The 55,051-nt window shown below is 69.4% G+C and carries 52 protein-coding genes and 4 pseudogenes (1 of these 56 cut by a window edge); 38 read left to right on the top strand and 18 right to left on the bottom strand.

Features of this window, described 5'->3' with window-relative positions:
- Nucleotides 1-141 precede the first annotated feature (141 nt).
- On the top strand, nucleotides 142-942 hold the full coding sequence (locus tag ACFY23_RS27975) for an AbiV family abortive infection protein (protein WP_350681166.1): 801 nt from the start codon (nucleotides 142-144) through the stop codon (nucleotides 940-942).
- Entirely contained in the window at nucleotides 939-1,424 is a 486-nt protein-coding gene (locus tag ACFY23_RS27970) for a hypothetical protein (protein WP_350681168.1), read from the top strand. The genes ACFY23_RS27975 and ACFY23_RS27970 overlap by 4 nt, the downstream gene beginning before the upstream one ends.
- 183 nt (nucleotides 1,425-1,607) lie before the next feature.
- Here the strand turns inward: ACFY23_RS27970 and ACFY23_RS27965 are convergent, their stop codons facing one another.
- From ACFY23_RS27965 to ACFY23_RS27945, 5 genes are all read right to left on the bottom strand, one after another.
- Nucleotides 1,608-2,015 carry an arsenate reductase ArsC gene (locus ACFY23_RS27965; RefSeq protein WP_350681236.1) on the bottom strand — a complete coding sequence of 136 codons (408 nt, stop codon included), beginning with the start codon at nucleotides 2,013-2,015 and terminating at the stop codon, nucleotides 1,608-1,610.
- Entirely contained in the window at nucleotides 2,012-2,200 is a 189-nt protein-coding gene (locus tag ACFY23_RS27960) for a hypothetical protein (protein ID WP_350681238.1), read from the bottom strand. Before ACFY23_RS27960 ends, ACFY23_RS27965 begins: the two co-directional genes overlap by 4 nt.
- Complete coding sequence (locus ACFY23_RS27955; protein WP_350681170.1) at nucleotides 2,197-2,943, bottom strand: MIP/aquaporin family protein; 747 nt, start codon at nucleotides 2,941-2,943, stop codon at nucleotides 2,197-2,199. The genes ACFY23_RS27960 and ACFY23_RS27955 overlap by 4 nt, the downstream gene beginning before the upstream one ends.
- A gap of 49 nt (nucleotides 2,944-2,992) precedes the next feature.
- Complete coding sequence (locus ACFY23_RS27950) at nucleotides 2,993-3,676, bottom strand: helix-turn-helix domain-containing protein (protein ID WP_350681172.1); 684 nt, start codon at nucleotides 3,674-3,676, stop codon at nucleotides 2,993-2,995.
- A gap of 114 nt (nucleotides 3,677-3,790) precedes the next feature.
- On the bottom strand, nucleotides 3,791-4,141 hold the full coding sequence (locus ACFY23_RS27945; protein ID WP_350681174.1) for a metalloregulator ArsR/SmtB family transcription factor: 351 nt from the start codon (nucleotides 4,139-4,141) through the stop codon (nucleotides 3,791-3,793).
- A gap of 62 nt (nucleotides 4,142-4,203) precedes the next feature.
- Here ACFY23_RS27945 and ACFY23_RS27940 point away from each other — a divergent pair, with 62 nt between their 5' ends.
- Nucleotides 4,204-5,316 carry an NAD(P)/FAD-dependent oxidoreductase gene (locus ACFY23_RS27940; protein WP_350681176.1) on the top strand — a complete coding sequence of 371 codons (1,113 nt, stop codon included), beginning with the start codon at nucleotides 4,204-4,206 and terminating at the stop codon, nucleotides 5,314-5,316.
- A 47-nt stretch (nucleotides 5,317-5,363) separates the two neighbouring features.
- On the opposite strand, the gene ACFY23_RS27935 is transcribed toward ACFY23_RS27940, so the two are convergent.
- Nucleotides 5,364-5,747 carry a metalloregulator ArsR/SmtB family transcription factor gene (locus ACFY23_RS27935; RefSeq protein WP_350681178.1) on the bottom strand — a complete coding sequence of 128 codons (384 nt, stop codon included), beginning with the start codon at nucleotides 5,745-5,747 and terminating at the stop codon, nucleotides 5,364-5,366.
- Nucleotides 5,748-5,833: 86 nt separating this feature from the next.
- Between ACFY23_RS27935 and ACFY23_RS27930 the strand changes: the two genes are divergently transcribed.
- From ACFY23_RS27930 to ACFY23_RS27895, 8 genes are all read left to right on the top strand, one after another.
- Nucleotides 5,834-5,983, top strand: coding sequence for a hypothetical protein (locus ACFY23_RS27930; protein WP_350681180.1), 150 nt, complete (start codon nucleotides 5,834-5,836; stop codon nucleotides 5,981-5,983).
- Between the two features lie 14 nt (nucleotides 5,984-5,997).
- A complete protein-coding gene (locus ACFY23_RS27925) occupies nucleotides 5,998-6,246 on the top strand; it encodes a hypothetical protein (RefSeq protein ID WP_350681182.1) in 249 nt (82 codons plus the stop codon).
- Nucleotides 6,243-7,487 carry a M28 family peptidase gene (locus ACFY23_RS27920; protein WP_350681184.1) on the top strand — a complete coding sequence of 415 codons (1,245 nt, stop codon included), beginning with the start codon at nucleotides 6,243-6,245 and terminating at the stop codon, nucleotides 7,485-7,487. The genes ACFY23_RS27925 and ACFY23_RS27920 overlap by 4 nt, the downstream gene beginning before the upstream one ends.
- Before the next feature lie 11 nt (nucleotides 7,488-7,498).
- Nucleotides 7,499-7,825 (top strand): ArsR/SmtB family transcription factor, encoded by a 327-nt coding sequence (locus ACFY23_RS27915; protein WP_387038376.1) that lies wholly within the window; start codon nucleotides 7,499-7,501, stop codon nucleotides 7,823-7,825.
- The gene (locus ACFY23_RS27910) at nucleotides 7,825-8,319 is read left to right on the top strand and encodes an N-acetyltransferase family protein (RefSeq protein ID WP_350681188.1); all 495 of its coding nucleotides are present in this window, start codon (nucleotides 7,825-7,827) and stop codon (nucleotides 8,317-8,319) included. The genes ACFY23_RS27915 and ACFY23_RS27910 overlap by 1 nt, the downstream gene beginning before the upstream one ends.
- Nucleotides 8,320-8,394: 75 nt before the next feature.
- Nucleotides 8,395-9,813 carry an FAD-dependent oxidoreductase gene (locus ACFY23_RS27905; RefSeq protein ID WP_350681190.1) on the top strand — a complete coding sequence of 473 codons (1,419 nt, stop codon included), beginning with the start codon at nucleotides 8,395-8,397 and terminating at the stop codon, nucleotides 9,811-9,813.
- Complete coding sequence (locus tag ACFY23_RS27900; protein ID WP_350681192.1) at nucleotides 9,813-11,087, top strand: MFS transporter; 1,275 nt, start codon at nucleotides 9,813-9,815, stop codon at nucleotides 11,085-11,087. Before ACFY23_RS27905 ends, ACFY23_RS27900 begins: the two co-directional genes overlap by 1 nt.
- 55 nt (nucleotides 11,088-11,142) lie before the next feature.
- Nucleotides 11,143-12,210, top strand: coding sequence for an XRE family transcriptional regulator (locus ACFY23_RS27895; protein ID WP_350681194.1), 1,068 nt, complete (start codon nucleotides 11,143-11,145; stop codon nucleotides 12,208-12,210).
- Nucleotides 12,211-12,627: 417 nt separating this feature from the next.
- Here the strand turns inward: ACFY23_RS27895 and ACFY23_RS27890 are convergent.
- Nucleotides 12,628-13,325, bottom strand: a pseudogene (locus tag ACFY23_RS27890) (integrase core domain-containing protein).
- Between the two features lie 305 nt (nucleotides 13,326-13,630).
- Here ACFY23_RS27890 and ACFY23_RS27885 point away from each other — a divergent pair.
- The 4 genes and pseudogenes from ACFY23_RS27885 to ACFY23_RS27870 all read left to right on the top strand — a co-directional run bounded on the left by ACFY23_RS27885 (nucleotide 13,631) and on the right by ACFY23_RS27870 (nucleotide 20,756).
- Nucleotides 13,631-14,500 (top strand): GNAT family N-acetyltransferase, encoded by an 870-nt coding sequence (locus ACFY23_RS27885; RefSeq protein ID WP_350681196.1) that lies wholly within the window; start codon nucleotides 13,631-13,633, stop codon nucleotides 14,498-14,500.
- A gap of 25 nt (nucleotides 14,501-14,525) precedes the next feature.
- Nucleotides 14,526-15,076 (top strand): annotated as a pseudogene (locus tag ACFY23_RS27880) (helix-turn-helix domain-containing protein); the annotation flags it as partial.
- A 594-nt stretch (nucleotides 15,077-15,670) separates the two neighbouring features.
- Nucleotides 15,671-19,975 (top strand): LamG-like jellyroll fold domain-containing protein, encoded by a 4,305-nt coding sequence (locus ACFY23_RS27875; RefSeq protein ID WP_350681198.1) that lies wholly within the window; start codon nucleotides 15,671-15,673, stop codon nucleotides 19,973-19,975.
- Between the two features lie 76 nt (nucleotides 19,976-20,051).
- A complete protein-coding gene (locus ACFY23_RS27870; protein ID WP_387038370.1) occupies nucleotides 20,052-20,756 on the top strand; it encodes a transposase in 705 nt (234 codons plus the stop codon).
- Between the two features lie 8 nt (nucleotides 20,757-20,764).
- Here ACFY23_RS27870 and ACFY23_RS27865 read toward each other — a convergent pair whose 3' ends face one another.
- The gene (locus ACFY23_RS27865; protein ID WP_350681202.1) at nucleotides 20,765-20,986 is read right to left on the bottom strand and encodes a hypothetical protein; all 222 of its coding nucleotides are present in this window, start codon (nucleotides 20,984-20,986) and stop codon (nucleotides 20,765-20,767) included.
- Between ACFY23_RS27865 and ACFY23_RS27860 the strand changes: the two genes are divergently transcribed.
- Both ACFY23_RS27860 and ACFY23_RS27855 read left to right on the top strand, forming a co-directional pair.
- Nucleotides 20,973-21,494: a hypothetical protein gene (locus ACFY23_RS27860; RefSeq protein WP_350681204.1), complete on the top strand. Its 522-nt coding sequence runs from the start codon at nucleotides 20,973-20,975 to the stop codon at nucleotides 21,492-21,494. The genes ACFY23_RS27865 and ACFY23_RS27860 overlap by 14 nt on opposite strands.
- A 12-nt stretch (nucleotides 21,495-21,506) precedes the next feature.
- Nucleotides 21,507-21,980 (top strand): LLM class flavin-dependent oxidoreductase, encoded by a 474-nt coding sequence (locus tag ACFY23_RS27855; RefSeq protein ID WP_350681205.1) that lies wholly within the window; start codon nucleotides 21,507-21,509, stop codon nucleotides 21,978-21,980.
- A 96-nt stretch (nucleotides 21,981-22,076) separates the two neighbouring features.
- Here the strand turns inward: ACFY23_RS27855 and ACFY23_RS27850 are convergent.
- A pseudogene (locus ACFY23_RS27850) lies at nucleotides 22,077-22,232 on the bottom strand (ADP-ribosylation/crystallin J1); the annotation flags it as partial.
- Between the two features lie 531 nt (nucleotides 22,233-22,763).
- Nucleotides 22,764-22,916, bottom strand: coding sequence for a hypothetical protein (locus ACFY23_RS27845; RefSeq protein WP_350681207.1), 153 nt, complete (start codon nucleotides 22,914-22,916; stop codon nucleotides 22,764-22,766).
- A 678-nt stretch (nucleotides 22,917-23,594) separates the two neighbouring features.
- Between ACFY23_RS27845 and ACFY23_RS27840 the strand changes: the two genes are divergently transcribed.
- Both ACFY23_RS27840 and ACFY23_RS27835 read left to right on the top strand, forming a co-directional pair.
- Nucleotides 23,595-24,521, top strand: a complete 927-nt coding sequence (locus ACFY23_RS27840) for an acyl-CoA desaturase (RefSeq protein ID WP_350681209.1) — start codon at nucleotides 23,595-23,597, stop codon at nucleotides 24,519-24,521.
- Between the two features lie 162 nt (nucleotides 24,522-24,683).
- Nucleotides 24,684-24,833, top strand: a complete 150-nt coding sequence (locus ACFY23_RS27835; RefSeq protein ID WP_350681211.1) for a hypothetical protein — start codon at nucleotides 24,684-24,686, stop codon at nucleotides 24,831-24,833.
- A 53-nt stretch (nucleotides 24,834-24,886) separates the two neighbouring features.
- Here the strand turns inward: ACFY23_RS27835 and ACFY23_RS27830 are convergent, their stop codons facing one another.
- The 5 genes from ACFY23_RS27830 to ACFY23_RS27810 all read right to left on the bottom strand — a co-directional run bounded on the left by ACFY23_RS27830 (nucleotide 24,887) and on the right by ACFY23_RS27810 (nucleotide 31,791).
- Nucleotides 24,887-26,872: a SpoIIE family protein phosphatase gene (locus ACFY23_RS27830; RefSeq protein ID WP_350681213.1), complete on the bottom strand. Its 1,986-nt coding sequence runs from the start codon at nucleotides 26,870-26,872 to the stop codon at nucleotides 24,887-24,889.
- A 609-nt stretch (nucleotides 26,873-27,481) separates the two neighbouring features.
- Nucleotides 27,482-27,670, bottom strand: a complete 189-nt coding sequence (locus tag ACFY23_RS27825) for a hypothetical protein (RefSeq protein ID WP_350681215.1) — start codon at nucleotides 27,668-27,670, stop codon at nucleotides 27,482-27,484.
- A 389-nt stretch (nucleotides 27,671-28,059) separates the two neighbouring features.
- Nucleotides 28,060-28,896 (bottom strand): DUF5994 family protein, encoded by an 837-nt coding sequence (locus tag ACFY23_RS27820; RefSeq protein ID WP_350681217.1) that lies wholly within the window; start codon nucleotides 28,894-28,896, stop codon nucleotides 28,060-28,062.
- A gap of 737 nt (nucleotides 28,897-29,633) precedes the next feature.
- Nucleotides 29,634-30,224: a hypothetical protein gene (locus ACFY23_RS27815; protein WP_350681219.1), complete on the bottom strand. Its 591-nt coding sequence runs from the start codon at nucleotides 30,222-30,224 to the stop codon at nucleotides 29,634-29,636.
- Nucleotides 30,225-30,582: 358 nt separating this feature from the next.
- Nucleotides 30,583-31,791 carry a low temperature requirement protein A gene (locus ACFY23_RS27810; protein WP_350681221.1) on the bottom strand — a complete coding sequence of 403 codons (1,209 nt, stop codon included), beginning with the start codon at nucleotides 31,789-31,791 and terminating at the stop codon, nucleotides 30,583-30,585.
- 1,171 nt (nucleotides 31,792-32,962) lie between these two features.
- Here ACFY23_RS27810 and ACFY23_RS27805 point away from each other — a divergent pair.
- Nucleotides 32,963-33,649, top strand: coding sequence for a hypothetical protein (locus ACFY23_RS27805; RefSeq protein ID WP_350681222.1), 687 nt, complete (start codon nucleotides 32,963-32,965; stop codon nucleotides 33,647-33,649).
- A 216-nt stretch (nucleotides 33,650-33,865) separates the two neighbouring features.
- On the opposite strand, the gene coaD is transcribed toward ACFY23_RS27805, so the two are convergent.
- Nucleotides 33,866-34,303, bottom strand: coding sequence for a pantetheine-phosphate adenylyltransferase (gene coaD / locus ACFY23_RS27800; RefSeq protein ID WP_350681224.1), 438 nt, complete (start codon nucleotides 34,301-34,303; stop codon nucleotides 33,866-33,868).
- 157 nt (nucleotides 34,304-34,460) lie between these two features.
- Here coaD and ACFY23_RS27795 point away from each other — a divergent pair.
- The 18 genes and pseudogenes from ACFY23_RS27795 to ACFY23_RS27710 all read left to right on the top strand — a co-directional run.
- Nucleotides 34,461-34,610, top strand: a pseudogene (locus ACFY23_RS27795) (NADH-quinone oxidoreductase subunit N); the annotation flags it as partial.
- A gap of 200 nt (nucleotides 34,611-34,810) precedes the next feature.
- Nucleotides 34,811-35,764, top strand: coding sequence for a hypothetical protein (locus tag ACFY23_RS27790; protein ID WP_350819325.1), 954 nt, complete (start codon nucleotides 34,811-34,813; stop codon nucleotides 35,762-35,764).
- Nucleotides 35,689-36,207 carry a MarR family transcriptional regulator gene (locus ACFY23_RS27785; protein ID WP_350682257.1) on the top strand — a complete coding sequence of 173 codons (519 nt, stop codon included), beginning with the start codon at nucleotides 35,689-35,691 and terminating at the stop codon, nucleotides 36,205-36,207. The genes ACFY23_RS27790 and ACFY23_RS27785 overlap by 76 nt, the downstream gene beginning before the upstream one ends.
- 116 nt (nucleotides 36,208-36,323) lie before the next feature.
- On the top strand, nucleotides 36,324-36,638 hold the full coding sequence (locus ACFY23_RS27780) for a hypothetical protein (RefSeq protein WP_350682255.1): 315 nt from the start codon (nucleotides 36,324-36,326) through the stop codon (nucleotides 36,636-36,638).
- Between the two features lie 23 nt (nucleotides 36,639-36,661).
- Nucleotides 36,662-36,820 carry a hypothetical protein gene (locus tag ACFY23_RS27775; protein WP_350682253.1) on the top strand — a complete coding sequence of 53 codons (159 nt, stop codon included), beginning with the start codon at nucleotides 36,662-36,664 and terminating at the stop codon, nucleotides 36,818-36,820.
- A 551-nt stretch (nucleotides 36,821-37,371) separates the two neighbouring features.
- Nucleotides 37,372-38,016: a C39 family peptidase gene (locus ACFY23_RS27770; RefSeq protein ID WP_350682251.1), complete on the top strand. Its 645-nt coding sequence runs from the start codon at nucleotides 37,372-37,374 to the stop codon at nucleotides 38,014-38,016.
- A gap of 415 nt (nucleotides 38,017-38,431) precedes the next feature.
- Complete coding sequence (locus ACFY23_RS27765; RefSeq protein ID WP_350682249.1) at nucleotides 38,432-40,558, top strand: HAMP domain-containing protein; 2,127 nt, start codon at nucleotides 38,432-38,434, stop codon at nucleotides 40,556-40,558.
- A gap of 1 nt (nucleotide 40,559) precedes the next feature.
- On the top strand, nucleotides 40,560-41,798 hold the full coding sequence (gene pgsB / locus ACFY23_RS27760; protein WP_350682248.1) for a poly-gamma-glutamate synthase PgsB: 1,239 nt from the start codon (nucleotides 40,560-40,562) through the stop codon (nucleotides 41,796-41,798).
- Nucleotides 41,798-42,283: a poly-gamma-glutamate biosynthesis protein PgsC/CapC gene (locus tag ACFY23_RS27755; protein WP_350682246.1), complete on the top strand. Its 486-nt coding sequence runs from the start codon at nucleotides 41,798-41,800 to the stop codon at nucleotides 42,281-42,283. Before pgsB ends, ACFY23_RS27755 begins: the two co-directional genes overlap by 1 nt.
- A 39-nt stretch (nucleotides 42,284-42,322) precedes the next feature.
- On the top strand, nucleotides 42,323-43,375 hold the full coding sequence (locus ACFY23_RS27750) for an NlpC/P60 family protein (RefSeq protein WP_350682244.1): 1,053 nt from the start codon (nucleotides 42,323-42,325) through the stop codon (nucleotides 43,373-43,375).
- 508 nt (nucleotides 43,376-43,883) lie between these two features.
- Nucleotides 43,884-45,773, top strand: a complete 1,890-nt coding sequence (locus ACFY23_RS27745; protein ID WP_350682242.1) for a gamma-glutamyltransferase — start codon at nucleotides 43,884-43,886, stop codon at nucleotides 45,771-45,773.
- Between the two features lie 138 nt (nucleotides 45,774-45,911).
- Nucleotides 45,912-47,081 (top strand): CapA family protein, encoded by a 1,170-nt coding sequence (locus ACFY23_RS27740; protein WP_350682240.1) that lies wholly within the window; start codon nucleotides 45,912-45,914, stop codon nucleotides 47,079-47,081.
- Nucleotides 47,082-47,579: 498 nt separating this feature from the next.
- Complete coding sequence (locus tag ACFY23_RS27735) at nucleotides 47,580-49,133, top strand: ABC transporter substrate-binding protein (RefSeq protein ID WP_350682238.1); 1,554 nt, start codon at nucleotides 47,580-47,582, stop codon at nucleotides 49,131-49,133.
- A 10-nt stretch (nucleotides 49,134-49,143) separates the two neighbouring features.
- Entirely contained in the window at nucleotides 49,144-50,094 is a 951-nt protein-coding gene (locus tag ACFY23_RS27730) for an ABC transporter permease (protein ID WP_350682236.1), read from the top strand.
- Entirely contained in the window at nucleotides 50,091-50,990 is a 900-nt protein-coding gene (locus ACFY23_RS27725; RefSeq protein ID WP_350682234.1) for an ABC transporter permease, read from the top strand. The genes ACFY23_RS27730 and ACFY23_RS27725 overlap by 4 nt, the downstream gene beginning before the upstream one ends.
- Nucleotides 50,987-51,793, top strand: coding sequence for an ABC transporter ATP-binding protein (locus ACFY23_RS27720; RefSeq protein WP_350682232.1), 807 nt, complete (start codon nucleotides 50,987-50,989; stop codon nucleotides 51,791-51,793). The genes ACFY23_RS27725 and ACFY23_RS27720 overlap by 4 nt, the downstream gene beginning before the upstream one ends.
- On the top strand, nucleotides 51,790-52,569 hold the full coding sequence (locus tag ACFY23_RS27715; protein WP_350682230.1) for an ATP-binding cassette domain-containing protein: 780 nt from the start codon (nucleotides 51,790-51,792) through the stop codon (nucleotides 52,567-52,569). The genes ACFY23_RS27720 and ACFY23_RS27715 overlap by 4 nt, the downstream gene beginning before the upstream one ends.
- On the top strand, nucleotides 52,566-53,360 hold the full coding sequence (locus tag ACFY23_RS27710; protein WP_350682228.1) for a DUF1684 domain-containing protein: 795 nt from the start codon (nucleotides 52,566-52,568) through the stop codon (nucleotides 53,358-53,360). Before ACFY23_RS27715 ends, ACFY23_RS27710 begins: the two co-directional genes overlap by 4 nt.
- Nucleotides 53,361-53,404: 44 nt before the next feature.
- Here the strand turns inward: ACFY23_RS27710 and ACFY23_RS27705 are convergent, their stop codons facing one another.
- Nucleotides 53,405-54,913 (bottom strand): AfsR/SARP family transcriptional regulator, encoded by a 1,509-nt coding sequence (locus ACFY23_RS27705; RefSeq protein WP_350682261.1) that lies wholly within the window; start codon nucleotides 54,911-54,913, stop codon nucleotides 53,405-53,407.
- Between the two features lie 74 nt (nucleotides 54,914-54,987).
- Nucleotides 54,988-55,051: the final stretch of a hypothetical protein gene (locus ACFY23_RS27700; RefSeq protein ID WP_350682226.1), read on the bottom strand. Its footprint extends 881 nt past the window's final position; only the last 64 of its 945 coding nucleotides appear in the window; its start codon lies beyond the right edge, outside the window — the gene reads right to left on this strand; its stop codon occupies nucleotides 54,988-54,990.

Below are 55,051 nucleotides of genomic sequence, written 5' to 3'. Positions count from 1 at the left end.
GGTCGCAGAACCAGTTACCGGAGACCTCTTCAGTTGTCGATCACCGCCACGCCGTGACCTCGATCAGACCCTCCCACTTCTGAAACACGCCTTAGGCCGGTCATGCCTGTACGGAAGCTGCCGAACCTCTCACCGACCCAGGTGGTCCAGCTACAGGACGCCCTCTTGGCTAACGCCGATCGGGTCCTGACCTCCGCGCTCGCCGTACTCGACCTTGGCAACGTCGGTCTCGCGCGGTCGCTCGCCATCCTCGCCATGGAGGAATCTGGGAAGGCTATCGCCATCCACGAACGGCGCGTGGAGATCGCCTACGCGCCGGAGGGCGAGCCGTTCGTGGACGCCCGACTGGAGAGCCTGTGGGCGAGCCACCAAGAGAAGCTGGAACTGGTCCACAGCTTTCTTGCCGAGGAGCGGTACTGGTTCGGCGCTGAGCCCGCAGACCCAGAGAGGAACCTCGCCTACCTGGGAACCATCAAACGGTGGACTCGGCGGCACGACAAGCTGAAGCAGCGCGGCTTCTATGTAGACCTCGACAGAGCGGGGGGCGTACTCGAACCTACCAGGGTCTCCGATCCAGAGTCGCTGGTCGATGTCATCAGTCACGTGCATCAGATCGGCTGGCAGCTCCGGCTGGGCGAGCACATCGAGGCCAAGCAACAGGCCGAAGAAGCGCGAGGCGTTCCGGCCATGACCGAGGAGGAGATCGAGGAGCGGCGTAGGTTGTACTCCGGCATACCGGGCCCGGCCTTTGATGAGGAGTTCTACGACTCCATGCGGCAGGGCCGTGAAGGCCGGAAGTTGAACAACGATGGCTACCGCCTTCACTTGCCAGAGCCCGGGAGCAACCCTTTCGAGAACCTCGGCAAGCCGGGCTACGAAGCCCAAACGCGGGGGCTAATGCCCTTGTTGTTCCAAGAGCCGGACCGACGGGAGAGCCAGTGAGCACGGAAAGCCTCGCCATCATCGGGGCCCTGACCGGCGTGGTCGGCGCTCTGACCGGCGTGGTGTCACTGGCCTGGCAAATCCTCGTCCACCGCCGCTCAGGCCGCCTCGTCTCCGTGACGTCGGCCTACATCATGCCGGTCTATGGACCGCCTAACGCCCCCGAGTTTCGCGACGACGACCAGGTGGCGATCATCGTCAGCAATCGCGGAGGAGCGCCGGTTACGGTGATCAACTACGGCGTGGCCATGGGCGGCAAGGGCTCCAAGAGGAACCTCTTCGTCACGGACCGACCTATCTGGGCCACGAGACTACCCGCGGCTGTCGAGCCCGGCGGGGACCCAGCCCAGCTTCTGGTCCCGGTCGCAGACCTGAGGAGGGCTCACCAGGACCACGGCATACCGTTCCGCAAGATGCATCCGTGGGTCGACCTGGGTGACGGTCGCCGGGTCTACTCCAAGAAGGCGGTCCCGCTGAGGTAGTTCAGGGACGGAAGCATGCTGCGATGAGCTCGTCGCTCTGTCAGTGGTCGATGTGTGGCGCACCCCTCAGAACGCTGAGCGAGCGGCGCGCTAGTGGGGTTGGCTCGCCGCTCGCTGCCGGAACCGATCCTCCTACAGGAGGTCAGCCGCTGCCAGTTCGCGTTGTTTCTTCGGCGCTGTAGGTCAGGCTGTGGGGGTGAGGTCGGCGAGGAGGTCCTCCACCCGGGTGCGGATCTCGTCTCGGATGCGGCGGACTGCGGCGAGGTCCTGGCCGGCGGGGTCGTCGAGCTTCCAGTCCTCGTACCGCTTGCCAGGGAAGGCCGGGCAGACGTCGCCGCAGCCCATCGTGATGATGACGTCGGAGGCCTCGGCGGTGGCGTAGTCGAGGATCTTCGGCTTGTTGGCGGTGATGTCGATGCCGACCTCGCGCATGGCCTCAACGGCCATCGGGTTGATCTGGTCGGCGGGCTCGGAGCCAGCGGACCGAACCTGAACGGCGTCGCCTGCGAGGTGACGCAACCAGCCTGCGGCCATTTGGGACCGGCCGGCGTTGTGGACGCAGACGAACAGGACGCTGGGCTTGGACATCAGGTGCCTTCCTTGGAGTGCAGGTCGTAGGGCCGGTTCACTGGCACCCAGGGGCGGGGTGCAGGCAGGGACCGGTCGGGGGCGCTGTTGCGGTCCAGCACGCGGTACCGGGTGGTGGGACGCGGCGGGTTGAGCAGGTCGCGACAACGTTTGTCCGCGTCGTCGTGCGCCGCCATGTGGACGGTCACGGGCGGCGGTCCAATGCCGGGTCGCGTTCCTCGTCAGGAACCACGACCTGGTCGGCGGCCCGCCCGGCGTCGGGGTAGAGCGCGGCGAGCAGGCCGACACCGACCGCCAGCCCGACGACCTGGGCGATGACGAAGCCGGCCACGGAGGTGGGGGCGATGCCGGCGAAGGTGTCGGTGAAAGCCCTACCGATGGTCACCGCAGGGTTGGCGAACGAGGTCGACGAGGTGAACCAGTAGGCCGCGCCGATGTACGCGCCGACTGCGGCGGGGGCGACCGGGGCGCGGCCGGAGCGGGCGAGAGCGAAGATCAGCAGGATCAGGCCAGTAGTGGCGACGACCTCACCGAGCCAGAGATGCCCGGCGGCTCGGTCCTTGCTCGACCAGGTCGCGGCGGACAGATCGAACATCAGGTTCGCCAGGATCGACCCACCGATTGCGCCGGCGATCTGGGCGACGATGTAGCCGCCGAGCTCCCTGGCGGTGAGACCGGTGCCGACGCGGCGGCCGAGGAACCAGTCGGCGGCCGAGACAACGGGGTTGAAGTGGGCGCCGGAGACCGGGCCGAAGATCAGGATCAGCGCGCCGAGCGCGAGCGCGGTGGCGATCGAGTTCTCCAGCAACTGAAGCCCGACATCGCCGGGGGAGAGGTTGGTGGCCATGATCCCGGAGCCGACCACGGCGGTGACCAGCAGGGCCGTGCCGGTGAACTCGGCCAATAAGCGCCGCCGGAGTGCGATGGTCATCAGTCTGTTCTCTCCCATGAACTGGCTGCCCCTCGTCGAGGCATGACGGTTATCGAGTGAAGGGGACGACGGCGGGGGCGAGCCGGTCGACCCGGTCGGCGAGGTCGACGTAGGCGGCCTCGAATGCCTCGTCGGTATCCACCCGGACCGGGTCGGGGATGGACCAGTGCAGGCGTGGACGCACAGGCCCGGTCAGTTCCTCGTGGGCGTTGTCGCACACGGCGATGATCAAGTCGTCACCGCGGACGACGTCGGTGACGTGGGCCGTGCCGGTCGGGTCGAGATCCAGACGGTGACGATGGGCCACCGCGATCGCCCGGGGATGGATCCGGGCCGCCGGCTTCGTGCCGGCCGAGGCGGCGGCGCCGTTGGTGCGGCACTTCCACAGCGCGGCGGCCAGCTGCGAGCGGGCCGAGTTGTGGGTGCAGACGAAAACGACGCGGCCGATCCCGGCCAGTCGAGGGGTGGCGAGAGCGGTTAGGGCATCCGGGAGCAGCCGCAGGTAGGTGCGGCGGCGGTCACCCTCGGAGCGGCCCTTCGTGACGAGACCGGCGTCGGTGAGGACCTTGACGTGGTGGGCGACCAGGTTCGTCGGCATGTCGAGGGCATGGGCGATCTCCCCGGGGGAGGCGTCGCCGAGGGTGAGCGCGTCCACGATCGCCAGGCGCGCGGGGTCGCCGAGCGCGGCGTGGATCCGTGCGCGCCCGGCCAAGGAAGCAAGCTCAACGTCCATTGACTCAACTATTGCTGAGTAACCGCCGGGAGTCAAACCTGCTGGAGCCTGAGGCCTGCGGTTCGGGCGTCGGGCGGGCGTTGGGGAGGATCGGGCTGGCTGGCCGGCGACTGGTCAGCAGCAGGTCGCCAGGTAGGACTGCAGTTCGGCGAGGGCGGCGAGCGCGCCGCCGCGATCGGCCCGGTAGTACACCGTCTTCCCGTCGCGACGGGAGGCGACCACCCGTCCGCGTCGCAGCAGGGTCAGCTGCTGCGACGCCGTGGCCTGGCTGATGCCGACCCGCTCGGCCACCTCGCTCACCGACAGCTCGGAGCCCTGCGCGAACAGCATCAAGATCCGCTGCCTGGTGGGGCTGCCCAGGGCTTTGAGGAACTCCTGCGTCTGCGGCGCCAGGCCCTCGGGGGCTCCGGCGGCGCGCGCAGGGGAGGGTGCCCCTGTGGGCTGTCCGACTGTGGCGTCGCTCATGGCCCTACCTTCCCCCACCATCATCATATTGTCATTCAACAAAACGACGATATGATCGTGCCATGACATCCGAGCCAGTGATCATCATCGGCGGCGGCCAGTCGGGCCTGGCCGCCGCCCGAGCCGCCCTGACCGCCGGCCTGCGGCCTGCCGTGCTGCAGGCGGGCAGTGAGCCTGTTGGCTCCTGGCCCGACTACTACGACAGCCTCACCCTCTTCTCGCCCGCCCGCTACAGCGCCCTGCCCGGGATGCCCTTCGACGGCGATCCGGACCGCTACCCCCGCCGTGATGAGGTCACGGCGTACCTGCGCCGGTACGCGCAGACCGTGGACGTCGACATCCGCACCCGCACCCGCGTCACGGCCGTGCACCCTCGCCGCGACGGGGGATACCTCGTCCGCACCGACACCGGGGACGAGCTGGCCGCGGTCGGCGTCGTCGCCGCCAGCGGATCCTTCGGCAACCCCTACCTGCCCATGCTGCCCGGCCAGAACGACTACGCCGGCGATCTTCGGCACGTCGCCCAGTACCGCCGGCCGGAGGCGTACGCGGGCAAGCGGGTCATCGTCGTGGGTGCCGGCAACTCCGCCGTGCAGGTCGCCTACGAGATCGCGGCCCACGCACGGGTCACGCTCGCCACCCGGGAACCCGTGCGCTTCCTGCCCCAACGCCTGGGCGGGCGGGACCTGCACCACTGGCTGCGGGTCACCGGCGCGGACCGCCTGCCACGCCGCGTCCTCACCCGCCTTGTTCGACACGCGGCCGTGCTCGACACCGGCGTCTACCGCGACGCCCTCGCCTCCGGGCTGCTCTCCCGGCGGGACATGTTCACCGCCTTCACCCCCGGCGGCGTCATCTGGGCCGACGGCGCGCCGGAGCCGGTCGACGCGGTCATCTTCGCCACCGGCTACCGACCGGACCTGGCCTATCTCAAGCCGCTGGGCGCCCTCGACCATGGCGCACCCCGGCAGGTGGGCGGGATCTCCACCACCCATCCGGGACTGGTCTTTCTCGGGTTGGAGTTCCAGCGATCCTTCGCCTCGAACACCCTGCGCGGCGTCGGCCGCGACGCCGCGCACGTCATGACCGCCCTCGCCGCTCACGTGTCCGGACGGCAGGGCCGGCAGCGGAAAGCGGACGTCGCCTCGCGCACGGGATCCGGCGCTCAGCGCTGATCGCGTTCGGCGATCGGCGCTGGTAGGTCCGGGGTTTGCCCGGCGGTTTACGCCTGCGACGAGGGGGCCGGCTCGACCGACAGCAAGCCGGCGAGCTGGCGCAGGATCCCCGGGCGGGCCCGGTAGTAGACCCACGTGCCCCGCCGTTCGGCGTCCACCAGGCCCGCTTCGCGCAGGGTCTTGAGGTGGTGCGAGATCGTCGGCCCGGTCAGGTCGAACGCCGGCGTCAGGTCGCACACGCACGCCTCCCCGCCCTCGGCGGAGGCGATCATCGACATCAGCTGCAGCCGTACCGGGTCGCCGAGGGCCTTGAACGCGGGAGCGAGCACCGCGGCCGTCTCGGCCGGAACCCGGCGCTGCGCCAGCGGGGGGCAGCACGGCGCATCGGCGTTGAGGTCGACGAGGAGGAGCGGCGCCTGTTGCTTTGACATGCCTCTAGGTTGACATCTCTCTAATCAACGTGCAACTCTCTGCTTAGACAGACGTCAAGACAGCTGTCTGGAGGAAGGGGACCACCATGTTCGGCTCCACCCGCCGCTCATCCGCTCTTCGCGCTGGAGTCCGGTTCTGCGACTCCTGCGCCCAGGTGTCCACCGCCGCCGAGCGTGCGCAGCGCCGCTACGACCGCGCCCGCACCACCGTCTACACGCTGATCAGCCACCGCTGACGAGAGGACCTGAGATGAGCGAGAACACCCAGACCACCGGCGGTTTCGCGGGCGACCCGACCGCCGCCCTACGGGTCACCGGCTCCGGCGCCTGCTGCGGCAGCCCCGCCCAGGCCGTCGGCGGAATCCTCCCGCCGGCCGGCGCGACCGCCAGCGGTGACCCGTGCTGCGGTACCCGCCAGGCCGGCCAGGCGGCTGACTCGTGCTGCGGCACCGAGGCCAAGGCCGACGCCATCGCCACCGGGCAGGGCTGCTGCTCATGACTGCCCCCACCGACCTCGCTGGCCTTCTCGACCAGGTCAGCGCCGAACGCATGACCGCCACCATCGCCACCCTCGCCTCCGATCGGATGGCGGGGCGGCGAGTCGGCTCGACCGGCGGGGCGGCGGCCCGCGCCTGGCTCGTCGACCAGCTCACCGCCCTCGGCGCCGACGTTCGCACCGAGGAGTTCCCGGTCCGCGCCGTGCCGCAGGTCTATGAGGCGCCGACGGTCACCTGGGGCGACCGGATCGGCACCGAGGAGCTGGTTTTCGGGCGGCAGGTCGCGATCCACCCGGCCTCCGCCGACACGTCCGACATCCGTCGTGGCGCTCTCGGCGTCGCCGGCAAGGACGACCCGGCGGGGCGGTGGCTGGTCGTGCCGACCGAAATGAGCCTGTTCGACGCCTACCGCGACACCCGCGGCGCGGCCGGGCTGCTGGTCCGCCGTCCGGTCGACGCCGAGGGTTGGCAGTTCACCATGCTCGCCGGCCCGGACCCGGGGCCGCTGTCGGTGCTGACGCTCGACCCGGACACCCACCACGCCGTGCTCATCGCCGCCACCGCGGGGGACGGCTGGCTGGCCGGGGCGACGCCGCTGCGCCGCGACGACGTCACCGGCACGAACATTCACGCCCGACTCCGGCAACCCGTTCCCGACGTTGCCGACCTGCTCCTGGCCGCCCACTACGACGGCGTCGGTGACCACCCGGGGCTGCGCCTGCCTGGCGCGTCGGACAACGCCACCGGCGTCGCCGTGGTCCTCGAAGCCGCCCGCATTCTCACCGCCGCGCTGCCCGCCGGTGCGGGACTGTCCGTCGCCCTGCTCGACGGGGAGGAAGTGGGTGCGCTCGGCTCGGCCCACCACGCCACCCAGCTGCGCGCCGAAGGGGCCGCACCGTTGGTCGTCAACGTCGACGGCGCTGGCCGTCTCGACGGGGCGGCCGCGGTGGAGGCCGGCGGGCCCGCCCACCGCCTCCTGGCCTTGCTCGACCAGGCGGGCCGGCACACCGGCGTCCCCCTGACGGCGGGTCCGGTGGCGTCGGACAACCGCCGCTACGGCGGTGCCGGTTTCACCGCGGTCGGGATCGGCGCCGGGATGGGCGGCTACCACAGCCCCGCCGACACCCCCGACAAGGTCGACCCGGCCACTCTCGGCGCGATCGCCCGGCTCGTTGTCGCCACCGCCCACCTCGCGGCGGCGGCACCCGCTACACTTTCATCGTCAATCGGCGATAAACGATAGAAGGAGTGGTGGTGGGCGACCTCCTCGACCGGGACACCGCGCAGACCTACGCCTCGTGGTTCCGGGCCCTCGCGGACCCGACCCGGGTGCAGATCGTCGAGTACCTCGCCCGGCACGGCCGGCCGATGAGCGTCGGCGAGATCGTCGCCGCCGTCGGGCTTGCCCAGTCCACCGTCTCCCAACACCTGAAGATCCTCACCGAGGTGCGGTTCGTGCTCGTCGACCCGGTCGGCACCGCCCGCCACTACCGCATCAACGACGCCTGCGTCGGCTGCTTCCCATCCGCCGCCGACGTCGTCATGGGCCGGCCGGCCCCCAACCCGAAGGGAGCCTGCTGATGGCCGACATCACCGTCCGCCCCATGGCCGCGGACGACGCCGACCGGGTCCTCGCCATCTACCAGGCTGGCCTCGACGGCGGTAACGCCAGCTTCGAGACCAGCGCACCCACCTGGACGGCATTCGACGAGGCCAAGCTGCCTGACCACCGCCTCGTGGCCGTAGACGCGGACGACACCGTGGTCGGGTGGGTGGCGGTGTCGCCGACGTCGAGCCGGGCGGTCTACGCCGGGGTGGTCGAGCACTCCGTCTACGTCGACCCCGCCGCCCAAGGGCGTGGCGTGGCCCGGCTGCTGCTGGCCGCGCTGATCGCCTCCACCGAGGCCGCCGGCATCTGGACCATCCAGTCCGGCGTCTTCCCGGAGAACAACGCCAGTCTCACCCTGCACCAGTGGGCCGGCTTCCGCGTCATCGGCACCCGCGAGCGGGTCGGACGGCACCACGGCCGGTGGCGCGACGTCGTCCTGCTCGAGCGGCGCAGCCCCGTCATCTGAACCCCTTCGGCTCCGCCCGCCCAAGCACAACTGCACCTTCTTGATTCGACAGTTTTCAACACAGAGGAGTTTCCAATGAGGGTCCTGGACGAGCTGCCCGTCGTGGTGATCGGCGCGGGTCCGGTGGGTCTGGCCGCCGCCGCGCACCTGCACGAGCGTGGCCTGCCCTTCCTTGTTCTGGAGGGCGGTGACACCGCTGGCGCGGCCGTGCGGCAGTGGGGGCACGTGCGGGTGTTCTCCCCGTGGCGGTACAACGTCGACCCAGCCGCGCGCCGGCTGCTCGACGACGCCGGCTGGGTCGGCCCGGCCGAGGACGCCCTGCCCACCGGCGCGGAGCTGGTCGCCGACTACCTTCAGCCTCTCTCGGAGCTGCCGCAGCTCAAGCCCCACCTGCGCTACGGCGCGCCCGTCGAGGCGATCAGCCGCCTCGGCCTGGACAGGCTACGCACCGCCGGCCGCGAGCAGGCCCCGTTCCTGATCCGCCTCGCCGACGGCGACGAGCTGCTGGCCCGGGCCGTCATCGACGCATCCGGCACCTGGGGCACCCCCAACGTCCTCGGCGCCTCCGGCCTGCCGGCCCGGGGCGAGAAGGACGTGGCCGCGTACCTGGAGCACGCCCTGCCGGACGTGCTCGGCACCGACCGGGACCGCTTTGCCGGCCGGCACACCCTGGTCGTCGGCGCCGGCCACTCGGCGGCGAACACCCTGCTCTCCCTGGCCGAGCTGGCCGCGGCGGAGCCGGGCACGGAGGTGACCTGGGCGATCCGCTCGGCCAGCCCGGCGCGCACCTACGGCGGTGGAGACGCCGACGCCCTGCCCGCCCGCGGCGCGCTCGGCTCCCGGCTGCGAGAGCACGTGGAAGCCGGCCGGATCCGGCTGCTCACCGGCTTCTCCGTGCACGCGCTCACCCCGACCGACGGCCGCGTCGCCGTGGTCGTCCGGCACGCCGACGGCGGTGAGACGTCCGTCGTGGTGGACCGGATCGTCGCCGCCACCGGCTTCCGCCCCGACCACTCCCTCGCCGCCGAGCTGCGCCTGGACCTCGACCCGATCATGGGTGCCACCCGCGCCCTCGCACCGCTGATCGACCCGAACGAGCACTCCTGCGGCACCGTGCCCCCGCACGGCGTCGACGAGCTCGCCCACCCGGAGGTCGGCTACTACGCCGTCGGCATGAAGAGCTACGGCCGCGCCCCCACCTTCCTCATGGCTACCGGCTACGAGCAGGTCCGCTCCGTCGTCGCCGCTCTCGCCGGGGACTGGGACGCCGCCCGCGACGTCCAGCTCGACCTGCCCGAGACCGGCGTGTGCAACAGCAACCCCGCCGACTCCACCGGCACCGACAGCTGCTGCGGATCGGCCCCGGCGGCGGAGACGGCCGGAAGGGGCCTGGCCACCGGCATTTCCGGCGGGCTGCTGTCCTCGCCGCTGAACCTCATCAGCCTCGACGTTGCACCCGCCGGCGGCCAGACTGGCGGCTGCTGCGGCAGCTGATGGCCACCAACCTCACCACGGTGCCCGTCGGCCGACAGGTCGGCGGGCACCACGCCCACGGCCGGCGCACCGTCGCGGCCCTCGCCATCACCACCACCATCGGCTACGGCACCCTCTACTACGCCTACGCGGTTCTGCTCCGCCCGATCGCGGCCACGCTCGGCGTTTCCGCCACTGCTGTCACCGGCGCACTCACCGCCTCGGTCCTCGCCGGTGCTCTCATGGCAATCCCCGTCGGCCGGTGGCTCGACCACCACGGCGGACGCGCCCTCATGACCACCGGCTCCATCACCGCCACAGTCCTGCTGATCGCCTGGTCCCAAGTCCAGACCGTCTGGCAGCTCTACGCCGTCATGATCGGCATCGGCATCACCGGCGCGATGGTCCTCTACGAACCCGCCTTCGCCGTGATCGTCACCTGGTTCACCCCAGAGCGGCGCGCCACCGCGCTGCTCGCCGTCACCATCGTCGCCGGCTTCGCCAGCACCATCTTCATGCCGCTCACCGGCTTCCTCGACGCACACCTCGGCTGGCGCGGCACCCTGCTCGTCCTCGCCGCCATCTACGGCGTGGTGACCGTGCCCCTGCACGCCCTCACCATCCGCAAACCTCCGGCCCCGCCGGCCGAGCTGTCGGCGCCGCCCGACCGGCAGAACAACAGGCAGCGGGCATCTGTCGCTCGCGCCGCCATGCGTGATGCCAGGTTCTGGATCCTCGCAGGCACCTTCACAGCCCACGGCGCGGCCACCAGCACGATGACGGTCCACATCGTCGGTTACCTCGCCAGCCGCGGCCACCCGGCCACCTTCGCCGCCTCCATCGCCGGTCTGCTCGGTGTCCTGTCCGTCACCGGACGCCTTGTGCTGACCGCCGCCCGCCGTCGGCTGGCCGTGACCACCATCGTCGCCGCTGTCTTCGCCACGCAGGCCCTCGCGGTCCTCGCCATGCCCGCGCTCGCCGGGACCCCTATCGGCGCGATCATCACAGTCACCGGCTTCGGACTCGGGTTCGGCATCGCCAGCCTTGCTACCCCGGCCCTGCTCGCCGACCGCTACGGCACCACCGCCTACGCCACCATCGCCGGACGGCTCGCCGCCTGCGTCACCATCGCCAAGGCCAGCGCACCGCTGGTCGCCGCCACCGTCGTCGCCCGCGAGGGGTACGGCGTGCTGCTCGGAGTCGTCGCGTCCGCGTGCTTTCTCGCGGCGGGCGGCATGCTGATCAAGCGGGGAGCAGGACCCCACACCGCTGGCAGCCACGCGGAGGAGGCCTGACCTCGGGGTGACTACTGTGGTCGATGGTATGAGACGGCGAGACGGGGTGAGCTGGATGATCGAGTCGCTGGTTGCAGATCCCGGGATGCTCATCCAGGCGCGCGAGTCTCGTGGGCTGCGCCAGAACGAGGTGGCCCTGGCCATGTCGAAGCACCTCGGGACGACGGTCTCCCAGGCGTACGTCAGCAAGGCCGAAGCTGGACGCGTGAGCGTTTCGGGGGAACGCTTGGAGGCGTTCTCCGCCGCGCTGGGGTATCCCGTCGCCGTGCTCTGCGACGCTCCTGACGCGGAGGGCGTTGGCATCGGCCTGATTCACCATCGGAAGCGCACATCTCTGGGTGCCCCGGCTCTGCGGCGCATTCACAACCAGCTGAAGTTCGGGCGGCGTCAGACTGCGCCACTTCTTGCCGCAGCTCGAGATCGTGAGCACCGCTTCCATCGGCACGAGCTGGCTGAAGACGAGTCTCCCGAGGAGATCGCGCAGCTGGTGCGTCGCGAGTGGAGCCTGGGCGACGGTCCGATACCCGACATGGTCGCCGTTCTAGAAGGAGCTGGCGCCGTCGTCCTCCTCCGGGACCTCGACACCCGGGAAATCGACGCGGTCAGTGCATGGCCCGGCGAGGGCAACCCGCTATTCCTCCTGAACGTCACGGCGCCCACCGATCGTGCTCGCTTCAGCCTCGCCCACGAGCTGGGACATGTGATCATGCACCACGTTCCAGGCGGCACGGTGGTTCAGGAAAAGCAGGCTGACATGTTCGCCAGCGAGTTCCTGATGCCGGCCAGGAGTATCCGCGAACAGTTGCGCCAAGGCGTCGATGTCAACCGCCTTATGCAGCTGAAATCCGTGTGGGGAACCTCTATGGCGGCGCTGGCCCGACGGGCTCTCGATGTGAACGCCTTGAGCGACTGGCGGTACCGCAACCTCGTGGTCGAGATGTCGATGTTGGGCTACAAGACGCACGAGCCGGTTTCTCTAGAGCCGGAGCGCGCATCGAAGATCTATGGTGTCTTGCAGGCCCTGATGCGGGACCAGGGCGCCACGGTGGAGGAGCTTGCGGCAACCGCCGGGCTCTTCCCCGACGAGTTTCAACAGCTGTACCTGGCAACGCCGTCACACTGACGCCTTTCGGCGCCACCGTAAGAGGTGAGAGATGACGCAAAACCCTGTGCCGCCGTCGCCACGGCGGCCGGCTTGGGACGCTGCAGTCGAACAGACCACGGCTGCGGAGCAGGCTACGAAGGACCGCATCTTCCTGTTGACCCGGCCGAAGGGCACCTGGGCGGTACCCCAGTACCTCGACCCGACCATCACTGGGCAGATGTCATGATCACGAGTATTTCTACCACCGATGTGGCGCTGGAGCCAGCCCGTCAGACGAGGTGGACGCACTCACGCCCGGCATGCACGATAGCTGGCCCGTGGTCTGAACAGGCCGAACCGGGCGCTGAATCTCGAACCCAGTCGCGGCAATCTCGCTTTAGGTGACGCGGCGAGGTAGCGGGTGGCGGCCGGTTGATGTCGATGTCCTAGGACGGCCTAGGTGTACTGCCCAGGCAGGTTGGTCAACCTGGTGATGGGCGGTTTGCCGCCGGTGGCGGTGTGGGGCCGGTGGTGATTGTAGTGATGCAGCCAGGCGGGCAGGGCCTTGCGGCGGGCGGCTTCGGATGAGTAGAACCGGCCGAAGGCCCACCCGTCGGTCAAGGTTCGGTGGAATCGCTCGACCTTGCCGTTGGTCTGGGGCCGGTAGGGACGGGTCTTCTTCGGGGTGATGCCCAGTTCGGTGCAGGCGTCTCGCCAGGCGTAGGACTTGTATGCGGAGCCGTTGTCGGTCAGGACGCGTTGCACGGTCACGCCGCGGTTAGCGAACCAGGCGACCGCGCGGCGTAGGACGCCGATGGCGGTGGCGGCTTTCTCAACACCGCGTGCACCGTCGAGGCGGGCATGCTGAGCCGGCCGGCGATCTGGACAGGCCCCAAGCGGTGCTTCCAGCGCAGGTGCACGACCTTTCGGACAACCGGTTGCGACGTCCGGTTCGGGCTGTGACGCGGCCGCGATGACCGGTCGGCCATCCCTCCCGCCCCCAGCTCGGCATAGCGCACCGCCCGCCGTTTCGCCGTCGGCCACGACACGTCATAGCGTTCCGCTGCACGGGCCACCGGCCATCCCTCATCCACGATCAGACGCGCGAGACGAAGACGTGCACGAGGAGTCAAAGCGGCGTTAGCGTGGGACACGAAGGCCTCCTGGTTGGCGGAGCGGTTCCTAGACAGCTCCACTCCACAACCGGAGGCCTTCATCATCACGTCTATCTACGTCGTGTCGTCACACAACCTCAACCAACGTGCCTGGGCAGTACACCTAGAGCCGTGACTGGTCCCCGCCCGTCGCCTGTCCCGCGCATCGAGACCGGAGCCGTGGGCTGCACGTCGGGCGACGCGCGGGCGGATGCCCTTGCCGCGCACCGCCTTGCGGAACTCTTATTGACTGCCGGCGGGAAATTTGGATGCGGAGGGTCGGTGGGGTGGTCTGTGATCGGGGGATGGCGATCGAGATGGGTAGCCCGGGGGTCAACGGGCTCGGCGACGTGGTGCGGGTGTTGGCGGAGTGGCAGTACGACGGAGGGCCCGTGCAGTTGCATCCGGGGGATGTGGGCTGGTTCTGGCGGTTCGGTGCGGAGCGGACGGCGCAGGCCACGCGGACCTGGAGTCGGGCTGGGAAGGTTCTGGCGGTCGGGCTGCTGGATGGTGCGGATTTGCTGCGGTTGGCGTTCGCGCCGGAGGCATTGCGGGACGAGGAATTGGCGCAGCAGGTGGTCGAGGACGTGTCGGCGCCTGAGCGTGGTGTGCTGTTCGAGGGCAGGGTGTACGTCGAGGCGCCGATGGGTGCGCTGGCCCAGGACCTGCTGTTCAAGGACGGCTGGGACAGTGGCGAGCCGTGGACACCACTTCGGCGTGACCTCGGCGCGCCTGTGCCGGATCCCGGCGTTCGTGTCGAGGTGATCGGGCCGGAACAGGCGCATGAGTGGGCCGCGGTCCTGCGGGCGTCGTTCGACGGGTCGACGTTCACCGACGAGCGCTGGCACGCGATGGCGGCAGGTACGCCGTACGTCGACGCACGGTGCCTGGTCGTTCGCAATGAGCAGAGCAAGGCGGTGGCGGCCGCGGCGGTGTGGTCGGCGGGTGAAGGCAAGCTCGGGCTGATCGAGCCGATGGGGGTGCACCCGGCACACCGCGGTCACGGTTACGGCCGAGCGATCACGGTCGCCGCGGCGCGCGCACTCCAGGAGCTGGGTTCGTCCAGCGTGGTCGTGTGCACCCCGAGCTCCAACGTCGGCGCCGTCGCCACCTACCAGTCGGCCGGCCTCAAGCAGTTGCCCGAGAGACGGGACCTGTACCGCGACGATTCCTGATGGCCCGTGCCGCGGAACGCTTGACGTGTCCTGGCCGACGGCGAAACGGTGGGCGGTGCGCTATGTCGAGCTCGGTGAGGCCGGGATGGTCGACCGGTCGTCGCGGCCGCACCACAGCTCTACCCGCACGTCACAGCCGCTGGTCCGCAAGGTCGTGCGTCTGCGGTGGAAACACCGCCTGGGCCCGGTGCAGATCGCCGGCCGGCTCGGCATGCCTGCCTCGACCGTTTACGCGGTATTGACCCGCTGTCGAGTGAACCGGTTGTCGCACATCGATCGGCGCACCGGTTCACCGGTGCGCCGATCGATGCGCGACCAGCCCGGCGGCATGTTGCACGTTGACGTCAAAAGCTCGGCCAGCTCCCCGACGGCGGCGGCTGGCGCTACGTCGGCCGTATCCAGGGCAAACGCAATCGGGAGGCGACCGCCCGCCGCACCGGAGCCCGTAACCACCTTTGGCAACCACAGGTAGGATCGGCGTTCGCCCATACCGTCGTCGACGACCATTCGCGGGTGGCGTATGCCGAGATCTGCGATGACGAGAAAGCCGTCACCGCCATCGCCGTGCTACGTCGACCATCGATGTATGTGGTCGAAGGGTCGGATGTTGCCTCCCCGACCAGCGGTCGTCGGTTCTGCTCGGCGCGAGCGCAAGCGCAAGCGCGGCGCGAATCCTCAGTACCAGTAGTAGCTCCAGTTTCCTTGGCAGTCGGACTCGAATGATTCCCGGCTCTCGAGAGCGATATTGACCGGGATGATGCTGGTTGACCCGAACTCGTCCTCTTCGGCGATGAGGGCGCGGAGTCCGGGGTGCAACGCCAGTACTCCGGCGCGGCCGGGCGGGCGGAGAACTGCCAGCTCGGGGTGTTCCTGGCCTACGCAAGCCGGCGCGGACGCCAGCCGGCGCGGACGCCAGCCACATCACTCGCCGCGAGAGGGCGTCGATGAGCGTGCCGATGCGTTGGTAGGGCTGGCGTAGGCATTTGCGCAGGCCCTGAAGCATGCTGGCAGCCTTTTGCCCTCTTCGGCCAGCACCGCCATCGCGGCATTGGCGACCACCTTCCCGCAATGGGAGGTCAGCCGACAGTGTTGACACCGGCGAGGAGGATGCTCCAGAGTCACTGGACTAGTCCAGTATTCCGTGAGGTGCTCTACACGAAGGTGGATCAAATGGCCACGAGATCGAGATCGAGAGCGGGGCTGTCGCTGCTGACGGTGGTGACGCTGGCGACCGGCCTGCTGGCGCAGGCATCCGATGACGTCCAGGCGGCCGGCGTCCAGGCAGTCGGCGAGCAGGCGGCCAGCGAGCAGAAGGCGCATGACCAGCCCGGCTCCCGCGATGACCTGACCTTGCCCGATGGCTACGTCGATCGAGTGAACCACGCGCTGGACCAGGGATCCGACCACTGGGGCGAGAAGCTGCTCGGCCTGCCCGACGGTCCGACCATGGCCAACGTCAAGCCGCTGCTGGTGCCGGCCAACCACGGTGGTACGACGGACGCCGCCTCGCCCTGGTACTACCTGCCCTTCACCTATCCGGCGCCGGACCCCAGCCGGTGGGCCGAGGAGCGGGACTTCTCGCTGCACGTCGCGGACGGCAGCGAGCTGATGTCGCAATGGTCGGACTCGCGGGCGACCCAGCGCGTCCGCTTCTTCGTCGGCGCGAACGGGGCCGAGCGCTACGGCCAGGCGGAGGCGAGGTCGGGTGCCCCCCGCCTGACCGGCGGGTACCTGCCGATCCTCGCCAACTCCTATCGTGACGCCGCCGGGGTCCGCTACGAGCGCGAGTCGTTCGTCACCGAGCTCACCCCGGGTGGCCCGGCAGTCAGCATGCTCCGGTTCGTCGTCAGCGGGCCGGCGAAGGCGCGCCCGCGGCTGCGGCTCAACGTGAGCCGTGACAGGGTGGCGGACTTCGTCGCCACGCCCGGACGGCTGACTCTCGACGGGAAGACCGTGGTCGCGTACAGCGGTGCGGCGACCTGGTCCGCGCCCGACCTGAGCTTCACGCTCGACCTGAGCCGCGGGAAGGCCGAGTTCCATCTGGTCGTGCCGAACGAGCCGGCCGAACTGCCCGCCGTACGTCCGTCGGCCAAGCTCTACGACGCCGCGAAGTCCCGCACCGGCGCCTACTGGACGGCGCAGCTCAACGCCGGCGCCAAGGTCCGGCTTCCGGAGCGGTACGCCGCGGACGCCATGCGCAGCACGCTGCTGAACAACCTGGTGATGGGCTTCAACCTGACCGTCGGGAACGGCTACGAGTCGCTGGACAAGTCCTTCGCCTGGGTGCCGGAAATCGCGGCGACGGTCACCTCGCTCGGGGACTTCGGCTACCAGGACAAGGCGCGCGCGAACCTCACCGAGATGCTGCGACGCGGCCAGGGCAGCTTCTTCGTGTCCTGGGAGCGCGGAATCAAGCTGCAGACGGTGGCGACGTACTACCTGCAGAGCAACGACGGGACGTTGCTGCTGGAGAACCTGCCGACGTTCCGTGACTGGCTTGCCGACTTCAAACGGCAACGCGTCGCGGACCCGAACGGTCTGCTGGCCAAGACCCGCTACGCCTCCGACATTCCGGAGCCGGTCTACGGCCTGCACCACCAGTCCGAGGTCTGGCGCGGTCTGCGCGACGTCGGTGTCGCGTTGCGGCTGATGGGCCGTGCCGATGAGGCGAAGCCGTTCCTCGACGAGGCGGCCGGCCTGCGCTCGTCACTGCTGGGCGCGGTGGAGAAGTCGAAGACGGTGTTGCCGGACGGTTCGGTGTTCGTGCCGATCGCGCTGCTGGACCCGGCGTCGTCGAAGCCGTACGACAAGGTCACCACCGACTTCCTCGGCAGCTACTGGAACCTGATCATGCCGTACGCACTCGCGACCGGGCTGTTCGAGCCGGGCAGCGCGACGGCGACCGGACTACGGGACTACCTCTACAAGCACGGGTCGCTGTTCCTCGGCCTCACCAGGTTCAACCTGTCGACCGCCGATCCTGGTGTCTGCCAGAACATCCGGCACAACCAGTGGCCGGCGGTGCCTGGATACAAGTCCAGCGGCATCGACCAGCAGTACGGCTACTCGCTGATGCGGTTCCTGGCCGACAATGCCGAGTCCGATCGCCTCGACCTGAGCTTCTACGGGATGCTCGCGCACAACTTCACGCCGAACACCTTCGTCGGTGGCGAGGGCGCCACGATCTCGCCGTGCCCGCAGTTCGGTGAGTACTACCGGTCGCAATACTGGCCGCCGCTGTCGCCGAACAACGCCACCTACCTGGAGGCGGTGCGCGGCCTGCTGGTCAGCGAGGACCTGAACGCCGACGGCGTGCCGACCCGGCTGCACCTGGCGCCGGCCACGCCGCGGCCCTGGCTCGCGGACGGGGAGCGGATCGAGGTCGCCGACCTGCCCACCTCCTTCGGCCCCGTCGGGTTCGCCTCCTCGTCGGAGCTGACGGACGGCCGGCTGACCGTGCGGGTCGACCCACCGCGCGCGGCCACCGGGCGGGCGCCGCTGACGGACGTGGTGCTGCACCTGCGCGCGCCGCGCGGTCACCGGCTGACCGGGGTCACCGTCGACGGCCGCCCGGTGACGTTTGACGCCGAGCGCGAGCTGGTCGGCCTCGGCCGGCCGACGACGGCGGTCACGGTCCGGGCGACCTACCGGGCGGTGAAGGTTGCCGACGCGCCGAGCGCGGAGGCCACGAAGGTGACGACCCCGCGTACGTTGCTGGAGCCGGGTGAGACGTTTGCGCTGGACCTGGAGGTCGAGGCGCTCGGGCAGCGCACGGTCGGCGGCACCGTCGAGGTCAGCGTTCCGGCCGGGTGGACGGTGCGCGACCCGAAGCTGCCGTTCCGCGTGAGCAGCAACCAGAGACTGGCCTGGTCCGACCTCGCGACCTCGGTCCGGGTCCCCACCGATGCGGTGCCCGGGAGCTACCGGATCGACGTGGTCACCCATCCATCCGGTGGTACGGCGCGGACCACCTCGTTGTCGGTCCGGGTCGCCCGACCGGATCCGGCGGACTACGCCGCGCTGGTGAAGCGGGACGCGCCGGTGGGCTACTGGCGGCTCGGCGACGTCCAGGGCCAGCCGGTGATCGACGCCTCCGGCAACGGAAACACTGGTGCTTACCGTGGCAGCGTCGGCCGGTCCCAGCCAGGGGCGATCGCCGACTCCGCCGACGCCGCGGTCCGGCTGGACGACGGCTACGCCGAGATTCCGGACAGCGCCTCGCTCAGCATCACCGGTGCCTACACGCTGGAGGCGTGGGTCAAGGACGCGGCGGGTGGACCGCAGGGCATCGTCGAGAAGTACGACGGCGGCGACTGCCTGCCGTCGCGCAACGGCTACGCCCTGCGCCTGGTCAACGGCAACAAGCTGCAGGCGCTCACGATCGCCGACCAGGCGCAGTCCGGCGCGTCCAGCGCCCGCAGCGTCCAGCAGGTGCGATGGCACCACGTGGCGGCAGCGTATGACGGAACGACGCTGCGGACCTACATCGACGGGCAGCTGCAGACGTCCACCCCGGTGGCCAAGGCGCCGACCGACGGCAGGGGCAGCCTCAAGCTGGGCGCCCGTGGAGACGACGCGGCGGACCGCTTCTTCGGTGACCTGGACGAGGTCGCGATCTACCGCAAGGCCCTGACTCCGGGCCAGATCGACTCGCACTACGTCAAGGGTGTGCTCGGCAACCCCGGCCCGTCGCCCAGTGCGCAGCGCTCGGGTGGGGGTGCCGTGCAGGACAGCTCCTCGCCGGCTCCGGCGGTCTCGGCAGCCGGGCAGACGTCAACGAGCAGGCAGCCGGCGGCCACCGCCCAGTCCTCCTATGCGGCGCAGGTGCTGGCCGACAAGCCGGTCGGCTACTGGCGGCTGGGTGAGGGATCCGGCACGAGCGCCGAGGACTCCTCCGGCACCGGCAACCGTGGCGCGTACGCGGACGCAGTGGCACTGGGTCGCCCGGGCGCGCTGACGGGCGATCCGGACACCGCTGCCGAGCTGACCGGCGGCCACATCGCCATACCGGACTCGGCCTCGGTGAGCGTCAGCGGCTCGTTCACCCTCGAGGCATGGGTGAAACTCAATGACGTCTGCGGGCAGTACAGCGTGGTCGAGAAGTACGACGCGCCCGCCTACAACGGCTACGTGTTGCGCGTCCTGCCCGGAGGCAGAATCAACGCCCTCACGTTGGGCGGGGCCGGGCAGTTGGCGTCGGTCGAAGGGCAGACGGTGGTCACGCCGGACGAGTGGCATCACGTGGCCGCGGTCTACGACGGGTCGACCATCACGGTCTACCTCGACGGACGACCCGACGGCTCGGCCGCCACGAAGGTGAACCCGACCGACGGGGCCGGAAGCCTCAAGCTGGGGGCCCGTGGTGACGACGCCGGCACCAGACTCGCCGGGCTGCTCGACGAGGTTGCCGTCTACGACCATGCCCTCACCGCCGGCGAGGTCGCGCAACACTACTCGGTCGGCACGACGGGTTAACATTCAACGTCACGTGGCTTCGGTGTTGAGCGTGGCGCGGGCATGAGGACGGCCACCGCATGACTATCGATGGTCCGTGAGGACCACCGAAGATCGTGCGGTGGCCGCAGGCCACAGCGTAGACCTGGTCGGTGGCACGTCATCCACGACGAGGCGGCAGGGCGTGCCGCCGGCCGTTTCGTCCGCGTGGAGCCGCGCCGAACCGCGGTGGCGTTCGTGGAGGGGCTGCTGTCGACGGTGCAACGCAAGGCGTATAGGTCCCTGGCCGAACGCGCGGGTCACCACGATCCGCAGGCGATGCAGCGGCTGCTGCGCACGGCCGCATGGGACGCCGACGGCGTGTGCCGCCTGGCTGATCGATCAGCTCGGGCACGCCGACGGTGTCCTGATCGCCGACGAGACCGGGTTCCTGAAAGGGTGGGCAGTCAGTCGGGGTGCAGCGGCAGTACACCGGCACCGCCGGACGCATCGGGAACGCCCAGGTCGGGGTGTTTCTGGCCTATGCCTCGCCCCTGGGCCGCGGATGATCGACCGCCAGCTCTACTACCCGGGACGACCTGGTGCGCCCAGCCGGCCCGCCGCGAGGCGGCCGTTGTCCCGACGAGGTCGACTTCGCCACGAACCGGCCCTGGCCCGGCAGATGATCACTGCGGCGCTGGACTCCGGTGTCCCCGTCGAGTGGGTGACCGGCGACGAGGTCTACGGCGCAGGCCCTGGGCTCCGGGCTGACCTGGGGCATCGCGGCCTGGGCTACCTCCTTGCGGTCGGTGCTGGTCACTGAGGCCCGGTTCAGATGAAGATCGTGCGGGCCGGGTCGAGGAAGTCGGTCGCGATGATCTGGGCGGCGCCGTACGGCATGGTGTCGAAGCCCTTGTAGTTGTGCCAGGCCTTGATCTGACCGTCAGTCTGGATCAGCCCGATCTCGGCGAGGCCGTTGCCGTCGAGCGAGGACTCCCGGCTGCCGCCCTGAACCGGTAGGCCGTTGACCCAGCGGAGGTTGATCGAGTACATGTGCCTGCTGCCGTCCGCGGCCTTCGAGACCAAGATGACCGCGTACGCCGAGGCCGCCCGCCACGCGCAGGCGAACCCGGATCCTTGGCTGGGCTTCTGCGGCTACGTCGAGCAGATCTGCGCCATGCAGGCGGGCGATCGGGGTTTCACCACCGTGCTGACCATGACGTTCCCCACCGCGAAGCAGTTCGAGGCCGACCGCGCCCGAGCCTTCGCCGACTTCACCACCCTGATCGACAGGGCCAAGGACGGGGGCAAACTGCGCGCCGACTTCGTCACCGAGGACATGCCGATGTTCCTCATGGCCAACGCCGGCGTCCTCACCGCGACTGCGGACGCCGCCCCCGACACCTGGCGCCGACTCGTCGGCTACCTCATCCAGGCCTGCGCCGCCCAGGCCGCACAGCCGCTCACCGACCCACCCACACCCCGGCAGATGTACAAGGCCATGCTGCGCGCCACCCGCCACCAACGCGAACGGCCACGGACCAAGGAGCACCCCGCATGACACCCCGAGTCGGTGCTGCGCGCCGTCGAGCTGGGCCTACCGATGTTCCTCGGCATCCTCGGCGGCACCGCAGAGCACTGGGCGCAGTACGGCACCGCCTACCGCGCCGCCTGGGACGAGATCGGACGCCCCGCTGAAGCAGCCGACATCGCCGTGGCCGTACACAGGTTCGTCGCCGACGGCGACCGGCAAGCGAAGGCCACCTACCTCGAGCACGAGTTGCGCATGTTCACCACCGGCGCCGCCGAAATCGGCCGCGCCGGCCCGCCGCCGGCCGGCCGGGGCAACAACTACGAGCCCGGCGGCATGGTCTTCGCCGGCGGACCCGACGAGATCGCTGACCGCATCCTGCACCTGCACCAGCTACTCGGACACAGCCGCCAGATCCTGCAGATGGACATCGGCGGCATGCCCCACGACACCTTCCTCACGAGCATCGAGCTGCTCGGCACCCAGGTGCCGCAGATGCGCAAGGAACTCGGATAGCAACAACTGATAGGGGGCAAAGTGGCCGCTCCGGGAGGGCTCACCCGAACGCTGCGAGTCACCCTTGCCGCTGGTCCTTGGCGTAGCCGAGCGGGCGCGGGCGATCTTAGTGGCGTACCAGCGGTTAAGCACAGCGGTAAAAGATCGGCTGGTCCGGCAGACGTGGTGGCCACGCCACCCGGACGCCGCCACGACGTCAAGTTCGGCCTGCCCGGTGGGCCGCCACAGGGTGATCGTGTCGGAGTTGTCGATGGTTACTCCTCCGACCGGCTGCCACTGCCACGTGCCGATGGTGACCGGGAGGCGCTGAGATCCTGCTCGGTGCGCATGGCCGATCAGTTGTTGCGGCGCCAGCCGAGCCGTTGGTTTATCTCGTCCGGCGGCGTCGGTAGGCCACGACCGCGAGGGTGGCTGGCGGCACCGGCGGCCGTGAGGAGCGGTACGGGTTTGGCGCGTACTGCGGTGGCGACCTCCGCTGTCGCGGCACGTGCGGTGGTGACCGCGGCGGACGTGGCCCTACCAGTGGTTTGGGTGCCGGCTGCGGCCGAGCTGCGTGTCGTGGCCGCCGCCTCGCGGGCCTTCTGCTTGGTGGCCGCGGCGCGCTGGGAGGCTCTCTTGGCTCACCGTGCGGAACATCTGGGTTGCCGAGGTCTTCGCTGACTGGCTGACGGTGGTCAAGCGTTGCATGAGTGCCCGTACCTGTTCTCGCTGCCGGAATGGCCGAAGACGCCGACGACGGTGACCTGGTTGGCCACGTCCGACCGGTACTGCGGGAGCGCTGGGTCAGTCTTGCTGCAGCTCGGGTGTTTTCACCGAGCCCTGTGAGGGTTCGTCGAGACGCGCGCCCAGAGACGGGAAGGCGGTGTCGCCCAGATGACCGGCGACATCACCCGCCGGGATGTCGCCCCCCTGCCAGCGACGCCGCAACGTCAGCATGCCCGCCGCCCCGGTCAGTGCCCCCACCCCGAAAGCAAGGGCAAGTGCCCGCCGATTGCTTGAGTTTCGTCTGCGCGCCACTACCACTCCCTGAATCCGACGTGCCTGCACAGCCCTAATCGTCCGACTCGCCCGCCGAAGCCATGCACCTAATCGACGGACTCGTATGGCAACCATCGTGGGCCACTGCGTCACGGCGCTGAGTGAGCTGCCGTTTCAGCTGTAGGAGGGGCAGCCATGAGTGAGACTGGAACCGGGACCTGCCGGACTGGTCCGCGGTTCACTCGGGACTACAGGGCGATCACGATCACGTCGTACGCCGCGCCGGTGAGACGACGAGGGTGGTACCCCCGCAGGCATTTGGAACGGTTCGGTGGCCGAGCGCCTGGCGCAGCGGGAGCCGCAGTTTGCGGTAGAGCCTTCGCTGGGTCGGGACCAGCATCGATGGCCTTGCGTCTCGCGGATTCGCCGGCCGCCCCGGTGAGACCTGTGCCTGTCCGGTGGCGGCTGACGGCGCCCGCCGGACCGGACATGCCGATTGGTGTTACGGGAGTGACGAGGGTGAGTGACACGAATCTTGGTGCCCGTAGCGAGCGGGGCAGTGAGTACGCCGACCTGTCCCGCCTGGTGCGGGGTGCTGGTCTCCTCGACCGGCGGCCCGGCCGCTACGCGTTACGCATGGGGCTGGTGCTCTGGTGCCTCGGTGTGCTGGGCGTGGTGTTGGCCCGGCTCGGGCAGTCGTGGTGGCAGATCGTGGTCGCGGCGGTCCTCGCGGTGATCTTCGCTCAGGCGGGGTTCATCGGCCACGACGCCGGGCATCGGCAGATCTTCCGCTCCCGCCGCGCCAACGACGTTGTCGGCTTGCTGTTCGGCAACCTGTTGATCGGCGTCAGCTACGGATGGTGGGTGGACAAGCACAATCGGCACCACGCTCACCCCAACACTCAGGGCCATGATCCGGACATCGTCGTGGCGCCCCTGTCTTTCACCCCGGGGCAGGCCGAGGCGCGGCGCGGTCTCGGCGCGGTGTTCGTCCGGCACCAGGCCACACTGTTCTTCCCGCTGCTCCTGCTGGAGGGCCTGCACCTGCATGCCATCAGCGTCAAGGCCGTACTCGGCCGCGGCCGGCTCAAGCACCGCCCGGCCGAGGCTGGCCTGCTCGCCCTGCACATCGGCGGCTATCTCACAGCCGTGTTCCTGCTCCTGGACATCCCGCAAGCCATCGTGTTCGTCCTGGTCAACCAGGGCCTGTTCGGCTTGTACCTCGGTTGCTCGTTCGCGCCCAACCACAAGGGCATGCCGATCCTTGATCAAGCCGACAGCCTCGACTATCTGCGGCGGCAGGTGCTGACCTCTCGCAACGTGCGCGGTGGATGGCTCATCGACGTCCTGCTCGGCGGGCTCAACTACCAGATCGAGCACCACCTCTTCCCCAGCATGCCCCGACCGAACCTGCGCCGCGCCCAGCCACTGATCCGCCAGTTCTGCACAGAGCACGGCGTCCCCTACCACGAGACCACGCTGACCCGGTCGTGGGCGCAAGTGCTGCGGCACCTGCGGACAGTCGGCGCGCGACCGACCCAACCGGCAGCCGACAGAAACTGAACCAGGAGGGCCGCCGCCGTCGCCTCTCAAACTGCCGCTGTCAGACTCCGGTCACGTGATCGCCGACGAGCGACACAACCGCTTCCCACCCGCGACCCCTGCGCGGCCCTTGCGTTCCTGGAGGCATCCCGGCTGAAATGGTGGCAATCAGGGCGCTCGTAGGTGAAGTCTGACCCGCGGCACCGCGCCATCGTCCAGGACCCGAGCCATGACCGACTCATCCGCACTGACCTGATCGTCATCGACGACATCGGCCTACTCCCGCTCGACCTGACCGGCGTCCCGCCCATCCTCAGCGACGGGGCGGCCTGACCGCCGCCGCGCCAGTGCGAGCGTCAGAGCTTCGCGTTGATCGCGCTGGCCGTTCACTCGAGTTTGGGTCCCACCTCCCCAGAGGCTGGGCGCGTGAGCAGGTCCTGCAGGCCAGTCAGCGTCAGCACCGCCTCGGCGGGGCTGCCGGGTTCGGCGGCGACCCGCAGGCGGTCCAAGTCCGCCGCGAGGTGGTGCAGGAGTTGCACGCCCGCGCTGCTGAGATGACTGACCGCGCTGACGTCGATGGTGAGGGGTAGAGCACCGCCTCGGTTGGCCTGCAGGATCGCGGCGCGCAGTCGGGAGGTGGTGACCATGTCCACCGGGCCGTGCACTTCGAGCGTCTTCCCGTCCGGGTTTTCGATGACATGAACCGATATCTCATCGACTGCGGGGTCGCGGCGGCGAGTAGCCCTCGGATGCACGGCCCCGCTGGTCACGATGGTCGGGCGACCGAGGCGGTGGTGCATGCGGAGGCTGGTGCCGACGTCGGTGCGGACGACCTCCAGGTGGTCGACGAGACCTCGGACCATCGCCAGTCCGCGACCGCGCCTCCCGGGATCGGGCAGCGCTGGGCGCCATCGTCCCCGGTCGGCGCAGGTGAGGTGAACGACGCCGTCATCGTCCAGGACGGCGTCCACGGAAAAGGCGGCCGGCGTGTCGGATGCATCGGCGTGTTCGATGGCGTTGCCGGCGGCTTCTCCGACGGCGTGAATGAGGTCGCTTGTGTCATGTGCGCTGGCGCCGATCGTGTTCAGCCACTCGGTCAGCTGCCTGCGCAACGGGCGCAACGCGGTCGGCTCGGCGGGCAGGGTGAGATGCAGGGGTGTGACGGGTTCGGGCAGGAGGTAGGCGGCCAGGATCGTGATGTCGTCGCGGTAGCCGCCGTCGGCGAGCATGAGGCGTTCGGTGACGAGCGTGCAGATCCGGTCGGGCAGCCGGTCGGGAACGGAGGTGTTCTCGTGGAGAGAGTCGTGCCGGGCCGCTGAAGCGGCGGTGGCCAAGGAGTGGGCGCCCTCGCGCAGGCTGCGGTGCGGTCGTTCGATCAGGCCGTCGGTGTAGAGCAGTACGACGTCCCCTGGGGCGAGTCGGGTGGTGTGGACGGTGGCCGGTACGGACCGCGTACCAAGCGGACTCGCGGGGGTCAGGGGCATGAATGTGGTGTTGCCGGCGGCGTCGACCAGTAGCGGGGGAGGATGGGCGTGGCTGGCGACCTCCAGGGTGCCCGTCACCGGGTGGAGCACCGCGATGCAGGTCGTGGCCGCGCGGGTGGCAGTGCTGTGGCCGGCGAAGTCATCAAGGACGGCCAGCGTCTGAGACAGGGTGCTGCCGGAGCGCAGCGCGTGCAGAGCGACGCTGCGTAGCTGACCCATTGCGGCCGCGGCGGCGGCGCCGTGCCCGACTATGTCGCCGACGGCCAGGGCGATGCGGTCGTCGGGCAGGGGAACAACGTCGAACCAGTCGCCTCCGGCGACGAGGTCGCTACCGGCGACCAGGTAGTGGGCGGCGACCTGAACCCGGGGCAGGACGGGCAGGACCTCGGGCAGCAGGCTGCGTTGAAGTTCCAAGATCAGGCCGGCTGCGCGGCGGTAGCGCTGCTCGGAGGTGGTGGCGGCAGACTCGGTGGCGCGTCGGGCGGTCACCACGTCGGTGGCGTCGACCGCCTGCACGATGACACCGTGGATCGACCCGCCCGGGTCGCGCCAGGGGGCGATGTCGAAGGTGTAGAACGTCTCCTCTAGCTTCCCGTCTCCGTGTCGGTCCGTCAGGATCCGCTGCTCGTAGCCCTGGGTGCGGGTGCCGCGCAGGGCCTGGTCGAGGAGCTCGAAGATGTGTTGGCCGGCGAGCTCCGGCACCGCCTGCTTGAACGGCTCACCGATCAGGGCACTGCGATTGCCGACGGCGGCGCGCACCTCCGGGTTCGCGGCCACAACCCGCAGGTCGGGCCCCTCGAAGACCCACACGAACCCGGGGAGCTGCTCGAACGCTTCGAGGACCTTCCGGGGATCGCCGGAAGACCAGCGTTGATTAGCTTCTGCCACTGACCGTTGCCCCTTGTCTGGCCCGGAACTGGCCGCACGATGTCATACCTACCCTGATCCCTGGTTCAATCCACCTGGTGCGTCCACATCTCGGCGGGCGCCACGTCGGAGGCCACATCGCGTCACTGGTGACCCGGCGAGCTTTACCGAGCAGGACAAGGACGTCCAGATCACGGCTGGCTTGCCCGTCGACGCGGACAGGCCCTGACATCGGTGCAGATCACGTCGGGCGCCCTCTGCCGTTGCAGTGCTGCCCATTCCCGCCCCAGGGGGACTCCGCCGCGCCGGCGGCACGAGCCTGTTCCCCGGTGAACGGTTGGACAATGCAAGGGCGTAGTTGCAAAAGGGACCGTGTTGATGCCGGGCCCATGCCGACGTCGAATTGGCACTGGACGTGGTAATAATTCGTGGCCAGCCGAGTTCGCTGTTTTCGTTTCGCGCACAGCGTTGTCGTGTACTCTCACCGAGAGTCGCCAGGCGGGCTCACCGGTCGCGCGAAACCCGCAGGTTCTGCGGTCAGTATGGCGGCGAACTGGAGATCAGCGGTTGTCGATGACTCGGCGACGCGCGGTCCGGGGACCTGGCGGCTTTGACGTTTCACGGCCCGGCCTACGGGCGAGCAACGATGGACAGTCGCAGGCCGGTCTCTGTTTCCTCGATGAGCACGCGTTCACCGTGGCTGTGGTCGGGCAGCATCGCGTCGTACAGTTCTTCGTTGCTGATCTCCACAGTGCCACCGGCCCGGCCGATGAGGACGTTGAGTACGGCGCGCAGGTTGACGTCGCTGAGGTAGCGCATGGGGGTCGTCTCCGTAGGTCTTGCTGCTCGGTTCGACATGGAGGCAGTTCAGTCCTGGCGGCCGGGATGACGTCGGCTCGTCAGAAACCGGCCGACGCGGCGGGGCGCTGCTCCAGGCGAGCGCTGGATCTCGCCAACGAGGGTAGCTATGGCGACGATCGGTGCGGGTTGGTGCGCCAGGCGTGAAAACCGGGTCAACGCTGCGGCGAACAAGGACATCCGTGTTGCCTTCCTGTGCGCAGAAGGTCGTGACAGGCCGGGTGGTGCCGGTCAGGCTGGGCGACGGTCGCCCCGCGCGACGAGTCCCTCGGCCCGGAGGCCGGTCACCTGTTCCCGTAGGCCGTAGTGGCACGGCGGCCGCCGGGCCACCGATCCCAGCAGGGCCACTGTCACCGAGCTGTCGGCTCGCCGAGCTCGGCGGGGTCGAGACGCAGGGTCGCGAGCAACCCGGCGTGCTGGGCGGGGTCGACCTGCTCCGGCAGCTCCCGCTCGACCCAGTCGGCCCTGGTGTGCTGGCCGCGCCGACGCAGCGCGGAGACGATCGTGTGCCGGGCGATTGTCATGATCTGCTCCTCGGTGGCGATGGTAGGAGGGTTGCCGGTCCTTCGCTGCCTCGGTGGAGGTGCTGTCGGCGCGGGTGCCGGTTCCGTTGGCGCAGGCTGTCCGGCGGGTTCAGCCTCGGCTATGCGGGAAGCGACCGCGGCAAGGCCGCCGGGGGCGGTGCGGAGACGGCCGCCACCCCCTCCCACGTGCGCCTGCCCGGGCTGTCGGCCGTCGCCTCGGACCTCTTGCGCGGCGACGGCGAGCAGCTGCGGAGCATGGACCATGTCGCCGGCGGTGGCGGCGCGCGCCATCGCCGCCTCGGCCAGGTCGACCGGGGTGTCCGGCGGGACGACCAGCAGGTCGACCCGATCCTCGTTGAGGCAGATGGCGGTCAGCAGGCTGGCGGGCTGACTGGTGAAGTAGCCCAACCGCAGCACCCTGCCGCCGACGGTCAGGCGGCGTGGGTTGCCGTCCCAGATCTCGGTGTTGAGAAGTAGCCGGGCGATCGGCCCGTGCAGCAGGTCGATGGCGAGGACGAGGCCGGGCAGCTCCGCGAGCGGATCTGTCGAGCGGGGCCACCAGCCGCCGTCGAGCAGCGTGCGCGCGGACCGGGTCGGTTCGATCCGCAGGCGCGGCGTCGATGGCGGCGATGGGGGAGCGAGGGCGCTGGTCGATGGCGTCATGTTGGATCCTTATCGCCGTGACCGCGGGGTAGCGGTGGGGCCGTGCGCGGAGTCGCGTCGCCGGGCGGGTGCCGGTTCGTCCACCCGTCCGGCCGGGTCGTCGGTTGCCCCGCTCAGTCGCGGCGCTGCAGCTGGGTGATGCGGGCGGTGCGGATCACCATGGCGATGATCGCGAGCGGGGCGCCGTGGCGGGGACGCCGATCCGGGTCGCGCCGGCGCGGGTCAACCGCACCCCACCTGGTGGGAGGGGGAGCGCTCCCCATACTCCGACGGCGGGAGCTCGGGCCGCTGCGGATCGGGTGCTTCGGGTACGAACATGGCATCCCCTCGGGTGGAGCCGGCGTGGCGGGCACCTCAGGAATGGGATGTCGTCGATTCCGGGATGGCCTCAGCCTACACCTGTCCGGGCCGGTCAGATCGGTGACGCCGCAATAGGGGCCGGGCTCATCCCGAACGGTCCGTGGTCGGCGCCCGCCCGACGACGCGCAGCTGCGCGAGATGGCTGGAGCCGCCAGGACCCGAACACCGAGGTGATCGAGTCGGCCGCCGAACCACAACGCCGATCCGACGTCGTGTACGGCCCGGGCGACGGCCTGGTTGTCGGTGGCGGCCAGCTGCATGATCGGGCTCCTCTGTTCGACGTCCGCGTACTCGTCGACAGCCGCGGGTACTAACAAGAGAGGTGCCGTTAGTGAGACAGCCCGAGGATTCCACCAGGTTGGGGGCGGTTCAAAGGGTTAGGTGGCGGAGGGTCGGTGGGGCAGCCAGTCGAGGAATCGGCGGCGGAGTTGGTCCTGCGGCACGGTGGGCAAGTCGTGGATGGCGGCGGCGAAGCACGATCCTAGGTATAGGCCGAGTGCGGCTGCCGAACCGTGGAATTCCTGCCGGAGTTGTTGTTGTTGGGTCACGCACGGCCAGTCCTGGGCGCATCCGCTGCATGTCCACGTGGGGGCCATTGGCGAATGTGTCGCGTGCTGTCGCGGCGGCGGTGTGGAGGTGTGCTCGGGTGGTAGGCGGCGTGTGGCGGCGGCGAAGGTGGCGCCGGCGCGGACCAGGGCGTGCGGTCCGGGTCGGTGGGCCAGGAGGGTGGTCAGGACGTGGTGTGCCAGCAGGTCGAGGTCTGCAGGGCCGATGCCGACTTTCCGGCACAGGGCGACGAGCGGCCGGGGCCCGGGCCATGATTCGTCGGCCAGGGCGCGGCCCAGGGTGTCTTTCAGACAGGTCTGAAGCGCGCCGGTGTGGGATGCCAGGTGGCGGGTGCTGGCTGGGTCGTGAGTGAACCTGTCGACGGCTTCGTCGATGGCCGCGCAGATGATCCGCGCCGACATTGTGGGCAACGGTCCTCCCTCGCCGGCCGTCTGCAGAGGCGGCCGGAGGTTGAGCGAACCCCGACGGGGCCTCGGCGGCCGTCCTGCCCCCTCGTCCTGGAAGCGGGTGTCAGCGGACTCGTGCGCGCACCCAGGGAGCGTATGCCGCAACTTCCATCTATGCAAAGCGGTATACCGGGTGTGTCCCATTGGCAGTGGGTAGCGGCGTACGCCCAAACCCCTGCATCCCGTGGTGTGACGCAACGCTCCGCAACCGTCGCGGCGGTGCCGGCCGGTGGGGCTCGCCGGCCGAGGGACGTGGTTGCCGAAGGCGAGTTTCGCCTGGTGGTGGCAGGGGTAGTGTGATGCTCCCTGCAGGTCAGGGCCGGTACGAGGCCATTCGGCCGGGTGCGGCTGGCTTCGGTGCCCGGGGGAACAGTCGCCAGGAGATCACGTTGGAGATGGCGATTCCGGTGAGTACCACGGTGGCCGCGACGGCGACCAGGACCGGGGGAAGCGCGAGCGTCACCGGCGCCAGCACGACAAGCGCCAACAGTCCGATCGGTCGGGACCAGGAGACGTGGCTGAAGGTCACGTAGTCGAGCAGGGCCCGCCCGACCAGGAACACCGCAGGACCGCCGAGGACCACCAGGACCCAAGGTCGCTCGGTGTGACCGAGCGGGTGCAAGATGATCAACTCGTCGCCCACGGCAGTGAGGCCAACGCCGGCGATCATGATGAGGTGTGCGAACGAGGCGAGTCTGCCGACGTATGCCGGAGACTGTGCCGATGCGATGGCGACGGCCAGCAACTCGCCCGCCCGGTAGAAGTAGATCTGCCACAGCAGAACCGTGATGGCAAACGACACCAGCAGCGCCGCCGCTCGGTCCCGCTCGAGGCCGTACGGGCTGATCTGGATGCCGGAGATCAGGATCGTCTCGCCCAGCGCGATGATGAGAAGCTGCCGGTAGCGCTCCGTAAGATGGTCTTCTTGGATCGGATGGGCCCGGAACCCGGCCCGGCCGAGCCGCGGCGTGGGGTAGTCGAGGACGCCCGCGACGTAGTCCAAGGCGACGGCCACGCTCCACCAGGCCAGCCGTGCGCCGCCTTCTGCATAGGCGCCGGCGATCCACGGCACCGCCGAGATGAGAGCCCAGAAGAGGTTCCGAACACAGACCAGCCGTATCTCACTGTTCGTGCCAATCACGATGATCCACAGCGGGCGGATTATCTGGATCGCGACGTAGACCCCCGCAAAGAGCCAACCCCTGTCGTCGTAGGCCCCCGGTACCGCGATGGCCATCAGCAGGCTGCCGAGCGTGGTGCCGATGACCAGCAGCTGGATCCCTGGCCGCGTCGAGTCGTACCTGTTGGTCGCCCAAACCAGCCGGTACCACACCCACCACAGCGCCAACGTCAGCACCAACGTCGCGTAGCCCGTTCGCCAACTGAGGTCGGAAACCATCCGGTCGGAGAGCCGCGTGAACGCGAACACGAACACCACGTCGAACAGCAGTTCCACAAAGCCGGCCCGCTCGGACTGCTTGTACGTCCCCGGCTGCTCACCCGCCCTACTCTCCATGGCCATGGGGTGACGCTACTTTTGATCGCCTCAGGCGGGCTGCCGAACGCGTGTCCGCTGCTAGCGTGCGACAGCGCCGCCCAGGGCCTGTGCTGCCAAAGACGCGGCGAGTCAGCCCTCGAAGTGGTGAACATGCATGTCAGGCGGCTCGGTCCGCGATTTGGTTGATCACCTGATGCAGTTCCGACAGCCGTACGGTGACGGCCTTGTCTTGCTCGGCGGTGCGCGGCCGGGACCAGCGAGCCATCCGCTCGTTGAGAGGAGCGCTGGCTCGGTCTGCTGAAGCTTCGGCGGTCGGATGACCACGCCGGCCCTCGTCACGGGCAACGCGCAGCAGTCCGCGAAGGCGCACGATGCCGGTTGGCAGTTGGCACGGTCATGACACCTTCTCGACCGAGCAGTGAACAGCTCGTCCGTCCGCTCGTTCTCAGCGCCCTGCCGGCCCGTCCACGCCCCCGTCCGGCACCGATGCCGGCCCTACCCGCCCGGATCTCCCTGCCGGCGTCCGTCAAAGCTCCTGATCTGCTGCTGAATGGTTCTCCCGTCCCGCGGTCGCCCGACTCGTCGCCGACCTCCACGTCCGGCTGGCGGGGGATGGCCATGTCCGCTGATCTCACCGCGATCGCCACCGCCCGGCAGGTGCTGGTTCACCTCGGCGTCACCCTGACCGACCTGCAATCCCACACCGGCGGCCCGGCCACGCTGCCGACCGTTGCCGCGTACCTACCCCGCGTCATCGCCGCAGCCGGTCCCGGCGCCCGACGCACCTACGGCACCTACTGGCAGCGCATGGCCGCAGCTTGGGGCGACCGGCAGTTGGACGCGGTCGCGGCCACCGACGTCGAGGCCATGAAACAACAGATGACCGCCACCGCCCGGTCGCGGCGCAACAGCCGCAACGGCCGCCACGCCGGCGAGCACGTGATCGCCGCGGCCCGCGCCTTCTACTCCCGGGCAATCGCCGACGGCCTGATCGACGTCTCGGCCAGTCCCGCCCACCGCGTCGCCAAAACCCGCCGCCTCCCCAGCACACGCCGCGCCCTGACCCCACACGAGTTGGAGGCGATCAATGCGGTGGCGCGCACCAGCGGCAATGACGTCATCCTCGACGCCCTCCTGCTACGCCTGCACACCGAGACCGCCTGCCGGCGCGGCGGCGCTCTCGCCCTACGCCTCGTTGACCTGGACCAACGGGCTCGTGCGCCTGACCGAGAAGAACGGCGGCGTACGGTGGCAGCCGATCACCCTCGACCTCGCCGAACACCTCTACGAGCACGCCAACACACGCGGTGCTGGGCAGCCCACCGGCCGGCTGCTGCGCTACCGCAATGGCCGGCCCATAAGCAGCCGCCGCTACGACCACCTATGGAAACGCATCGGCGAGCGCCTGCCCTGGGTCGCCGCCCAGGGCATCTCCACCCACTGGCTGCGGCACACCACCCTCAGCTGGGTGGAACGGCACTTCGGCTACGGGGTAGCCCGCGCCTACGCCGGCCACACCGACAGCCCAGGGTCCTTCACCACCACCTACATCAAAGCCGATCTCAACGACGTGGCCGTCGCGCTGTCGGCGATGACCGGGCAGCCGCACCCACTCGCGGTGGCCGGCGAGACCTCCGTCGCCCCGGTGACGCGTATACCTGGTTTGTCGCGGGAGCGCGGTGGCGATGTCGCCGAGTGCCGTCACCAGGCTCGCGATTTCTGTTCCGCTCATCCGGCGTGGGCTGTTGCCTGCGATCGCGCGAAGATCTGCTTCGGCGCGGGCGCGTTCGGTCTGGGTTTGGTGTCTGCTGCCAGCGACGTTGAACTTCTTGCCACCACACCTGGTTCAGGTGGGTTTTGCCACTACAGACGGTCCTCCTGATGATCGAGTTTGGAGTGGACGCCGACCGTTGACCCGTCACGTCTACGCGGTGGCGTTGGCTCGGCCTGCGGTGGCGGAACCTGGCCGGCCCACGACCCGGACGCGTCACCAGCCAAGAAATCCGCGATCATCTTCACAAGGATCTCGGCCTGGAACGTCTCCTGCTCAACGGTCCGTGGCTGTATCCGCGTCAGACGCGCGCCCGTCCTGAACCCATCAGGCTCGCAGAGCCCGCACGGCGGTGGACGACATCGTTGCCAACTCCGACCGGGCAGGCAAGAGCAACGTCGTTATGCCCAGCACTTCATTCATCGCGGCGAGTTCGTACTCGCGCATGCAGTCGGTCGCGTTCCTGACCCCGCGGATGATCACGCTGCACCCATTCCGCCGGCAGTAATCCACGGTCAGCCCGTGCCAGGGGGTCACCGCGACGTTCTCCCAGCCTGCCGGAAGCAAACCCCGGATCTCCCTCGCCCGCGCAGTAGTCGGCTGGGCCGGCCGCTTGCCGTCGTTGACGGCAACGAGGACGGTGACGTGATCAAACATGCGGCGTGACCGGTCAACGACATCAAAATGACCCGGCGTGAAGGGATCGAACGTCCCTGGATAAACCGCTCGGGCCGACACGAGACCGCCATCAGACGCATGAGGCACCGAGCCAGAATAGGCCAGCGCCGAACCCGAACGCGCCTCACGCCGAACCTCGTTTTGTGATCTGGTACCAACCTTGGCCTGGCGCCGGCACCACGTGTCGCGCCGTACCGTGCGGGCGGCGTTGCCCTCGGCCGTCCGCCGCGCAAGCCTCCAGTTCGGGGCCGGCAACCTGGCGCCGCCGTCGCTGCTGGTCTACCTCACCGGTTGCACGGCCAGCGACATCGCCGCCTTCGCCGTCACCGCCGCCCTGTCGGACCGCCGGGACCTCGCCGACTACCAAGGCATGGCGCTCCTTGGACTGGTCGGCGCCACTGGTCGTGTTCAACCTCGCCGACCAGGTCCGGGAGACCACCCAGCAGACCCTGCACGAACTTTTGAAACGTCGGCCCGACTCGTTCGGCCCCTGATCCGGCGCGGCTTCCCTGGGCGTCCCGCGCCGCGGGACCATCCGGTCGACATCGATCAGATACGATATGCCGACCGGTCGGTGACAAGGGGGAGTGACGTATGGGTCGTCGACGGAGGATCACCTGGCGGTTTCTCGCCGCCGTGCTGCTGGCGCTGACCATGGGAGCGGTCGTCCTGCCGGCGCCCGCGCAGGCGGTGGACTACCCCGGCGGGCGGCGCATCTACAGCGTCGCGCTCGGGGCCATCCCCGCCGCCGGCGCGCCCGCCACAGGTCCGGTCTGGGTCCGGCTGGCGACCTACTACTTCTTCGGCAACGGCACGGTGACCGAGAGCTTCTGGTACTGGGACCGGGCCACCGCCATCGGGGCTGCCGGCACGGGTGTCCGGACGACCGGCTGCACCGGCCACGACTGCGAGGTGCGGACGTCCGCCGGGTTCCAGCCCGGTGGCGTCGTGAAGTCCCTGAGCGGCACGTACACCAACTCCGGTGACAGCATCACCATCACCTGGAGCGGGAGCGTCCAGGAGACCTGGCGGGTCAGCGAGCCTGCCAGCGACCTGGCCCGGCTCGACTTCGTCAGCTCCAACTACGGGGTCACCGTCGGCTGGGGCTTCGGCAGTTCCGCCTCGAACGACGCGTACACGCCGGTCAGCAACATCCCGCTGACCCAGTACACCGGCCGGTACGCCGGCTACAGCGGAAGCACCGGTGCTGCCGGTCCCAGCGGCATGGACCTCCGGTCGTTCGCCCGATGCAACGGGAACTGCCTGAGCTGGCTCAGCCCCCCGACCGCCACCTGTTCGTCCTGCCCGAATGGCGCGACCTCCGCCCCGATCCGCTACTACCTCGCGGGAGCGGGTCGGCGGAACTTCTACGAGCACTGGTGCACCTGCCTGACGTCGAGCACCTGCTACACCGGTGGTTCGCACCGCAAGCCGCAGCTCCAAGTGATCGGCGACACTGGGACGTTCCACGGGTGGGTGGGCGTGGAGGCGTCCAACTCCACGGCGAACACCGGCTACTTCGCGGTGCACTTCCACGTGAACGTCTGACTGGCCGGGGGCACCGCCCGGCTCAGGTCAGGGTGCGCAGGTCCAGGGTCTGCCAGGCGGTCACTCGTACGCCCGGCGTGGACACCAGAGCACGTAGCCCCGCAGAACCCCAGCCCCACGCCGTCGGCCACCGCCACGGAGCCGACGAACTGGACCAGCGCCGCCGCGAACTCGGCGGGGTCGCCGCCCCGCACGCCCTCGCCCGCGGCGGTCCGGCCGCCGCCAGCGCACCGGTCCAGCGGGTTGGCCTCACGCCCGGAACCCTCTCCCGCATGATCGACCGGCTCGACGCCGCGGGCTGCATGAAACGCACCCCCGACCCAGCAGACCGCCGCATCCTCATCGAGCCCACCGCACTCCTACGCTTCATCGAGGCGGCCAGCCGCAGCGCCACCAGCGAGGTCGACAGACTCCAGTCCGGCCAACGTGACCACCAGTCGTAACCAGAACCAACAACCGCGCAGCAGGTGCGGCAGATCGCCACCATCGCGTGACCGAGCGGGAGGCTGGCGAGTTGAGCCACGGATGACCCCTGGTCGGCCCACGGACGGTGAGGTGCATGGACGACGGAGAACGCGAGCAGGCACTACTCACCGCCCTGACCACCGAGCATTTCGTGCTACAGACCTCGCGCAGCGCGACCGTCACCGAGTCGGTGGGCCGGGCGACGATCTTCCTGTCCCTGCTCTCCGCCGCGCTGATCGGGCTCGGTTTCGTTGCCAGCAACGCCCCGCTCGTCCGGCCGTACCTCGGCGCGGTGCTGCCGACGCTGGTGATCACCGGACTGCTCACATTCCTGCGGCTGGTGCAGAACATGGTGGAAAACGAGCTGGATCTCGCACGGATCCAGCGCATCCGGGCGTACTACCGCTGACCACGGCGGCGATGGTGGGCGCGGTGAACGCGCTGCTGCTGGGGCTCGCGGTCACGCTGCTGGCCGGGCTCGCGGCGCTGTCGTCCGGGTTCGCGATCGGCGTCGGCACCGTGTTGACTCTGCTGGCTTTCGCCGCCCAGATCGCCTACGTCAACCGCGCATCAATCTCCCAGCCCGGGTAGGGGCTACCCGGACTGTGGCATCGTCCGACCCCACGACCGCTGACGACTTCACGGCCACCAGCCGGGTCCACTGCGGAATCCGAATGGACGAGCCAGCGAACAATGAACCCCTAAGCACTGCCTTGCCAGCGGTTGACAGCCCTTGTCGGCGTCACTCGTGCCCGCCTTGCGCCCGATGAGGTCACGTCCATGCTGGCGGTGTAGGAGACGGCCACCGTCGGACCCGGTCTGATGGTAGGCGGCGATCGGGGTCGGGTCGGGCTGGTGGGTGTCGTGTCGGTGCGATGGTCGGCAGGGGCCGGACAGAACGTGTGCGACCTGGGACCGAATTCGGGAAACTGCCTCCGATTCCGCTACTCGCAGGGTAGGTTCCCCGGTTTCTCTGGCCAGCCTGCGGGTAACCGCGACCGCGACAGCCCGCGAAGGCGATTGAGAGCCCGGGAAGCCGGGAGCTCGGAGACGCCCGTTCACCCGCGTGAGTTGGGCGATCTCTTCCCGCCGTGCCTGCGCCTCAGAACTCTGACGGGGCGCCAACCGATGGGAGCTTCATGATGAACTCAATGCGCCGTACGAGGATTCTGTCCCTGGCTGGTCTCGTCATCGCCGGTGGCGCCGTCGCCGGCCCGGCCACCGCCGCTCAGGCCAACCCGGCTGACAGCGCGCAGGTGTCCGCCGTGCAGCCGGCGCCCCCGGAGGGCGAGCGAGTCCTGGAGTTCGACTACCAGACCCAACGCACGTCCTACTACTGTGCCCCGGCCGCGACGCGCATCGCCCTGTCGACGCAGGACAAGACGGTCAGTCAGAACGAGGTGGCCCAGAAGCTCGGTACCACCAAGGCCGGCACCGGTTCGGCCGAGGACACCACCCGGGTCCTCAATGAGCTGACCGGTGGCGGCTACGAGACGACCGAGATCAGCACCACCACCGCCAATCCCCAGCAAACTGACAAGTTTCGCACCGACGTCGTCGAGGCGATCGACACCCAGCAGGGTGTGGTAGCGAACACGCTGGGCACGGCAGTCGACACCGAGGGTGAACAGCACTCGTTCCCGGGCGGACACTACGTGAGCATCGTCGGGTACCGCGACGGTGGACAGACTCTCAAGGTCGTAGACCCGTACGACCCGGAGAAGCACTACTGGATGCGCAGCGAGAAGGTGGCCGACTGGGTCGCACAGCGCGGCTATTCCAGCTGACGCTGACCGGCGACAGCACGCTGGCCGGCTCCGGGGTGCGGGGCCGGCCAGCGTGTATCTCCGGCTCGGGGGCAGCGAGTCGATCCCGTAACACGTCGCGCTGGACGGGCCTCGCGAGAGCGGCTGCGCTGGATTCATCCGGGCGGGGTGAAGTCGGATCACCCAGCCACATTCCAAGATCGAGACAACCGTGCACTCGAGTGCGCTCGGAAGGGATTGGGTGGCCATGACGCGAAACGGCGGAGGGGACCACGCTGCGCCCAACCGTCCCGGCGACCGGAAGGGGTTCCAGGGACGCGCTCCGGTGGTGGGAGCGCGGGAAGCGGGCGCGGCGCGGCAGGGTCATGTCGTCGAATGGCGGCGACGGGCGCTGACGCAACAGCTGCCAGCTGCCGGATTTCCGGCCGGGTCCGGTGTGCCGTCGCTCGTGTACCTGTGGGCGGCCATGTTCCTGGCGGCCGCCATCATCCTCGGATTCGCGATCAACCACGAGCGCGGCGTGCCGCCGGCGATCGTCGACTCGCAGCGGGACAACGTGTCGAAGGTCGCCACCAGCACACGTATGACCATTCAACACTCGGTGGAGGACCTGGACGAGCGGGTCGCCGGACGGGCCCCGGGGACGCCGGACGCCGAGCTGCTCAAACAGGTCGTCGGAGACGGGGCGACCTGGAGCGGTGCGGTGATCATGGAGAACGCCACCCGCCGTCCGATAGCGAAGCAGGGCCCCGAACTGCCCATGGAGCTGCTGCCACCGACGTTGCCCGCAAACGTCTTCCCGATCAGCACGCCGGAGGGGCCGGTCCTGGTCCGCAGCATCGGGCTGGACAGCACCCGGACGCTGCTGGCGATCCAGCCGTTGACCGTGGACGAGCTGCGGCTGAATCCGGAGGCGCGACAGGGAGTCTTCGCCCTCACACCGGACGGCAAGAGCACCCTCGTGCAGGGGGTCAGCGCGGTTGACGCCGTCCACCATCCGACGGTCTTCCAGGGGCTGGCCGGCTCCGACTCCAGCGAGGGCCACCCGATCCGGGTGACCGAGTGGAAGGGCCGGCAGCTGGTGGTGTCCTCGTCGCCGGTGGGCAACACCGGGGTGACCCTGGCAACCCTGATCGTCGCCGAGGAGACGGGTGGGACGTCCGCCTCCCGCGGTATCTTCATCGGTCTGACGCTGCTGGCGGCGGCCGTGCCCAGCTTCCTGCTGATGCGGGCCTCTCTGGTCCGCCCCGTGCGATCGCTGCTAGAGCAGGCCAAGGCCAACGCCTGCGGGGAGGCCTGCAACAAGCGTCGACCGCTGCGCGTGGCGGAGGCGCATCGCATTGCGCGGGCGTTGGCCTCGACCTCGGCCAACGCCTCGACTCCCACCGCCGCCCGGCGGTGGTGGCGGTGGCGGTGGCGTCCGACCGTCACTCAGGGCCTGGTCCTCGCGACCGTGCTGGCGCTGGTCTGGCCTGCGGCGGCCGTGGCCGCCACGCTCCGCGCCCCCGAGTCGTCGATCCCGGCTCAGCTCGTCCGGGACGAGGAGAGCCGGGCCGAGGCGGCGAGCAACCTGATGGGCAAGGCGCTGAACAACGGCCTGCAGACGGTGCTGCGCGTCTCCCAGGCAGCCGAGGCGGGCGACCCCGCCCAGATGACTCCTCTGCTCAAGAATGAGCTGGCCGACAAGCAACGGTTCCGAAGTCTCTACCTGCTCGACCCCAACGGCTCCGTCATGAGCTCGGCAGGACGCGAGCCGCTCCGGAACGAGCCGCTGCGGGGTGAGTCGGGCATCGACCTGGACGACAACACCTCCCGTGTCCCGGTGGTGTACGCGTTCAGGGTGGGCGCCAACGGCGTCGCCGCCGTCGGCGAGTACAGCATCGACTACCTGCTGGAGATGCTCCGCGAGGTGGACGGGCAGGCCCGGATCGTCGACGAGAACCTGAGAACGGTCTTCGACTCCGATGGGTTCCGCGCCTTCGAGGAGCTGCGGGGAAGTGCGCGCGGAGCCGCGGCTGAGGCTCTCAAGGGCGGCACGGTCGGGCGGGCGACGGCCCCCGACGGCACGCCGACCCTGATCGCGGCCGCGGGTCTGAGCAAGCCCCATACCGTCACGCCCCTGAAGTGGTCCCTGGTGGTGGAGCAGGACCTCAACGGACTCCGCCTGCCGGCGAGCGACGGTCGACGATGGACGTTGCTGGTCGCCAGCCTGACGGCGGGTGCGGTGCTGCTCACCGCGGTGTGGCAGTACTACGTCTTCGCGCGGCCGCTGCGGCGGCTGGCCGGGGAGGCCGACAAGATCAGCAGCGGCGCGGCCGACGTGCCGATCCCGCCCCAGCGGCACGACGACGTCGGTGCCCTCGCCATGTGCCTGGAGGTCTGCCGTCAGGCCCGTCACGCAGGGGCCAGCCGACTGGGTGGTGGGAGCCGACTGCGCGGCAGCGAGGAGAACCCGACGGCCGTGCTGCCTGCGGCACCGGGCGGAGCTGCGACCGATCAGGCCGCGGCGAAGCGCGGCGGCAGGATCTACCGCTCCGGCGCCAACCGAGATGAAAGGGGTTGACGTGGGATATCTCTACATCGTCTATGTTCTCTGCTGCGCCGCTCTGCTGGTCGCGGGCGTGCGGGAACAGCGCAACCACTTTCGTAACCTGCGCAAGATCCCGGACCGGGTGCTCGTCAACGGCATCCGGGGGAAGAGTTCGATCACCCGGCTCTGCGCCGGGGCGCTGCGGGGAGGCGGCCGGGTCGTGGTGGCGAAGACCACGGGCACCGCCGCCCGGTTCATCTTCCCCGACGCCAGCGAGGAGCCGGTCTACCGCAAGTTCGGCATCCCGAACGTGGTGGAGCAGATCGGCATCGTGCGGCGAGGTGCGGCGTACCATCCGGACGCGCTGGTCATGGAGTGCATGGCGGTCATGCCGGCACTGCAGGAGTGCAACCAGAGCAAGCTGATCCAGTCGAACATCGGGGTGCTCTGCAACGTACGCGAGGACCATCTCACCGAGATGGGTCCCACGCTGGACGATGTCGCCCGCTCCCTGAGCCGGTCGATGCCCGACGGTGGCGTCTGCATCACCGCGGAACGGGACCGGCTGACGATTCTGCAGGAGGAGGCGGACCGGCGTAACTGTCGGCTCATCCCGGTCGACCCGGATTCGGTCACCGACAAGGAGATGGACGGCTTCGGCTGGATCACGTTCAAGGAGAACGTGGCCATCGCGCTCGCGGTGGCCGAGCAGTTGGGTGTCGACCGGCACAGCGCGCTCAAGGGCATGTGGGAGGCGCCGCCGGACCCCGGTGCGCTGTCGGTGGCGCGGGTGCTGCAGGGCGACAAGCGGCTCCGTTTCGCCAACATCTTCGCCGCGAACGACCCGGAGTCCACGCTGATGAACATCAAGCAGCTCGAGGAGCAGCACCTCATCACCCGTCCGTTGACCATGGTCATCAACTGCCGACCGGACCGGATCGAACGGAACGGCCAGATGGGCGAGCTGACCGCGCGGGTGCAACCGGAGCGCCTCGTCCTGATCGGCGAGCCGACCAAGAGTGCACGATCCACCGTGCCGGCGGACCTTCAGGACCGGGTCGTCGACCTGGGGGGCAAGCTCTCCTCCGAACAACTGCTGGAAGGCGTGACGGCGGCGGCGTCGGACGACTCGTCGATCGTCGCGGTCGGGAACATCCACGGGCAGGGCGAGGTGCTGCTCCACGAGCTGGCGACCCTGCCCAGTTGGACGTGCGAGGACGGGGCCGAGGGCGGCTCGATGCTTCGTACGCCGACCGGAGAAAGGATCCGATGATGAATTTCGGCGGGGAACTCAGCGCACAGCTGGCCACGGCGAGCCTCGGCATCGGGTTGGTGTTCGCGCTGCTGTGCTACCTGACCACCAACCTCTCACCCGGCGGAATGATCACACCCGGGTGGATCGCGCTGACGTTGATCGAGGACCAGCTCCAGGCGCTGATCATCGCGGGGATGACGGTGTTGACGTATGTGCTCACCCTGCTGATGCAACGGGTGGTCATCCTCTACGGCAAGCGGCTGTTCGCGGCGATCGTGCTGCTCAGCGTACTGCTGCAGCTGACCCTCTTCGTGATCGTCCAGCGGGACCTTCCGCTGCTGTTCGCCCACCAGACCCTGGGGTTCGTCATCCCCGGTCTGATCGCGTACCAGCTGGTGCGTCAGCCGCCGAAGCCCACGATCCTGGCGACCGTCGTCGTCACCGCAATCACCTTCGGAGTCGCGTACAGCGGCGTCGTCGCCGGTTTTGTGCCAGTCACCTGACCAACCACGCGGACCGAGTCGCGAAAGGAGATCACGGGCATGATCAACAGGGCGTACCTTCGCAGACCGACCGTCCTGCTGACCATGGTGGGGTTCACCCTGCTGATCGTGGCGAGCACGGTCGCCTACGTCGTACTCCGACCGTCGCCGGGCGACCAGCCGGTGCTGACCCTGGGCGGAGCGCAGGCGGCCGACGACACGGCACTCGGTGCGTCGGGTTACACCTACCAGCGCTCGACCTCACCGGATCGGACCGAGATCATCGACTCCTCTGGAGAACCGGTCGCGATCATGACCGACGGTGCCCGGACGGTGCAGATGTACGGGCCGCCGCGGACCTTCGAGGAGCCTGAGAACACCGCTTCCAAGATCGAGTCCGAGTTCTGGGTGCGGTTGGCGCCGCAGCCCTACTACGCCGGCGCGGAGAAGGAGAAGTGGTTCACCGACTGGCTCTCGGCCGCCCGCCACGACCGCTCTCCGGATGTGTTGGCGATCGCGATGGAGTACATCCAAGGCGCCCCGGTCAAGAAGGACAACCAGGGACAGCAGTACTCGGGTGACGCCTCGTTCGGGCCGTTGGACCCGCTGGACCCGGATGGCCGGGCAGAGAAGTCCGACTTCTACGACTACCTGGGGCTGCCCTGGACGTTCCTGGACGGGAAGACTGTGGTGGCGGAGCCGGCGCGCCTGCTCGCGCTGGACTGCTCGGGATACCTGCGGATGGTCTACGGTCACCGGCTCGGCTATCCGCTGCGCGGCACGAACACGCCCGGTGATGGTCTGCCGCGGCGTGCCTACGCGATGGCCGAGGTCGGCCCCGGGGTTCAACTGATGCCCAACTCCGGCCAGCGGGCGCGCGGTCTTGACCGCCTGCTCCCCGGCGACCTGCTGTTCTTCAACGCGGGCCCGATCGTCGACGGCCACATCGAGCATTCAGGCATCTATCTCGGCATCGACGACAGCGGCCACCACCGGTTCATCTCCAGCCGGGCGGTGGCGGACGGGCCGACCCTGGGCGACACCGGCGGCGAATCCATCCTGGACGGCGCCGGCTACTGGGCGGAGCGCTGGCGCACCGCCCGCCGGATCTGACCGATGCCCGTCCGTCGTCACCCGACCGACAGGTGCGGCGAATTCTGATACGGAAGGAAGAAACGTCGGCTGGGCTCACCGCCCGGCCGACGTCTCGTCTGCCGTGAGGCGCTCAGCGTCCTGCGGCGGTGTCCTCCCTGCGGTGTCCGCCGCGGTCTTTCCTGCCCGTACAGGGCTGGACGTGTCACACCGCCGAGAAGGTGACGGGGCGCCCGTTGGGCTCAGCCGACCGAGGAGTGGGCGACCGGCGCGTCTGAGCAGACAGAGCGGGCTCTCCGGATCTCACCTACGACACTTCCGTCTCGGCAGCCACCACTTCTCGCGATGCCCTGCGCCGTCGCGCAGCCTCCAAGCATGATGCTGATGTCAACTCCTGCCTCGGCGCCGATGAGCCGACGAGTTGCGCACGCCCTGAAACTGATTTGCTAACCGCCCAGACCGAGCCGTTGGCCCGACAGCGGCTACAACAGGGAGGGGTCTGATGCGTAGGCGGTCGAAAGATGGTCGTATGTCGGCGCGCAGGGTGCGCTATGTGATTCCCGCCTTGGTGGTGCTCGGTGTGCTGGCACTGATGACAGTGCCCCAGGACCAAAGTACGGTTGCGGCGCCTGCCGATTCGTGCACAGTTCCTCCGAGGAGTAAAGCCGGTCGCGAAGAAGATGCTCTCGCCAAGAAGTTCATGGTTGCGGCTGCCCATCCTCTCGCGGTCGAGGCCGGTTGCCGGATTCTCGCCAAGGGCGGCAGGGCCGCGGATGCGGCGGTAGCCGTCCAGGCCGTCCTCGCTGTCGTGGAGCCACATGCCTCCGGGCTGGCTGGCGGCACGCTCATCAACCATTGGGATGCTGACAAGCGCGACATCCGGTTCTTCGACGGCTACGCCAGAGCGCCGAAGACGGTGACCGAGAATCTCCGGACGCCCACCGAGGAGGAGCGCAAGCAGCTGAAGACGGATCGCTTCCCCAACGCGGCCTCGGCCACGGGACGGTCAGTCGGCGTTCCGGGCACGCTGGCAGTGCTGGCGGACGCGCATGGGGTGTACGGGAAACTCCCGTGGAATCAGCTCTTCGACGACGCCATCCGGTTGGCCCAGGATGGTTTCCCCATGCCCCCTAACCTCCACGACGGTTTCCAGGAGCGCTTCAACGGACGGAAGCGCTGCAACTACCCGGACCTGCGCCCCCGGTACTGCGACGGCGACGAGCCGAAGCCGGTGGGGACGACGATCTACAACCGGGAGATCGCGGAAGTGCTGCGGGAGGTTCGGGACCGGGGTGCGGAGGCGTTCTACGATCCGAACGGCAATATCGCCCCGGCTATCGCCCAACACGCGGCCAAGGGCCCGATCAAGCTCAAAGGGAACACCGCCGGGCCGGTCGTGATTCCCAGCCTCATGACGCCGCAGGATTTCGCCGAGTACGAACCGGTGGAGCGCACCGAGGTGTGCCGGAAAAGGTTCAGCGTGACCGTCTGCACCTCGCCCCCGCCAGCCTTCGGAGGAGTGGCCCTCCTGCAGATGCTCGGGTTTCTGGAACGCGGCCAGGTGGGGACCCTGGAACCCGATTCGAACGACCGCATTCATCTCCTGATCGAAGCCAGTCGCCTGGCGAACCTGGACCGCCGCGCCTACGTCGGTGACCCGGACTACCACGGCGTGCCCGTGGAGGGGCTTCTCCAGGGCCCGTACCTGGACCAGCGCTTCTCCCTCTTCTCCAAGGACCGGGCGATCCACCCGATCCAACCAGGCGACCCTGAGGGAGTTGTCCCACCCGCACCTGCTCCGTCCGACCAGCCGGAAACGGTGGATGTCGGCGATCCGACCAGCAACGTGAGCATCGTCGACGCCGACGGCAACGCCGTGTCCATGACCACGACGAACAACAGCCACTTCGGGTCGCACCTTGAGGCCCGGGGGATGATCCTCAACAACGCGATGAACAATTTCACGGACACGGCATCCGTCTCGCCTGGCAAGCCGGTGAACGTCCTGGAGTCGAAGAAGCGGCCCACGGCCTCGATGGCACCCACCATCGTGCTGGACAGTGAGGGGAAGGCACTCAGGCTCGTGGTGGGAGCTGCGGGAGGCTCGCACATCCCTGACTATGTGGCCCAGACCGTGGTAGGAGTGATCGTCGACGGCATGGGCCCGGCCCAGGCGATCAACCAGGGCCATTTCAGCGGGCAGGACATCACCCGCAGGTGCGACGGGGAACGCGATGCGCCCTCGGAGATCGAAGCCGGTAGGCGGGTCTCCACGCGCCTGCCCATGCTTGTGACACGGGAGCACCCCTGCCCGCGCGCCATCGCACTGGACAGCGGCCTCACCGCGATCGAGGTTCAAGGGGAAGGGCTTCGCGGAGCGGCGGACCCGCGTCGGGACGGCGCCGCCGCCGGGGGGTAGGGCCTCAGAATCGGACGGTGGCCGCCGAGGTTTGGGGAGCATCGGCGCTGTCGTCGTCGGCCGGCTGATCGACAAGAGCGAGTCACGTCGGCGAATGCTTGCGCGATGTCATCCGCCGGTAGGAAGGGGGAGCCTGGGGTGCGTGTATTCGCCGTCCGCGTCGTGCTCGTCACCACGCTGGTAGCTGCCCCGACCGAGGCGAGGGTGCTGCCCGCTGACGACCTTCCCGAGCGTCTGTCTGCCCAGACCGTCGCGGCTTCGGCGCCCGGGGAAAGCGACTCGCCGCGCCACGTCAGCATCCTGGGCTCGGGGGACATCCTGGTGCACCCGCCGACCTGGCGGCAGGCACGCGCTGAGGCCGAGACGGCGGGTCGCTCCGGCTACGACTTCAACCCGATCTTCGCTTCGATCCGACCCGCCATCGAGTCCGCGGACCTGGCGATCTGTCACATGGAGGCCCCGATGGGGCCCGGCGAGCCCAAGGATTTTCCGCGATTCAGGGCCCCCGTCGACCTGGCCACAGCGGTCAAGACCGCTGGCTACGACACCTGCTCCACCGCCAGCAACCACGCCTTCGACCAGGGCGAGCAAGGCGTGTACGACAACCTCGACGCCCTCGACGCTGCTGGTCTGCGCCACACCGGCACCTTCCGCAGCGCCGCCGATCATGGCACCCCGACGATCTACCACGTCAAGGGGGTCACCATCGGTCACTTGTCCTCGGCGATGAACTTCAACGGGCTGGAACCGCCGCCCGGCAAGCCTTGGCTGGCGAACCGAATCGACGTCCCCGCGATCCGCGCCGCCGCGGAGGCCACCCGCAAAGCCGGGGCAGAGATCATCGTGCTCTCCGCCCACTGGGGCACCGAGAAGATGCACACGCCGGACGGCGAGCAGCTGTCCTGGGCCAAGCAGCTCATCGCCGACCCGAACATCGACCTGATCATCGGCCACCACTCCCACGTCGTACAACCCTTCGAGCGGGTCGGCGACGAGTGGATCGCCTACGGCGTCGGAAACACCCTCGCCCGCCACGACTTCCCGAACGATGCCAACCGGGAAGGGGTCCTCGCCAAGTTCACCTTCACCCAGCAGCCCAACCAGCGGTGGGTCGTGACCCGGGCCGAGGCCATCCCCATCTGGCTCTCCCTCAAACCGACCATCCGCGTCCTCGACCTGGCCCGCAGCCTCGAACGCATGCCCGCCGTCGACCGCCGCCGCGCCCCCTACACCGCGGCCCAGGACCGAATCACCGGCTACCTCAACGGCCGAGGGGCGATCGCCACCGGCCTCCACGTGCGGCGTTGACAAGGCGCTGCCGGGGCGGGGGCGGATGCCGGCTTGGCCCTCCACAGCAGCCCCGAAACCAGCATCGATGCGGTGAGCCCGACCCACGACCATGGCGGTCGTCCTGCTCGTCCTTCCACGACTCCTACGAGGGGTACGCGGGCAGCGAGGAACACCGCCATCCCCGATTCGGGTTCGTGCTGGATCAGCGTTGCGAACAGGACTCGGGTCTGTGGCAGAGGACACGACCGCCGGCTTGCCGCCCCAACTGCGTGATCATGTACTGTGACCTGCGTGAACACTGCGCCGTCGTTGGACCGGACCCCGCTCGCGGTCCGTGTCGTCGCCGCGCGCCGTATCTGCTGTTGTTGACGGGCTGACACTCCGGCCCGCGCCCGTGGCTGCCGCGCCACGCTGCCCGCGCGCCGTCATCAACGTCTGATCTTCCCCCGTTCATGAACCTCAATCACCGCGTCGCGCGCTCGCGCGACGCCGGTTCCGTCTGCCTGGAGTACGGCCATGACCACTCACCGTAGGCCCTCGTTTGGCCTGCCCTTCGCACGCCGGTTGCGCCCGCTCGGCGCGCTCGCGGCCACCACCACCCTCGCGGTGCTGCTCGCCGCCTGCGGCTCGTCGACGAGCCCGGGGTCGACGGGTGCCGCCGACCCCGACGCGACGATCACGGTCGGCTCGCTGACCGAGCCGACGACCCTCAACACGATCAAGGGCGGCAACACCGGCCACGCCCAGGTGCTGCTGCGCAACGTCGTCGAGGGGCTCACCGTGCTCACCGACGAGGGCAAGGTCGAGCCGCTGCTGGCCAAGTCGTGGGACGTGTCGCCGGACGGCACGGCATACACGTTCCACCTGCAGCCCGGCGTGACCTTCTCCGACGGCACCCCGCTCAAGGCCAGCGACGTGGTGGTCGCGCTCAAGCGGGTGACGTCCGACGAGTCGACCAGCGCCCGTAAGAAGGACCTCTCGGTCATGAAGACGATCGAGGCGCCGGACGACGGCACCGTCAAGGTCACCCTGTCGACGCGGTCGCAGTCGTTCCTGTTCTACCTCACCAGCACCGGCGCGGCTGTCACCAAGCCCGGCGCCGGCAACCCGGAGACGACGGTGATCGGCACCGGCCCGTACACCGTGACCTCCTGGAAGCAGGGCGATTCCATCACGCTGACCCGCAACGACGGGTACTGGGGCACGAAGGCCAGCAACAAGCAGGTGGTCTACCGCTTCTTCAAGGACGCCACCGCCGAGAACAACGCGCTGCTCGCCGGCCAACTCGACCTGGTGACCCAGGTGTCCTCGCCGGATGTGCTCCCCCAGTTCGAGAACCAGCCGCAGTTCTCCATCGTGGAAGGCACGTCGACGACGAAGGAACTGTTCAACTTCAACGACGCCATCGCCCCGTTCAACAATCCCGACGTACGGCACGCCATCCGGCAGGCCATCGACCGCAAGGCGCTGCTGACGGCGGTGTGGGCCGACCGGGGCCAGGTCATCGGCTCGATGGTGCCGCCCACGGACCCCTGGTACGAGGACCTGACCAGCATCGACGACCACAACGTGGCCGGCGCCAAGCAACTGCTGGCCAAGGCCGGGTACGCGAACGGCCTGTCCTTCACCGTCGACTACGTACCGTCGGACGCGGTCAACATCATCGCGCAGGGGCTGAAGAGCCAGCTCGCCCAGGCCGGTATCACCATCACGCTGAACCCCGTTGACGACGCGACCTGGACCGACAAGGTCTACAAGAACCACAACTTCCAGGCCACCATCATGACCCACGTCAACCAGCGTGACCTGGTCTGGTACGGCGACCCGACGTTCTACTGGCAGTACGACAACCCGCAGGTGCAGCAGTGGGTCAAGGACTCCGAGACCGCCGCGACGCCCGAGGAGCAGACCGCCCTGCTGAAGAAGGTGGCACGGCAGATCTCCGAGGACGCGGCGAGCGCCTGGCTGTTCCTCGACCCCGCCATCAAGGTCGCCAGCACCTCGGTCAGCGGCTACCAGAAGAACAACACCACGGACAGCTTCTATGTCGCGCCGATCACCAAACGCTAGGCGATAAGCGATGCTCAGCTACCTCATCCGTCGGGTCGCCTGGCTGATCGGTTCGCTCTTCGTCGCGGGCTCGGCGGTGTTCTTCCTGCTCCGAGTCCTGCCGGGCGACCCGGCCGTCACGCTGCTGGCGGTCGGGTCCTCCCCGGACCAGATCGATGCGATCCGGCACCAGCTCGGTACCGACCGGCCTGTGCTGGCGCAGTACGGCCACTGGTTGGGCGACCTGTTGACCGGGAACCTCGGGGACAGCCTGTTCACCCAGATGCCGGTGCTCGATCAGATCGCCGGCCGGCTCCCGGTCACCGTACCGCTGGCGCTGAGCGCGTTCGTGCTGTCGATCATCGTGGCCGTACCGATCGGGGTGTTCGCGGCGGTACGGCGGCGGGGCCTGCTCGGGGTGGCGGTGTCGACACTGGCGCAGTTGGGGATCGCGCTGCCCATCTTCTGGGTCGGGATCATGGTGGTCTGGCTGGTCGCGGTGCAGTGGCGGGCGCTGCCGCCGGGCGGGTTTCCCCGCACCGGCTGGCAGGATCCGCAAGCCGCGGTCCAGTCACTGGTCCTGCCGGTGGCGACGCTGACGATCGCGCAGGGGTCGGTGCTGGTGCGCTACGTACGCTCGGCGACGCTCGACGTGCTGAGCCAGGAATACGTGCGCACCGCCCGCTCCCTCGGGTACAGCCTCCCGCGGGCGCTGTGGCGGCACGGACCACGCAACGGTGCCGCAACCGTGGTCCAGATCCTGGGCATCCTGCTGGCCAGCTCACTGCTGGGCACCGTGGTCATCGAGAGCGTCTTCGCCCTGCCCGGCCTGGGCTCGCTGCTGCTGGCCAGCGTGAAGGCCCGCGATCTGCCGATCGTGCAGGGCACGGTCTTCCTCATGACGGCGACCGTGCTGGTGATGGGGCTCGTCGTGGACGTCGTGCAGCGGCTGGTCGATCCGAGACTGAGAGCACGGACATGAGCACACCTCTGGTCGAAGCGGTCGAAACGATCGATGCGCTCGACACCCCCGCCCGGCGACGCCGAGGCTGGCGCTCGCCGTCGTTCGTGGTCGGCGCGGCGCTGCTGCTGGCGGTCCTCGCCCTGGCGCTGGTGTCGCTGGTCTGGTCCCCGTACGGGCTGGACCACACCGACCCGGCGGCCCGGCTGGCAGGCCCGTCCGCACAGCACTGGGCGGGCACCGATCGCCTGGGCCGTGACCAGTTCACCCAGCTGATGCTCGGCGCGCGTACCGCGGTGTGGATCGGGCTGGCCTCGGTCGCGGTGGCGTTCGTCATCGGCATCCCGTTGGGCCTGCTCGCGGCGGTCGCCGGCCGGTTCGTCGAGAACGCCGTCGTCGGAGTGATCGACATCGTGATCGCCTTCCCGACCCTGCTGCTGGCGATGCTGCTGGTCACCGTGTACGGCGCGTCGACCGCAGTCGCGATCAGCGCGATCGGGATCGGCGTCTCCGCCGAGGTGGCCCGGCTGACCCGGATCTCGGCGAGCCGGGTGTTCACCCAGGACTACGTCCTCGCGGCGCGTACCTGTGGCACCGGGCCGCTGATGGTCCTGGTCCGGCACGTCCTGCCGAACATCTGGCACACCCTGCTGGTGCAGGCCACCCTCGCCTTCGGCGTCGCGGTCATCGCCGAGGCGTCGCTGTCGTACCTGGGGCTCGGCACTCCGCCGCCCGCGCCGTCGTGGGGCCGCATGCTCCAGGAGGCGCAGTCGACGGTGAGCGTGGCCCCGTGGAACGTCCTGCTGCCCGGCCTCGCAGTCGCCGTCACGGTCGTCGGGGTCAACCTGCTCGGTGACGGACTGCGGGAAGTCCTCGACCCGCAGCTACGGCAGGAAAGGCAGGCAGCGGACCGATGACCGTCCTGGAGACCACCGGGCTGACCATCACGCTCGACGGGCAGCCGCTCGTTCGCGACGTCTCGTTCGGCCTCGCCGCCCGCGACCGGGTCGGCCTCATCGGCGAATCCGGCTCGGGCAAGTCGCTGACCGCGCTGGCGCTGCTGGGACTGCTACCGCCGGGCATGCGCACGAGCGGCCGCATCCTCATCGACGGCGAGGACCACCTCGGCGCCCCGGACCGGCAGTGGCGTCGGGTCCGCGGTCGCACCGTCAGCATCGTGTTTCAGGAGCCCCTGACCGCCCTGGACCCGCTGATGCCGGTCGGCCGCCAGATCGCCGGTCCGCTGCGCCTGCACCAGGGCCTCAACCGCAGCGACGCCGAGCGCCACGCGATCGAGTGGTGCGACCGGGTGCACCTGCCTGACCCGGCCCGGCTGGCACGGGCCCTGCCGCACGAACTCTCCGGCGGCCAACGACAGCGGGTGGCCCTGGCGATGGCCCTCGCCTGCCGACCCCGGGTGCTCATCGCCGACGAGCCGACGACCGCGCTGGACGTGACCGTGCAGGCGCAGATCCTCACCCTGCTCGACGAAATGATCGAGGAGACCGGGGTGGGGCTGCTGTTCATCAGCCACGACCTGCCGGTCGTCGCCGGGCTGGCCCGCCATCTCCTGGTCATGCGCACGGGCCGGTTGGTCGAATCCGGCCCGGTCGACGACGTGCTGCGCCGGCCCCGCTCCGGCTACGCCCGGCAGCTCGTCGCGAGCGCCGCCAGGGTGACCCGGCTGGCCCGCCCCAGCGTGCGCGGGGAGGACCGATGAGCGACCCGATTCTCAGCGGGCACCAGCTCACCCGATGGTTCCCGGGCCGCACCCACCCGGCGCTCGACGGGGTGGACGTCACCGTGCGGCCGGGGACCAGCCTCGGGATCGTCGGCGAGTCGGGCGCCGGGAAGTCGACCCTGCTGCGGCAGCTGCTCGGCGTGGACCGCCCCACCTCGGGCGAGATCCGCTTCGCCGGCCAGCCTCTCGACCGGGTTCGACACCGCGCGTTCCGCCGGCAGGTCCAGATCGTCTTCCAGGACCCCCGGTCGTCGCTGAACCCCCGCATGTCGGTCGCGTCGATCGTCGCCGAGCCGCTGCGCTCGCTGCGCATCGGTGCGGACCGGGCGGCCCGCGCCGAGCGCGTCGCCGAGGTGCTCACCGCGGTGGGGCTGCGCCCGGAAGACGGACGGCGCTACCCGCACGAGTTCTCCGGCGGCCAGCGCCAGCGCATCGCCATCGCGCGGGCGCTCGCACCGGCCCCGCGGATCCTGCTCGCCGACGAGCCCGTCAGCGCCCTCGACGTCTCGGTCCGGCTGCAGATCATCGACCTGCTCAAGGATCTCGTCGACCGGCTCGGGCTCACGCTGGTGCTGGTCTCGCATGACCTGGCGATCGTCAGCCAGTTGTGCCAGGAGGTGCTCGTCATGCGCCACGGCCGCGTCGTCGAGCGCGGCCCGACCGCGGACGTGCTGACCAACCCCGCCGACGAGTACACCCGTGCCCTGCTGGCAGCCATCCCGCAACTGCCGCTCGACCTGCTGGAGGAATCGTGACCTTTGTCGATCAGTGGCGGACCTGGCACGCCGAACGTGAGGCGGCCGTGTCGGCGCCGGGCGGGGACCTCACGCTGACCGGCACCCACTGGCTGGTGGGGGACACCCAGATCGACGGGATACCCGGTACCTGGTGTACCGACGGAACCGACGTACGGGTGTCCGGCGCCGAGGGCCTGCTCGTCGACGGCGTACCGATTGCTGAGGGCGTGCTGCGCCCCGACCAGCGGCTCATGGTGGGCGACGTCGAGCTGAAGATCATTCGACGCGGCGGCGACCTGGCGGTACGGACGTACGACCCGCACGCGGCGGCGGTGCGCCGCTTCGCCGGCATCGACGCCTACGCCCCCGACCCCGCCTGGGTGGTGACCGCCGAGTTCACCCCGGCCGACGCCGACCAGACGGCGCGCACCGCGCACAGCCGCTCCGACCGGCTGGTGGACTACCCGGTCGTCGGCACGTTCACCTTCGCCGTCGACGGCCAGCACGCCGAGTTGGTCGCGCTGTACACCGGCCACGAGGGTGAAGCGCACATTACGTTCCGGGACGCCACCAGCGGACAGGAGAGCTACGGCGCGGCCCGGTTTCTGTTTCTGCCCCTGCCGGCGACGGCGGGCCCGGTGACGCTGGACTTCAACCGCGTCACCCTGCCGCCGTGTGCGTTCTCCGATGCGTTCATCTGCCCGCTGCCGCCCCCGGGGAACGTGCTGCCGTTCGCCGTCCGGGCCGGCGAGAAGGCAGTGCTTGATCAGCCAGCCGGTCAGGCGCCCCTGTCGATATCTGTCGATTGACCTCGACGACCTGGACGCCCCCGCCGCACAGGAGCACCGACCTCCTACCCCGTTCCGGGCAACAGGGTGAGGGGCCGTTTTCCTCTGGTCGTCGAGGGTGGTGGGGAGGAGCGAGCTCCAGCCATTTCGGCGGCGAAGTCGCGGACCAGCGCTGGTAGCCGATAAACGCCCCGCCGGTCCCTGTGCAGCAGATGCGCGTCGACCAGGTCCTCGAGGGCTTTGTGGACCCGCTGGCTGGTGACACCGAGCTGTGTGGCGGCTTGGTCCACCTCCGCCGGGGCCTCGGGACAAGCGCCGAGCAGCTCGAGGAGCAGGCCGGCCACCTCGTCCTCGGTGCGGACCACCGCGACACCGGCCGCGAGGCTCGCTCGCACCGACAGGTCCTCGTACGCCAGCAGGTCCAGTCGACCCTGGCGGTCAGCGAGCTGGCTCACCAGGGCTGCCACGGTTGTTCCCGGATACCGCGCGAGCCTCGAACCGGCGATCCGCAGCGCGAGTAGCGATCCCGCGCAGAGCCGGACCAGCTCGGCGCTCGCGGCGGGATCAGCATCCAGCCGTTCTGCTCCGGCAAGCGCGGCCAGCAGCTCGCGAGCCGGGGCCGCATCCAGCGGCGGGAGCGGAGTCCGCCGTACCCCTTCCAGGCTGCCCAGGTGCCGTTGGCCGACGACAATCAGGGCCGGACCGGGTCCGGCGGGCAGTAGCGGCCGCACCTGGGCCGCCCGGGTGAGCCCGTCGACGACCACCAGCAGGCGGCGTCCGGCGGAGAGGGAGCGGAACCAGCCGGCGCATTCGTCCGCGCTGCGCGGCACGTCGCCTGATGCAACGCCCAGCGCACGCAGCAGTCGCGCGAGCACCTCGTCCGGCGTGATGGAGGTCCGGTACTCCAGGTCTACGAAGACCTGGCCGTCGGGGAAGTGGGGGACCGCCCTGTGGGCGGCGCGTACGGCGAGCGCCGTCTTGCCGCTACCGCCGGGGCCGGTGATGACTATGGCGGCCGGGGTGGCTCTGTTCAGCGCCGAGACCACGTTCGCGGTCTCCATGGCGCGGCCGACGAAGGTGACCAGGTCCGCCGGCAGCTCCCGGGGCACAGTCCAGCCCATGGAGCCGGTGAGCGTCGACTCGGCCGCTGGCGCCGACGCCGCGGTGATCGGGGCGGGTCGCGGTTGGTACGAGACTTCGGGTGCTCGGTCCAGAATCGCCCGGTGCAGGTCGGCCAGCTGCTCACCGGGCTCCATGCCGAGCTGCTCGTCCATCCTGGTGCGGGCGTCCCGATAGGCATCCAGCGCGGCCGGCACGTCACCGCAGCGGTAGAGCGCGAGCATCAATTGTCCCCACGCCCGCTCCCGCAGCGGGTGAGAGGCCAGATGTTCGCGCAGCTCGGGAAGCACCTCGCCGTGTTTCCCCGCTGCCAACCGCGCCTCGGTCAACTCCTCGAAGACGTTGAGTCGCTGCTCTTCCAGGCTCGCCCAGCGACTGTCGAGCGCCGTGTGGCGCGGCAGTCCATCGCCTGCCGTCCCGCGCCACCCATCGGACCGTGGAGCAGGTCCTACCAGATACTACGGCGAGGTGGTGGTCGCGGACCGCGCTGGCGACGACCGGCCGTGTTATCCGTCAGAGCCGGCAGTCGTCAAGAGATTCGTCGATCTGATCGGCGTGCCTTTGCCACTCGACTTTCTGGAGGGAGCCGGGCC

The organism is Micromonospora sp. NPDC000121 (assembly GCF_042899165.1).
Classification (GTDB): domain Bacteria; phylum Actinomycetota; class Actinomycetes; order Mycobacteriales; family Micromonosporaceae; genus Micromonospora.
The sequence above is the reverse complement of the archived record's forward strand: the minus strand, read 5'-3'. Positions and strand labels throughout refer to the sequence as shown.

Bases quoted from the DNA above. Each gene is read 5' to 3' on its own strand.
- ACFY23_RS27755 (WP_350682246.1), top strand. From the start codon at position 41,798: ATGAATTTCGGCGGGGAACTCAGCGCACAGCTGGCCACGGCGAGCCTC.
- ACFY23_RS27955 (WP_350681170.1), bottom strand. From the start codon at position 2,943: ATGACCATCGCACTCCGGCGGCGCTTATTGGCCGAGTTCACCGGCACG.
- ACFY23_RS27910 (WP_350681188.1), top strand. From the start codon at position 7,825: ATGGCCGACATCACCGTCCGCCCCATGGCCGCGGACGACGCCGACCGG.
- ACFY23_RS27825 (WP_350681215.1), bottom strand. From the start codon at position 27,670: ATGCGCTACCTCAGCGACGTCAACCTGCGCGCCGTACTCAACGTCCTC.
- ACFY23_RS27725 (WP_350682234.1), top strand. From the start codon at position 50,091: ATGAGCACACCTCTGGTCGAAGCGGTCGAAACGATCGATGCGCTCGAC.
- ACFY23_RS27720 (WP_350682232.1), top strand. From the start codon at position 50,987: ATGACCGTCCTGGAGACCACCGGGCTGACCATCACGCTCGACGGGCAG.
- ACFY23_RS27735 (WP_350682238.1), top strand. From the start codon at position 47,580: ATGACCACTCACCGTAGGCCCTCGTTTGGCCTGCCCTTCGCACGCCGG.
- ACFY23_RS27715 (WP_350682230.1), top strand. From the start codon at position 51,790: ATGAGCGACCCGATTCTCAGCGGGCACCAGCTCACCCGATGGTTCCCG.
- ACFY23_RS27745 (WP_350682242.1), top strand. From the start codon at position 43,884: ATGTCGGCGCGCAGGGTGCGCTATGTGATTCCCGCCTTGGTGGTGCTC.
- ACFY23_RS27750 (WP_350682244.1), top strand. From the start codon at position 42,323: ATGATCAACAGGGCGTACCTTCGCAGACCGACCGTCCTGCTGACCATG.
- ACFY23_RS27865 (WP_350681202.1), bottom strand. From the start codon at position 20,986: ATGTACTCGATCAACCTCCGCTGGGTCAACGGCCTACCGGTTCAGGGC.
- ACFY23_RS27780 (WP_350682255.1), top strand. From the start codon at position 36,324: ATGGACGACGGAGAACGCGAGCAGGCACTACTCACCGCCCTGACCACC.
- ACFY23_RS27730 (WP_350682236.1), top strand. From the start codon at position 49,144: ATGCTCAGCTACCTCATCCGTCGGGTCGCCTGGCTGATCGGTTCGCTC.
- ACFY23_RS27845 (WP_350681207.1), bottom strand. From the start codon at position 22,916: ATGCTGACGTTGCGGCGTCGCTGGCAGGGGGGCGACATCCCGGCGGGT.
- ACFY23_RS27905 (WP_350681190.1), top strand. From the start codon at position 8,395: ATGAGGGTCCTGGACGAGCTGCCCGTCGTGGTGATCGGCGCGGGTCCG.
- ACFY23_RS27815 (WP_350681219.1), bottom strand. From the start codon at position 30,224: ATGTCGGCGCGGATCATCTGCGCGGCCATCGACGAAGCCGTCGACAGG.
- ACFY23_RS27930 (WP_350681180.1), top strand. From the start codon at position 5,834: ATGTTCGGCTCCACCCGCCGCTCATCCGCTCTTCGCGCTGGAGTCCGG.
- ACFY23_RS27935 (WP_350681178.1), bottom strand. From the start codon at position 5,747: ATGTCAAAGCAACAGGCGCCGCTCCTCCTCGTCGACCTCAACGCCGAT.
- ACFY23_RS27885 (WP_350681196.1), top strand. From the start codon at position 13,631: ATGGCGATCGAGATGGGTAGCCCGGGGGTCAACGGGCTCGGCGACGTG.
- ACFY23_RS27920 (WP_350681184.1), top strand. From the start codon at position 6,243: ATGACTGCCCCCACCGACCTCGCTGGCCTTCTCGACCAGGTCAGCGCC.
- ACFY23_RS27895 (WP_350681194.1), top strand. From the start codon at position 11,143: ATGATCGAGTCGCTGGTTGCAGATCCCGGGATGCTCATCCAGGCGCGC.
- ACFY23_RS27840 (WP_350681209.1), top strand. From the start codon at position 23,595: ATGGGGCTGGTGCTCTGGTGCCTCGGTGTGCTGGGCGTGGTGTTGGCC.
- ACFY23_RS27925 (WP_350681182.1), top strand. From the start codon at position 5,998: ATGAGCGAGAACACCCAGACCACCGGCGGTTTCGCGGGCGACCCGACC.
- ACFY23_RS27810 (WP_350681221.1), bottom strand. From the start codon at position 31,791: ATGGCCATGGAGAGTAGGGCGGGTGAGCAGCCGGGGACGTACAAGCAG.
- ACFY23_RS27790 (WP_350819325.1), top strand. From the start codon at position 34,811: ATGGGTCGTCGACGGAGGATCACCTGGCGGTTTCTCGCCGCCGTGCTG.
- ACFY23_RS27950 (WP_350681172.1), bottom strand. From the start codon at position 3,676: ATGGACGTTGAGCTTGCTTCCTTGGCCGGGCGCGCACGGATCCACGCC.
- ACFY23_RS27820 (WP_350681217.1), bottom strand. From the start codon at position 28,896: ATGACGCCATCGACCAGCGCCCTCGCTCCCCCATCGCCGCCATCGACG.
- ACFY23_RS27770 (WP_350682251.1), top strand. From the start codon at position 37,372: ATGAACTCAATGCGCCGTACGAGGATTCTGTCCCTGGCTGGTCTCGTC.
- ACFY23_RS27900 (WP_350681192.1), top strand. From the start codon at position 9,813: ATGGCCACCAACCTCACCACGGTGCCCGTCGGCCGACAGGTCGGCGGG.
- ACFY23_RS27940 (WP_350681176.1), top strand. From the start codon at position 4,204: ATGACATCCGAGCCAGTGATCATCATCGGCGGCGGCCAGTCGGGCCTG.
- ACFY23_RS27945 (WP_350681174.1), bottom strand. From the start codon at position 4,141: ATGAGCGACGCCACAGTCGGACAGCCCACAGGGGCACCCTCCCCTGCG.
- ACFY23_RS27875 (WP_350681198.1), top strand. From the start codon at position 15,671: ATGGCCACGAGATCGAGATCGAGAGCGGGGCTGTCGCTGCTGACGGTG.